Origin of the sequence: Streptosporangium brasiliense (genome assembly GCF_030811595.1) — a bacterium.
Taxonomy (GTDB): Bacteria; Actinomycetota; Actinomycetes; order Streptosporangiales; family Streptosporangiaceae; genus Streptosporangium; species Streptosporangium brasiliense.
The window spans coordinates 6,218,652-6,275,234 of record NZ_JAUSRB010000002.1 but is presented as its reverse complement, the minus strand read 5'-3'; the positions used below and the strand labels follow the sequence as shown (position 1 = coordinate 6,275,234).

49 protein-coding genes and 3 pseudogenes (2 of these 52 running past the window's edge) are annotated in these 56,583 nt (G+C 72.4%); 23 read left to right on the top strand and 29 right to left on the bottom strand.

The features are described from left to right. Both J2S55_RS37050 and pucD read right to left on the bottom strand, forming a co-directional pair. Positions 1 to 423, bottom strand: partial view of an NCS2 family permease gene (locus J2S55_RS37050; RefSeq protein WP_306870751.1) — the 5' end (the start) only. The gene continues 1,008 nt to the left of window position 1, outside the view; the window shows 423 of its 1,431 coding nt (coding positions 1–423); the start codon lies at positions 421 to 423; the stop codon falls past the left edge of the window. 178 nt (positions 424 to 601) lie between these two features. Then, on the bottom strand, positions 602 to 2,932 hold the full coding sequence (gene pucD, locus J2S55_RS37045) for a xanthine dehydrogenase subunit D (protein WP_306870749.1): 2,331 nt from the start codon (positions 2,930 to 2,932) through the stop codon (positions 602 to 604). A gap of 318 nt (positions 2,933 to 3,250) precedes the next feature. On the opposite strand from pucD, the gene J2S55_RS37040 reads away from it, so the two are divergent. The 3 genes from J2S55_RS37040 (at position 3,251) to J2S55_RS37030 (ending at position 6,385) form a co-directional block, all read left to right on the top strand. Continuing rightward, positions 3,251 to 4,777: a PucR family transcriptional regulator gene (locus J2S55_RS37040; RefSeq protein WP_306870746.1), complete on the top strand. Its 1,527-nt coding sequence runs from the start codon at positions 3,251 to 3,253 to the stop codon at positions 4,775 to 4,777. A 118-nt stretch (positions 4,778 to 4,895) separates the two neighbouring features. Continuing rightward, entirely contained in the window at positions 4,896 to 5,480 is a 585-nt protein-coding gene (locus J2S55_RS37035; protein ID WP_306870743.1) for a cysteine hydrolase family protein, read from the top strand. 11 nt (positions 5,481 to 5,491) lie between these two features. After that, on the top strand, positions 5,492 to 6,385 hold the full coding sequence (locus tag J2S55_RS37030) for a GlxA family transcriptional regulator (RefSeq protein WP_306870740.1): 894 nt from the start codon (positions 5,492 to 5,494) through the stop codon (positions 6,383 to 6,385). A 95-nt stretch (positions 6,386 to 6,480) separates the two neighbouring features. Here J2S55_RS37030 and J2S55_RS37025 read toward each other — a convergent pair whose 3' ends face one another. Beyond that, positions 6,481 to 6,918 carry a cupin domain-containing protein gene (locus J2S55_RS37025; protein WP_306870737.1) on the bottom strand — a complete coding sequence of 146 codons (438 nt, stop codon included), beginning with the start codon at positions 6,916 to 6,918 and terminating at the stop codon, positions 6,481 to 6,483. Between the two features lie 43 nt (positions 6,919 to 6,961). Beyond that, a complete protein-coding gene (locus J2S55_RS37020) occupies positions 6,962 to 7,717 on the bottom strand; it encodes an SDR family oxidoreductase (protein ID WP_306870735.1) in 756 nt (251 codons plus the stop codon). A gap of 209 nt (positions 7,718 to 7,926) precedes the next feature. On the opposite strand from J2S55_RS37020, the gene J2S55_RS37015 reads away from it, so the two are divergent. Next, a complete protein-coding gene (locus tag J2S55_RS37015; RefSeq protein ID WP_306870733.1) occupies positions 7,927 to 8,907 on the top strand; it encodes an RNA polymerase sigma-70 factor in 981 nt (326 codons plus the stop codon). Positions 8,908 to 8,935: 28 nt separating this feature from the next. Here J2S55_RS37015 and J2S55_RS37010 read toward each other — a convergent pair whose 3' ends face one another. Both J2S55_RS37010 and J2S55_RS37005 read right to left on the bottom strand, forming a co-directional pair. Beyond that, on the bottom strand, positions 8,936 to 10,150 hold the full coding sequence (locus tag J2S55_RS37010) for a low temperature requirement protein A (RefSeq protein ID WP_306870732.1): 1,215 nt from the start codon (positions 10,148 to 10,150) through the stop codon (positions 8,936 to 8,938). Positions 10,151 to 10,511: 361 nt separating this feature from the next. Beyond that, entirely contained in the window at positions 10,512 to 11,333 is an 822-nt protein-coding gene (locus tag J2S55_RS37005) for an NAD(P)H-binding protein (protein ID WP_306870729.1), read from the bottom strand. A 181-nt stretch (positions 11,334 to 11,514) separates the two neighbouring features. Between J2S55_RS37005 and J2S55_RS37000 the strand changes: the two genes are divergently transcribed. Both J2S55_RS37000 and J2S55_RS36995 read left to right on the top strand, forming a co-directional pair. Next, positions 11,515 to 11,673 carry a hypothetical protein gene (locus tag J2S55_RS37000; RefSeq protein ID WP_306870726.1) on the top strand — a complete coding sequence of 53 codons (159 nt, stop codon included), beginning with the start codon at positions 11,515 to 11,517 and terminating at the stop codon, positions 11,671 to 11,673. Between the two features lie 116 nt (positions 11,674 to 11,789). Further along, on the top strand, positions 11,790 to 14,084 hold the full coding sequence (locus J2S55_RS36995; protein ID WP_306870724.1) for an ATP-binding protein: 2,295 nt from the start codon (positions 11,790 to 11,792) through the stop codon (positions 14,082 to 14,084). Here the strand turns inward: J2S55_RS36995 and J2S55_RS36990 are convergent. Then, positions 14,059 to 14,868 carry an alpha/beta hydrolase gene (locus tag J2S55_RS36990; protein ID WP_306870722.1) on the bottom strand — a complete coding sequence of 270 codons (810 nt, stop codon included), beginning with the start codon at positions 14,866 to 14,868 and terminating at the stop codon, positions 14,059 to 14,061. The genes J2S55_RS36995 and J2S55_RS36990 overlap by 26 nt on opposite strands. 82 nt (positions 14,869 to 14,950) lie before the next feature. Then, a complete protein-coding gene (locus J2S55_RS36985; RefSeq protein WP_306870720.1) occupies positions 14,951 to 15,904 on the bottom strand; it encodes an alpha/beta hydrolase in 954 nt (317 codons plus the stop codon). Between the two features lie 192 nt (positions 15,905 to 16,096). Here J2S55_RS36985 and J2S55_RS36980 point away from each other — a divergent pair, with 192 nt between their 5' ends. After that, the gene (locus tag J2S55_RS36980) at positions 16,097 to 16,822 is read left to right on the top strand and encodes an alpha/beta fold hydrolase (RefSeq protein ID WP_306870717.1); all 726 of its coding nucleotides are present in this window, start codon (positions 16,097 to 16,099) and stop codon (positions 16,820 to 16,822) included. Between the two features lie 160 nt (positions 16,823 to 16,982). Here J2S55_RS36980 and J2S55_RS36975 read toward each other — a convergent pair whose 3' ends face one another. The 5 genes from J2S55_RS36975 to J2S55_RS36955 all read right to left on the bottom strand — a co-directional run bounded on the left by J2S55_RS36975 (position 16,983) and on the right by J2S55_RS36955 (position 21,041). Further along, positions 16,983 to 17,459: a pyridoxamine 5'-phosphate oxidase family protein gene (locus tag J2S55_RS36975; protein WP_306870716.1), complete on the bottom strand. Its 477-nt coding sequence runs from the start codon at positions 17,457 to 17,459 to the stop codon at positions 16,983 to 16,985. A gap of 41 nt (positions 17,460 to 17,500) precedes the next feature. Then, complete coding sequence (locus J2S55_RS36970) at positions 17,501 to 18,463, bottom strand: MFS transporter (RefSeq protein WP_306870714.1); 963 nt, start codon at positions 18,461 to 18,463, stop codon at positions 17,501 to 17,503. A gap of 89 nt (positions 18,464 to 18,552) precedes the next feature. After that, positions 18,553 to 18,999 (bottom strand): carboxymuconolactone decarboxylase family protein, encoded by a 447-nt coding sequence (locus J2S55_RS36965; RefSeq protein ID WP_306870712.1) that lies wholly within the window; start codon positions 18,997 to 18,999, stop codon positions 18,553 to 18,555. A 288-nt stretch (positions 19,000 to 19,287) separates the two neighbouring features. Then, on the bottom strand, positions 19,288 to 19,917 hold the full coding sequence (locus tag J2S55_RS36960; RefSeq protein WP_306870708.1) for a hypothetical protein: 630 nt from the start codon (positions 19,915 to 19,917) through the stop codon (positions 19,288 to 19,290). Between the two features lie 173 nt (positions 19,918 to 20,090). Beyond that, positions 20,091 to 21,041, bottom strand: a complete 951-nt coding sequence (locus J2S55_RS36955) for an aminoglycoside phosphotransferase family protein (RefSeq protein WP_306870707.1) — start codon at positions 21,039 to 21,041, stop codon at positions 20,091 to 20,093. A gap of 153 nt (positions 21,042 to 21,194) precedes the next feature. On the opposite strand from J2S55_RS36955, the gene J2S55_RS36950 reads away from it, so the two are divergent. After that, positions 21,195 to 23,237 carry a serine hydrolase domain-containing protein gene (locus tag J2S55_RS36950; RefSeq protein ID WP_306870704.1) on the top strand — a complete coding sequence of 681 codons (2,043 nt, stop codon included), beginning with the start codon at positions 21,195 to 21,197 and terminating at the stop codon, positions 23,235 to 23,237. A 461-nt stretch (positions 23,238 to 23,698) separates the two neighbouring features. On the opposite strand, the gene J2S55_RS36945 is transcribed toward J2S55_RS36950, so the two are convergent. Both J2S55_RS36945 and J2S55_RS36940 read right to left on the bottom strand, forming a co-directional pair. After that, the gene (locus J2S55_RS36945; RefSeq protein WP_306870703.1) at positions 23,699 to 24,646 is read right to left on the bottom strand and encodes a glycoside hydrolase family 113 protein; all 948 of its coding nucleotides are present in this window, start codon (positions 24,644 to 24,646) and stop codon (positions 23,699 to 23,701) included. Positions 24,647 to 24,853: 207 nt separating this feature from the next. After that, a complete protein-coding gene (locus tag J2S55_RS36940) occupies positions 24,854 to 25,039 on the bottom strand; it encodes a hypothetical protein (protein ID WP_306870701.1) in 186 nt (61 codons plus the stop codon). A gap of 487 nt (positions 25,040 to 25,526) precedes the next feature. Between J2S55_RS36940 and J2S55_RS36935 the strand changes: the two genes are divergently transcribed. From J2S55_RS36935 to J2S55_RS36915, 4 genes and pseudogenes are all read left to right on the top strand, one after another. Beyond that, the gene (locus J2S55_RS36935) at positions 25,527 to 26,063 is read left to right on the top strand and encodes an MFS transporter (RefSeq protein WP_306870699.1); all 537 of its coding nucleotides are present in this window, start codon (positions 25,527 to 25,529) and stop codon (positions 26,061 to 26,063) included. Position 26,064: 1 nt separating this feature from the next. After that, positions 26,065 to 27,064: pseudogene (locus tag J2S55_RS36925) on the top strand (PepSY-associated TM helix domain-containing protein). Positions 27,065 to 27,307: 243 nt separating this feature from the next. Next, positions 27,308 to 28,264, top strand: coding sequence for an NAD-dependent epimerase/dehydratase family protein (locus tag J2S55_RS36920; RefSeq protein ID WP_306870675.1), 957 nt, complete (start codon positions 27,308 to 27,310; stop codon positions 28,262 to 28,264). A gap of 225 nt (positions 28,265 to 28,489) precedes the next feature. Then, positions 28,490 to 29,050, top strand: coding sequence for a cysteine hydrolase family protein (locus J2S55_RS36915; protein ID WP_306870673.1), 561 nt, complete (start codon positions 28,490 to 28,492; stop codon positions 29,048 to 29,050). A 73-nt stretch (positions 29,051 to 29,123) separates the two neighbouring features. Here J2S55_RS36915 and J2S55_RS36910 read toward each other — a convergent pair whose 3' ends face one another. Then, positions 29,124 to 30,062: a GlxA family transcriptional regulator gene (locus J2S55_RS36910; protein ID WP_306870671.1), complete on the bottom strand. Its 939-nt coding sequence runs from the start codon at positions 30,060 to 30,062 to the stop codon at positions 29,124 to 29,126. An 86-nt stretch (positions 30,063 to 30,148) separates the two neighbouring features. Here J2S55_RS36910 and J2S55_RS36905 point away from each other — a divergent pair, with 86 nt between their 5' ends. Next, on the top strand, positions 30,149 to 31,372 hold the full coding sequence (locus J2S55_RS36905) for an MFS transporter (protein ID WP_306870669.1): 1,224 nt from the start codon (positions 30,149 to 30,151) through the stop codon (positions 31,370 to 31,372). 135 nt (positions 31,373 to 31,507) lie between these two features. Here J2S55_RS36905 and J2S55_RS36900 read toward each other — a convergent pair whose 3' ends face one another. After that, positions 31,508 to 32,485 carry a phosphotriesterase family protein gene (locus J2S55_RS36900; RefSeq protein WP_306870667.1) on the bottom strand — a complete coding sequence of 326 codons (978 nt, stop codon included), beginning with the start codon at positions 32,483 to 32,485 and terminating at the stop codon, positions 31,508 to 31,510. A 156-nt stretch (positions 32,486 to 32,641) separates the two neighbouring features. Between J2S55_RS36900 and J2S55_RS36895 the strand changes: the two genes are divergently transcribed. Next, positions 32,642 to 33,244 (top strand): CGNR zinc finger domain-containing protein, encoded by a 603-nt coding sequence (locus J2S55_RS36895; protein ID WP_306870665.1) that lies wholly within the window; start codon positions 32,642 to 32,644, stop codon positions 33,242 to 33,244. Between the two features lie 101 nt (positions 33,245 to 33,345). Here the strand turns inward: J2S55_RS36895 and J2S55_RS36890 are convergent. From J2S55_RS36890 to J2S55_RS36870, 5 genes and pseudogenes are all read right to left on the bottom strand, one after another. Beyond that, a pseudogene (locus J2S55_RS36890) lies at positions 33,346 to 33,594 on the bottom strand (pyridoxamine 5'-phosphate oxidase family protein); the annotation flags it as partial. Beyond that, a complete protein-coding gene (locus J2S55_RS36885; protein WP_306875924.1) occupies positions 33,593 to 33,925 on the bottom strand; it encodes a hypothetical protein in 333 nt (110 codons plus the stop codon). The pseudogene J2S55_RS36890 and the gene J2S55_RS36885, both read right to left, overlap by 2 nt. Before the next feature lie 16 nt (positions 33,926 to 33,941). Further along, positions 33,942 to 36,524, bottom strand: a complete 2,583-nt coding sequence (locus J2S55_RS36880) for a poly(A) polymerase (protein WP_306870662.1) — start codon at positions 36,522 to 36,524, stop codon at positions 33,942 to 33,944. Beyond that, positions 36,524 to 38,299, bottom strand: a complete 1,776-nt coding sequence (locus tag J2S55_RS36875) for an RNA ligase family protein (protein ID WP_306870653.1) — start codon at positions 38,297 to 38,299, stop codon at positions 36,524 to 36,526. Before J2S55_RS36875 ends, J2S55_RS36880 begins: the two co-directional genes overlap by 1 nt. A 108-nt stretch (positions 38,300 to 38,407) precedes the next feature. Continuing rightward, positions 38,408 to 39,682, bottom strand: coding sequence for an alpha/beta hydrolase family protein (locus tag J2S55_RS36870; protein ID WP_306870651.1), 1,275 nt, complete (start codon positions 39,680 to 39,682; stop codon positions 38,408 to 38,410). Between the two features lie 174 nt (positions 39,683 to 39,856). Here J2S55_RS36870 and J2S55_RS36865 point away from each other — a divergent pair, with 174 nt between their 5' ends. The 3 genes from J2S55_RS36865 (at position 39,857) to J2S55_RS36855 (ending at position 42,220) form a co-directional block, all read left to right on the top strand. Then, positions 39,857 to 41,032 (top strand): sensor histidine kinase, encoded by a 1,176-nt coding sequence (locus tag J2S55_RS36865; RefSeq protein ID WP_306870650.1) that lies wholly within the window; start codon positions 39,857 to 39,859, stop codon positions 41,030 to 41,032. Then, positions 41,029 to 41,703, top strand: coding sequence for a response regulator transcription factor (locus J2S55_RS36860; protein WP_306870647.1), 675 nt, complete (start codon positions 41,029 to 41,031; stop codon positions 41,701 to 41,703). The genes J2S55_RS36865 and J2S55_RS36860 overlap by 4 nt, the downstream gene beginning before the upstream one ends. A gap of 259 nt (positions 41,704 to 41,962) precedes the next feature. After that, complete coding sequence (locus J2S55_RS36855) at positions 41,963 to 42,220, top strand: hypothetical protein (protein WP_306870646.1); 258 nt, start codon at positions 41,963 to 41,965, stop codon at positions 42,218 to 42,220. A gap of 291 nt (positions 42,221 to 42,511) precedes the next feature. Here the strand turns inward: J2S55_RS36855 and J2S55_RS36850 are convergent, their stop codons facing one another. Beyond that, positions 42,512 to 42,976 carry a MarR family winged helix-turn-helix transcriptional regulator gene (locus tag J2S55_RS36850; protein WP_306870644.1) on the bottom strand — a complete coding sequence of 155 codons (465 nt, stop codon included), beginning with the start codon at positions 42,974 to 42,976 and terminating at the stop codon, positions 42,512 to 42,514. 315 nt (positions 42,977 to 43,291) lie between these two features. Between J2S55_RS36850 and J2S55_RS36845 the strand changes: the two genes are divergently transcribed. After that, positions 43,292 to 44,197 carry a pentapeptide repeat-containing protein gene (locus J2S55_RS36845; RefSeq protein WP_306870641.1) on the top strand — a complete coding sequence of 302 codons (906 nt, stop codon included), beginning with the start codon at positions 43,292 to 43,294 and terminating at the stop codon, positions 44,195 to 44,197. Positions 44,198 to 44,254: 57 nt separating this feature from the next. Here the strand turns inward: J2S55_RS36845 and recD2 are convergent, their stop codons facing one another. The 4 genes from recD2 to J2S55_RS48735 form a co-directional block, all read right to left on the bottom strand. After that, positions 44,255 to 46,456 carry an SF1B family DNA helicase RecD2 gene (gene recD2, locus J2S55_RS36840; protein ID WP_306870639.1) on the bottom strand — a complete coding sequence of 734 codons (2,202 nt, stop codon included), beginning with the start codon at positions 46,454 to 46,456 and terminating at the stop codon, positions 44,255 to 44,257. A gap of 160 nt (positions 46,457 to 46,616) precedes the next feature. Continuing rightward, positions 46,617 to 47,486 (bottom strand): aminoglycoside phosphotransferase family protein, encoded by an 870-nt coding sequence (locus J2S55_RS36835; protein WP_306870636.1) that lies wholly within the window; start codon positions 47,484 to 47,486, stop codon positions 46,617 to 46,619. Between the two features lie 12 nt (positions 47,487 to 47,498). Further along, positions 47,499 to 47,846 (bottom strand): DUF5722 domain-containing protein, encoded by a 348-nt coding sequence (locus J2S55_RS36830; protein WP_306870633.1) that lies wholly within the window; start codon positions 47,844 to 47,846, stop codon positions 47,499 to 47,501. Between the two features lie 197 nt (positions 47,847 to 48,043). Then, complete coding sequence (locus tag J2S55_RS48735; protein ID WP_306870631.1) at positions 48,044 to 48,223, bottom strand: hypothetical protein; 180 nt, start codon at positions 48,221 to 48,223, stop codon at positions 48,044 to 48,046. Positions 48,224 to 48,414: 191 nt separating this feature from the next. On the opposite strand from J2S55_RS48735, the gene J2S55_RS36820 reads away from it, so the two are divergent. After that, positions 48,415 to 48,591 (top strand): hypothetical protein, encoded by a 177-nt coding sequence (locus J2S55_RS36820; protein WP_306870628.1) that lies wholly within the window; start codon positions 48,415 to 48,417, stop codon positions 48,589 to 48,591. 67 nt (positions 48,592 to 48,658) lie between these two features. Here the strand turns inward: J2S55_RS36820 and J2S55_RS36815 are convergent, their stop codons facing one another. Next, positions 48,659 to 49,003 (bottom strand): hypothetical protein, encoded by a 345-nt coding sequence (locus J2S55_RS36815; protein ID WP_306870625.1) that lies wholly within the window; start codon positions 49,001 to 49,003, stop codon positions 48,659 to 48,661. Here J2S55_RS36815 and J2S55_RS36810 point away from each other — a divergent pair. Next, positions 48,960 to 50,354: a DUF5722 domain-containing protein gene (locus J2S55_RS36810; RefSeq protein ID WP_306875717.1), complete on the top strand. Its 1,395-nt coding sequence runs from the start codon at positions 48,960 to 48,962 to the stop codon at positions 50,352 to 50,354. The two genes, J2S55_RS36815 and J2S55_RS36810, sit on opposite strands and share 44 nt — an antisense overlap. On the opposite strand, the gene J2S55_RS36805 is transcribed toward J2S55_RS36810, so the two are convergent. After that, positions 50,331 to 52,805, bottom strand: a complete 2,475-nt coding sequence (locus J2S55_RS36805) for an AAA family ATPase (RefSeq protein ID WP_306870621.1) — start codon at positions 52,803 to 52,805, stop codon at positions 50,331 to 50,333. The two genes, J2S55_RS36810 and J2S55_RS36805, sit on opposite strands and share 24 nt — an antisense overlap. 300 nt (positions 52,806 to 53,105) lie before the next feature. Here J2S55_RS36805 and J2S55_RS36800 point away from each other — a divergent pair, with 300 nt between their 5' ends. From J2S55_RS36800 to J2S55_RS36790, 3 genes and pseudogenes are all read left to right on the top strand, one after another. After that, on the top strand, positions 53,106 to 53,552 hold the full coding sequence (locus tag J2S55_RS36800) for a hypothetical protein (protein ID WP_306870619.1): 447 nt from the start codon (positions 53,106 to 53,108) through the stop codon (positions 53,550 to 53,552). A 125-nt stretch (positions 53,553 to 53,677) separates the two neighbouring features. Continuing rightward, positions 53,678 to 55,695 (top strand): annotated as a pseudogene (locus J2S55_RS36795) (HelD family protein); the annotation flags it as partial. Positions 55,696 to 55,733: 38 nt separating this feature from the next. Beyond that, positions 55,734 to 56,583: the 5' portion of a serine hydrolase domain-containing protein gene (locus tag J2S55_RS36790; protein ID WP_306870616.1), read on the top strand. It continues 506 nt past the right edge of the window; the window shows 850 of its 1,356 coding nt (coding positions 1–850); it begins with the start codon at positions 55,734 to 55,736; its stop codon lies off the right edge, out of view.

Genomic DNA, 56,583 nt, shown 5'->3' with positions numbered 1-56,583 from the left:
GACGCCGGTGAGCGCGAAGATCACGATCACCACGCCCTCCAGCACGACCAGGCCCATGGCCTGGTCCCATCTCATGTAGGGGGCGGCCTGGAAGGCCACCACGGGCGCCACGGCGAGCCCCGAGGCGAGGGCGAAGGGCGCGTTGCCCACCACGCCCATCAGGATCGTGGTGAGCGCCGCGGACAGCGCGACCGCCGTGGTGAGCTGCGGGATGGTCAGCGACGTGCCGGTCACGTCCTTGGCGTCGCTGAGGATGATGGGAATGAGCAGAACGATGTAGGCAACGGCCACGAATGTGGTGATGCCGCCACGAACCTCCCTGGCGACCGTCGTTCCCCGGCCGGTGAGGTCGAAGAAGCGGTCGATCCAGGTCCGGGAGGCCTCGGGGGTCTCGCCGGAGGGCCTGGTCTGCAGCTGGGACATGGTCGGGCCCTCCCAAGGGCGTAGTCGACCCGCGGAGGGACCCCGATGGCCGAATCCGGGTCTTCCGCGCGGTTCGAGGGGGGTGCGGTCGCGGGGGCCGTCGCAGCCGCCCGCGTGGGGTCACAGACGCACGACAGTCCGCCTGACCATGGAGAAGCCATGCGTTCTCAGGTGGGGGTCACCCTGCTGGTCGACGGTCTGCGGTGAGGTGCTCCGGACGGACCGGCACTCGGGTGAGTGCCAGCCCCGTGGCGTCGCGGATGGCCGCGACGATCGCGGGGGTCGAGGAGAGCGTGGGTGGCTCTCCGGCTCCGCGCAGCCCGTACGGGGCGCGCGGGTCGGCGTTCTCGAGGATCTCCAGGCGCATCGGCGGCATGTCGAGGATGGTGGGGATCAGGTAGTCGGTGAATGACGGGTTGCGCACTTTCCCGCCGGACACCACGATCTCCTCCATCATCGCGAGGCCGAGGCCCTGCGCGCTGCCGCCGTGGATCTGGCCTTCCAGTGAGAGGCGGTTGAGGATCTTTCCGACGTCCTGGACGGCGGCGAGCTCCACGACCTTCACCAGGCCCAGCTCGACGTCGACGTCCACCACGGCCCGGTGGACGCACATCGCGAGCTGGGTGTGCGAGTCGCCTTCTCCGGTCACGGCGTCCATGCCCGTGGTCGGCCGATGGTGGTACTCGCGGGTCTCCTCGACGACGGCGTCGCCGAGGACGTTCTCGATGGTCGCGAGCACGCCCTCGATGTCGGAGACGACCTTGCCGCCGACCAGCGACAGCTCGTCGCGGGGACGGCCGGACCGGGCGGCGGCCAGGGTGAGCACACCCTCGCGTACGGCCCGGCAGGCCGTCATCACCGCGCCGCCGGTCATGTACGACTGGCGCGAGGCGGAGCTTGAGCCGGCGTCGCCGACCTGGTTGTCGGCCGGTTGGATGACAACCCGCTCGACGCCCAGCTCGGTACGGGCGATCTGCGCCTGCAGCGTCACCAGCCCCTGGCCGACCTCGGCGGCGGCGGTGTGCACCGACGCGGTGGCCCGGCCGCCGATGACCTCCAGGCGGACCCGGGCGGTGGAGTAGTCGTCGTAGCCTTCGGAGAAGCAGATGTTCTTCAGCCCCACCCCGTATCCGACGCCGCGCCGTACGCCCTCGCCGTGGGTGGTCTGCGAGGCGCCACCGGGCAGGTTACGGATGTCGCCGGTGTCCAGCGGGGCGGGCATCGGCAGCTCACGGGCCTGTTGGAGCATCTCGGCCATCGGCAGCGGAGCCCAGATCACCTGGCCGGTGGCCAGCCGGCTCCCCTCCGAGGCGGCATTGAGCTGCCGGACCGTGACCGGGTCGAGCCCGCAGGCGTCGGCCAGCTTGTCCATCATCGACTCGTAGGCGAAGCACGCCTGGACCGCGCCGAAGCCGCGCATCGCTCCGCAGGGCGGATTGTTGGTGTGGACACCGTAGGCGTCGATCTTGATGTTCGGGATGACGTACGGTCCCACACCGAGCGAGGCCGCGTTGCCGACCACGTTCATCGTCGCGGAGGTATAGGCGCCGCCGTCGAGGAGGATCTCCACATCGGCGTAGAGCAGCTTCCCGTCGCGGGTGGCGCCGTACTCGTAGCGCATCTCGGCCGGGTGGCGGTGCACGTGGCCGAAGAACGACTCGTACCGGTTGTAGACGATCTTGATGGGCCTGCCGGTACGCAGGGCGAGCATCGCGGCGTGGATCTGCATCGACAGGTCTTCACGGCCGCCGAAGGCGCCGCCGACGCCTGACAGCGTCATGCGGATCCTCTCCTCGGGCAGGCCGAGGCAGGGAGCGATCTGCTTGAGGTCGTTGTGCATCCACTGGGTGGCGACGTAGAGATCCACGCCGCCGCCCTCGGCCGGGACGGCGAGGCCGGACTCCGGGCCGAGGAAAGCCTGGTCCTGGATGCCGACCTGGTATTCGCCGCGGACCACCACCTCGGCCCGCGCCTTGGCCGCCGCCACGTCGCCGGCCCGGACGGGCTGGTGGCGGGCGAGGTTGCCGCGCGGCTGGACCTGCGGATACGCCGGGTCGAAGGCAGCGCGGCGGGCGTCGGTGAGCGGCTCCAGGACCTCGTACTCGATCCGGATCCTCTCCAGCGCCCGGCGTGCGGTCTCCGGATGGTCGGCCGCGACGAGCGCGATCGCCTCCCCCTGATGGCGCACCTCCTCGAAGGCGAGGACCGGCTGGTCCCAGGTGTGGTCCAGGCCGAAGTGCTTGCGGCCCGGAACGTCCTCGTGGGTGAGGACGGCCGCCACGCCCGGGTGGGCGAGGGCCGCGGAGGTGTCGATGGACAGGATCTTCGCGCGGGGGTGCGGGCTGCGCAGCGTGGCCCCCCACAGCATCCCGTCGATCCACAGGTCGGAGGAGTAGGCGAACTCGCCCCTGACCTTCAGCGTCCCGTCGGGGCGGGGCGGGCTGTCGCCCACTCCCCCGCCGCCCGGGACCGTGATGTCGCGCGGCGCGCGCACCGGTATGGCGCTCATGTGTGGATCTCCTTGTGGGCGACAGAGGACCTGCTGTTGCGCGAGTCGTACGGGGCGGTGGGCCCGGCTTCCCGCGCGGCCGGCCCCCCCGGCGGGGACTCCGCCGGGGCACTACCGTTTCGCCATGGGAGCAGTACACACATCGACCCCGCGCACGGTCCAGCAGCAGGAAACCCGAAGTGGAATACGGCTCTGCCCTGGATTTTCGTGTCATGCTCCAAAACTTCCCGGCGTCCTCCCAGCATTTTGGGCGTTCCGGGGATTATCCGGGTGTCGATCGCTCGACTAACCTCACCGCCAAAGGACGGGAGACGCGCGATGCGACTGAACACGCTCCTGGAGATGACCGAGCTGCAGCTGTCACTGGTAACGGGCCGCGACGAGCTCGACCGGATGATCCGCTGGGTCATCACCACCGACCTGCTCGACCCCGGCCGCTATCTGAACGGCGGTGAGCTGGTGCTCACCGGGCTGATCTGGCGGCAGCGCCCCGAGGACAGCGACCGGTTCGTCCGGGGCCTGGCCGATGCCAGGGTGTCCGCACTGGGCGCGGGCGATCCGCAGCGCGGCGAACTCCCCGCCGACCTCGTCGAGGCCTGCCTCAGGCACCGGATGCCGCTGTTCCACGTGCCGGAGACGTTGTCGTTCGCCGAGGTCACCGAGCACATCGTGCGCCGCCTGTCCACGGGCAGGGCCTCCGACATGACCGCCGTCCTGGACCGCCACCGCCGGCTCGTCTCGGGTGTCACCGCAGGCGCGGGCCTGGACCCGGTGCTCCACATGCTCGGCCACGACCTGGGCATGCCCTGCTGGGTGCTCACTCCGGTCGGGCGGGTGGTGGCGGGCTCGCGCCCGCTGTCCCAGAGCACCGCCCGGTCGCTGGCACGCGGCTTCCTGACCGCCAGGCGGACGCCGTACACGTTGCGCGGCGCGGAGCGGTATTCGGTCCTCCCGGTGGACGAGCAGACGACTCCCAGGGTCGCCGACTGGTTCCTGGCCTTCGAAGGCGCCTTCGGGGATTGGTCGGAGGAGCGGCGGGCGCTGGCTGGAGAGCTGGCCGCGGTGGTCGCGCTGGAGCGGGCACGCCTGGACGACCGCCTGAGCCCGGAGGGCCGTATCGCCCAGGAGTTGATCCAGTCCGTCGTCTCCGACGGCAGGCTCAGCGATCTCCTGCCCCGGCTCCAGGTCACCGGCCTGGTGCCCGAGCGCGGCTTCGTGGCCGTGGCCGCCGGCTCGCACGGCGGGCTGCGCCCCGGCGAGCTGCGGGTCGTGGTCAAGGAGATCCTCAACCGGGCGTGTGCGTCACCGGCGGTAGGCGTGGTCGGGGAGGAGGTCATCGCGCTCATCCCGGCTCCGGAGTCCGACATCACCGCCGAGGTCCGCGAGGCCGTGCACGCGCTGGCCCCTGGGCTCGGTGCGAGCCGCCTCGCCGTCGGGGTCAGCGGGATCGCGCCGCTGGAGGGGCTGCGCGGCGCGATCGAGGAGGCCCGCCACGCCCGGCGGATGGCCGAGGGCCAGGCCGAGCGCGGCGCCGTCGTGGGCCACGACGAGCTGGCCACCCACGTGCTGCTGCTCGCCTCGGTCCCCGACGACGTACGGCACATGTTCCGGGTCCGGTTACTGGACCCGCTGCGCGACTACGACCAGGTGCACCGGGCCGACCTGGTCCGCACACTGGAGGCGTTCCTGCTGGTGTCGGGGTCGTGGACGAAGTGCGCGGAGATTCTGCACGTCCACGTCAACACGCTGCGTTACCGGATTCAGCGGATCCAGGACCTGACCGGTCGCAACCTGTCCCGTCTGGAGGATCGGGTGGACTTCTTCCTGGCGCTGCGACTGGGGTGAGACGCTCGCACGGACGTAGGGCCTGCCTGGCTCCGCGGCGGAGTGGCTGACCAGATCGTTCCGCAGGCTGACCGGTTCACGCCTTCAGCCCCCGCCCGCGCCGCTCCATCCTTGAGGGGTGAACAACGCACTCGTCGTCATCGACGTCCAGGAGTCCTTCCGGCGGCTGCCGGACTGGGAGTTCGTGTCGCAGCCGGACATCGTCGGTCAGGTCAACCGTCTGGTCACCGCGGCCCGCGCCCAGGGCCACCTGGTGGTGTGGGTGCTCGGCTCGCGGCCGGGGTCCGGCACCGTGTTCGATCCGGCACGGGGGCACGTCCGCCTGATGGACGGCCTTGAGCCTCACCCGGGCGACCCGCTCATCACCAAGACCGCGCACAACGCCTTCACCACCACGAACCTGCACCAGACCCTGACCAGTCACGGCGTCCGGCGGTTGACGGTGTGCGGCATCCGTACCGAGCAGTGCTGCGAGACCACCACCCGGGTCGCCTCCGACCTCGGCTTCGACGTCGTCTTCGCCACCGACGCCACCGCGACCACCCCCATCCCGCACCGCGACGCGCCCCAGGATCTGCCGTTCTCGCGGCTGGTGAGCGACCCGCGGACGCTGGGCGTCGCCGATGTCATCGCGCGCACCGAATACGCGCTCGCGGGCCGGTTCGCCGCCATCCGAACCGTGGACGAGCTGACCGGGGCGTAGGCTCGGTGACCATGTCCCGGGTCGTCTTCCTGCTCATCCCGCGAGTGCACCTGCTCGACGTGGCCGGGCCGGCCCAGGTCTTCTCCACGGCGGCCGACCTCGGCCACGAGTACGCCCTGTCGTACGTGGCCGAGGACACGCACGTCGCCACCGTGCAAGGACTGCCCCTGCACGCCGAGCGTGTATGGCCCCGTCTGGGACCGGACGATCTCGTCATCGTGCCGGGCTGGCGCGGCCCGACGCGCATGGCCACGGCTGACACCTTGCGCCGGCTACGCGAGCACCACGCAGCCGGCGGCACCGTGGCGGGCATCTGCGCGGGCGCCGACGCGCTCGGCCGGGCCGGCCTGCTCGACGGCCGCCGCTGCACCACCCACCACACGGCCCAGGACCAGCTTGCCCGCCTCTATCCGAAGGCCGAGGTCGTGCGCGACGCGCTCTACGTCGAGGACCGGCGGGTGGTGACCTCGGCGGGCGTGGCCAGCGGCGTCGACGTGGCGCTCCACCTGCTGAGCACCAGGCGCGGGCCGTACGCCGCCAGCCGGGTGGCCCGCGCCATGGTGGTGTACGCCCCCCGTCAAGGAGCCTCGCCGCAGATCAGCGCGATGCTCCGGCACCGCGGTCACAACGACGAGACCGTGCACCACATTCAGGACCTGATCGACGCGCGTTTCACCCAGCGGCTCACGCTCTCGACGCTCGCCGACGCCAGTGGATGCAGCGAACGGACTGTCACCCGGCTCTTCCGGCACGCGACCGGCCTCACGCCTCTGGCCTACCAGACCGCATTGCGGCTGGAACGGGCCGAACACCTCCTCGGGCAGGGCGCGACGGCTGAGACAGCCGCCCGCGAGGCCGGCTTCGGCGACCCACGGATGCTGCGTCGCCTACGCGCCCGGACATAGGCCGGCAGAGGTTCCGCACCCACGTCCACCCGCCTCGTTCCCGAGAACAGCTCGCACGCCGCGGCCGGCCGGGGCGGTGCGAGATCCGTCCGCGCTCAGGACGGGCGCGGGGCGCGGCGGTCCTTGCGCCGGGCGAGCTCTTCCTCGTCCACCAGGGTGAGCATCGGCCTGCCGGGCTCGCACAGCATGGTGACGATGAACCGCAGTGGGATGTCGTCGCGGTTGTTGCCGTCCTGGTAGTGGATGACGTCGCCGCCCGGCTCCCAGAACGCCTCCCCGGCGGGTACGACCCGCTCCGGTTCGCCTTCCACCTCCAGCAGCATCTCGCCTTCCAGCACGTAGCCGAACGCCGGCCCCGAGTGCCGGTGCGGCGGCGTGCCGGGGTCGCCGGGCGGGAACTCGACGACCACGGTCATGACGTGCGCGCCCTGCGGGATGAACGGCGGCTCGGCCTCTTGCAGCATGGTCAGCGCCGTCTGCCACGCGGTCGATCTCGGCTTGGGCCCGGCGGGTCCCGGGTCGCTGTCGGACATGGAAGTCACCTTTCGTGTCTGTGGAGGCTTCGGGCCGGGCGCGCTACTCGCCGGCCGCGTTCCGGGCCGACCAGTCGCGGTAGCGGATCCGGCCGAGGGTGGCGCCGTCATCCGGCACCAGCGACCGCTCGAGCAGCTCGGCCCCGAAGTAGCGCGCGTGCGGGTCGGTGACCACCTCGCGCGGATCGCCCCAGGAGGCCAGCGCGTCGCGGAAGAACTCGTCCATCCGGGACCGCTCGGGCCCGGCCACCTCGACCCTGCCGTGCAACGGCCTCCCCATCGCGACCCTGGCGACCGCCTGCGCGACATCGTCGCCCGCGATGGGCTGGAAGAGCACAGGCGCCATCCGCACCTTGTCGCCGTCCGTGGCCTCGTCGGCGATCCTCCGGACGAACTCGAAGAACTGGGTGGCGTGCACGAGCGAGAACGGGATCGACGACTTCTCGATCAGCTGCTCCTGGGCGGTCTTCGCCCGGAAGTAGGCGTTCCCGGGCGGCCGCTCCGTTCCCACGACCGACAGCGCGACGTGGTGGCCGACGCCCGCCGCGGCCTCCGCGGCGAGCAGGTTGCGGGTGGAGGTCTCGAAGAACTCCAGCACCGCCTTCTCCTCGAACGACGGCGAGTTCGACACGTCGATCACCACCTGCGCACCTGCCAGCACCTCGGCCAGCCCTTCGCCGGTGAGGGTGTTGACGCCGGTGTTCGGTGACGCGGCCACCGCCTCGTGACCGTGCTCGCCCAGCTCCGTCACGACCTTCGACCCGATCAGGCCGGTTCCGCCGATTACCACGATCTTCATGGCAAACCTCTCTGTCCGCCGGGGCGTCTGCTGCCAACCGGTATCAGCTAAGACCGGGCAGCCTCCTGTCTTGTGACAGCCGCCACGAGATTCTTTGCGGGCCGCGGACGACGCCATCGACAACGATCGAGATTTCCGCGAGGAGGAGCAGCGCGCGGGCTGTCATCCGCCGCTGGGTTATCCTTGCCGCTCAAGGGAGCAGACGGCAGGTGGCAGTCCAGGGTGGGGGCCGGAGAACGGCCCTGCCGACGGAGCGCGGGACACCGGCCCGGCAGGGGGCGATGGCGGTGGCGGATGCCGGATCAGGCGGTCCGGAGGATCTCGAGCAGGCCGCCGCGGTGTTCGCCGGTGCGCGGCCGCGCCTGTTCGGGATCGCGTACCGGATGCTGGGCAGCGCGGCCGAGGCCGAGGATCTGGTGCAGGAGGTCTGGCTGCGCTGGCAGGGCTACGACCGCGCCACGGTGGACAGCCCGGCCGCGTTCCTGGCGACGGCGACCACGCGGCTGGCCATCAACGCCGCCCGGTCCGCGCGCGTCCGCCGCGAGACCTACATCGGCCCGTGGCTTCCCGAACCCGTCGACACCGACGCGGATCCCTATCTCGGCGCCGAGCGGAGCGAGGCTCTGGAGTTCGCGGTGCTGATGCTCCTGGAGCGGCTCTCGCCCACCGAACGGGCGGCGTACGTACTGCGGGAGGCGTTCGACTACCCCTACCGGCAGATCGCCGACATCATCCAGCTCAACGAGCCGGCCGTACGCCAGCTGGTCAGCAGGGCCCGCAAGCGCGTGCTCGTCGAGCGTCGCACGCCCGTGACCGGGGCCGAGCAACGCAGACTGCTGACCGCCTTCGTCACCGCCGCCCGCTCCGGCGACCTGACCGCGCTGGAACAGCTCTTCGCCGCGGACGTGACCAGCTACTCAGACGGAGGAGGCAGCGTGCGCGCCTCTCGTTTCCCCGTGGTGGGCGCGTCGCGGGTCGCGAAGTACGTCAAGGCGTTCGCGGGCCACTTCTGGACCGGGGTCGACGTGGCCTGGGCGGCCACGAACGGTCAGACCTCAGCCCTGCTCAGCCGCGACGGACAGGTCTTCACGGTCCTCACGGTCAACGCCTCGGCGCAGGGCATCGACCAGGTGTTGTGGATGATGAACCCGGCCAAGATCACCGCGATGTCCGTCGAGCTCCGGGGCTGACGTTCGGCCTGGTAGGGCTCGGTCGGCTTCAGGACTCGCCGGGGCCGGAGGCCGGCGGGCGATGACGGCGTGCTCCGGCGCGGCCCCCGACGGCTGCGGTCCACATCGTGAGAGCGACCAGCAGGACGCAGACGGCTGCGATCGCCGCGACCACGGCGGCCACGCCGATCCAGGGCGCCGCGAGCGGCAGCGACAGGATGACGGTGACGCAGCCCAGGACCGCGGTGGGAAAGATGACGGGCTCCACGGCGGCAAGCGCGTGTACCGCCCACAGCAGGGCGAGATACAGGGCGACCGGGACGGCGACGGCGTAGCCGAGTGCCGGCGGTGACGCCGCGACGGCGTGCCCGCTCTGCTCCACCGCCACTTCGAGTCCGGCGCCGAGGGCCGCCAGCGCCGCGAAGATGCCGTAGTGGCCGTATCCCCACAGGTAGGACCGGTGACGGCGGTCACTGAGGCCTTCCCCCGCCGGTACGAGGAAGTACAGCCACCAGACAGCGAACAGCAGGACGAGGCCGCAGACGGCGATGACGACGGACGGGCCACTGATCCGGCCCGCTTCGATCGCCCCTCCGACTCCCCTGCTCGCGGCCAGGACACTCTCACCGAGCAGAATGATCGTGAACAGGCCGTAGCGTTCGGCGATGTGGTGCGGGTGCCAGTTGGTGGCCCTGACCCGTTCCGCCCACCGTGGCACCGCGAGTTCCAGGACGACCAGGCAGGCGAACAGCGGCAGCAGGGAGGCCGGGGGCAGGACACCCGCCTCCGCCAGGAAGAGGCGGAGCACCCAGCCCGCCTGCACGAGGGTGATGCCGGCGGCGTAGCGCAGCGCGGTGCGGCGGCCCGCCGGATCCTCGAGACCGGCCCGCAGCCATTGGGCGACGAGGCCGATCCTCATGATGAGGTAGCCCAGCGTGACGACACCGTAATCGCCGTGACCGGCCGCGGCCGGCACACCGGCGGCAAGGACCAGCACGCCGGCCATCTGCACCATGGTCAGCAGCCGGTAGGCGACATCGTCGGTGTCGTAGGACGAGGCGAACCAGGTGAAGTTCATCCACGCCCACCAGATCGCGAAGAACACCTGCAGGAACGGGACCAGTCCGGCGAGCCCATGACCGTCGGCGATGTCGTGCGCGAGCCGGGCGGTGACGGCCGCGACCGCGACCACGAAGGTGAGGTCGAACAGGAGCTCCAGCTGGCTCGACACGCGGTGCGGCTCGTCGATGGGACGAGCTCTCATTCGGACGCGGATCCGGATGGTCCTGTCAGCTGGTGGCAAGGTCTCGCTCCTGTCGCTCCGTGAACTCGTCCTGCCGGAAACACAGGGCAGCACCCCGATCTGTGACGACGCGGCACCGGGTACGCGACACAGGCGCTTCTCGCAGGGCCGTCACCGGCCGCCCAGGCTATCCTGTCCCGACCGGTGGCCGAATGAAGGTGTGGCCACTCGGGGGTGTCCGACGGCCGGTACAGCCGGTCCACGAGGTCGCCGGGTACAACGCGGCGGCCCGCCGGGCCACCACGTTCCCCGGTTCCCGCCTCTTCGCCGAGGACGGCCGTCGCCCGTCAACGTCGTACGCCGTGGACACCTGGCCTCGGGTTCAGCGGAACGACTTGGCGTTCTCGCGCGCCCACTCGGCGAAGGACCGGGCCGGACGCCCGGTGACCTCCTCGACGGTCGGCACCACGGTGTAGCCGACCTCCGGGGTGTTGCCGAGCGCGTCGATCAGGAACTCGATCGTCTCCTGACCCATGCCGAACCCGGCCCACATCTCACGGGCCTGCGCCTCGGTCAGCTCCTCGAAGGCGATCTCCTTGCCGATCGCCGCGCCGAGCTGCTCGATCTTCTCGGTGGTGCGCAGCGCCTCGGGGCCGGTCAGCGTGTAGGTGCGCCCGTCGTGTCCCCCCTCGACGAGCACCTTGGCGGCCACGGCCGCGATGTCGCGCTCGTGGACCATCGCGCTGAGCCGCCCGCCGAACGGCTCGCGGACGGCGCCCTGGTGGCGCACGCCGTCGGCCCACCACTTGAGCGTGTTGGACATGAACTCCACCGGGTTGAGCAGCGTCCACTCCAGCGTGCTCGAGGCCAGCGCGCTCTCCAGCGGACCGTCCACCCGCCCGCCGAGCACGGTGACCCGCTTGACGCCCGACTCGGCGAGCAGCTCCACGATCTGCTCGCCGTACTGCAGGGGCGCGTAGTCGTCACCGGCGAAGTTGATCAGGTGGACGCCGACGACGCCGTCGAACGCCCGGCCCAGGGTGCCGGGGTCGCCCAGGTCGCCGCCGACCACCTCGACGCCCGCCGGCAGGTCGGCCTTGGCCGGGTTCCGGGTGAGCGCACGCACCCGCTGACCGGCTTCCAGCAGCTCGGCGACGACGAGGCGGCCGACGGTCCCGGTGGCTCCGGTGACGAGAAAAGTCATGGTGATGCACTCCAGTTGTGCGCGGAACGGGTTGGTGTTCGCTGTACCCAAGACATTAGAGGCCAAGTAGGACAGTTCCAGTCCTATATCCTGCTCTGCGCGTCATCCGATGCCCCAGCAGGCAACAGAACCTGGTGGACCAGCCGGGTGAGCCCGCCGTACCACGCCTGGTCCAGGGCGGGTGGGACCATCTGGTGCCGCGGCGGTCACCGGCGCCGTCCGGGTGGCGGGGCGGCACTGGCTCGCGCCCGGCGCCACCGAACCCTTCGCCGCCGTCCTGCGCCGCGCCCTGTCCTGCGTCGTCCCCGCCGCGCCACCCGGAGGCCCGCAGGGCCAGTGACGTCGGCATGGGCCCGGCCGCGGGCCCGTGCGGGAGAATATCCGCCCTCAACGGGCGGATAGGGTAGATATGCGGCGTTTGTGGTGCTTCGCCGACGTTGATCGTGAGGGGGACGGGTGGCGGAGTCGTTCGGCGGGTTGCTGCGGAGCTTGCGACACGCCGCCAAACTGACGATCGAGGAGCTCTCCCACGCGTCGGGCGTCAGCGTACGGGCCATCGGCGACATGGAGCGCGGGGCCAGCCGCGGCCCGCAACGGCGCACCGTGGAGGCGCTGGCCGAAGGGCTGGGGCTCGACGACGCGCGGCGGGCGGCGCTGTCGGAGGCGGCACGGGCGGGACGACCGCGCCAGGAGGCCCCCGCGCCGGGCGCGTGCGAGCTGCCCCGCGGAGTGGGCGACTTCACCGGACGGGCACGGGAGCTGCGCGCGCTGCGCGAACTGGCGGCCCGCACGGGGGACGAGCGGGCCGCCGTCGTGGCCGCCGTCTCCGGCGCCGCCGGCATCGGCAAGACGGCGCTGGCCGTGCGGGCCGCCGGGCAGCTGGCCGACCTGTTCCCCGACGGCCGCTTCTACCTGGACCTGCGCGGCATGGATCCGGTCCCGCTGGACCCGGGGACGGCGCTGTCCCGGCTGCTCAAGGCCCTGGGAGTGGCCGAGCGGCGCATCCCCGCCGACGAGGAGGACCGCGCGGGCCACTACCGGGCCCTGCTGCGCGACCGGCGATGCCTGATCATCCTGGACAACGCGGCGCACGAAGGCCAGGTGCGTCCGCTGCTGCCCTCAGACGGTCCGGTGATGACAGTGGTCACCAGCCGCCGGCCGCTGGCCGGGCTGGAAGGCGTGCACCAGGTCCCGCTGGCGCACCTGGCCACCGGGGAGGCGGCCGCGCTGCTGCGCGCGATCGTGGGCGCGGAGCGTGCCGGGGCCGATCCGGACGGGGTGGCGCAGGTGGCGAGCCTGTGCGGAAACCTGCCGCTGGCGCTGCGCATCGCCGGGAACCGGTTGCAGAGCAGGCCCGGCTGGACGGTCGGGCAGCTGGCCGCGCGCCTCGGCGACGAGGGACGGCGGGTGGAGTCCCTGGCCGCGGGAGACCTGTCCGTGGCCGCCGCCTTCGCGCTGTCGTACCGGCAGCTCTCCCTGCCGGCCCGGCAGAGCTTCCGGCGCCTGGCGCTGGCCGCGGCGCCGGACTTCGGGGTGCCGATGACGGCGGTCCTGGCCGAGCTCGACCCGGCCGAGGCCGAGGACGCGCTGGAGGAGCTGGTCGACCTCGGTCTGCTGCAGTCGCCGTACCCGGGCCGCTACCGCTTCCACGACCTGGTGCGGCTGTTCGCCCGCGCCCGGCTGTCGGATGAGGAGCCCATCGTGGCCCAGCGGCAGGCGCGGCGGCGCATGGACGACTGGCTGCTGAAGGTCGCCACGGTCGCCGGACGCTGGTTCGAGCCGGACTACGGTGCCCCGCCGCCGGACTGGAGCTCCCCCGTCGAGCTGAACAGCTCGCAGCAGGCGCACGAGTGGCTCCAGTCGGAGGGCGAGGCGTGGCTGGCGGCGTTGCGGCAGGCGGCCCGCGTCGGCGAGCACGCGCGCGTCGTCGAGGTGGCCGAGGCCATGCACTGGTTCTCGGACCTGTGGATGCACTGGGGGCACTGGCCCGAGGTGTTCGAGCTGTCCGCCAGGTCCGCCCGCGCCATGGGCGAGCGCGGGCAGGAGGCGACGCATCTCAACTACCTGTCCTGGGCGCAGACCTACTGCCAGGCCCGCTACGACGAGGCGGAGGCGACCGCCCTGCGCGCGCTGGAGCTGGCCCGCGACATCGGCGACGTGCGCCAGCAGGGCTGGGCGCTGACCTACGCCACCTGGGCGCTGTGGGGCCGTGACGACCAGCCGAGCGGGGAGACCGCGCTGAGCTACACGCGGCAGGCGGCGGAGTGCTTCCAGGAGGCCGGGGACACCGAGGGCTACGCCCAGGCCATGGTCAGTGTGGGAAACAGCCTGCGCCGGCTCGGCCGGGTGGAGGAGTCCGTGCGGCACAACCTGGCCCTGGTGGAGCGGCTGCGCGATCCCGCCTTCGGCGGCTCGCCGGCCATCGTCAACCACGCCGTCGGCGCGGCGCTGGACCTGGTGGGTGAGGGCTACCTCGCCCTCGGACGCTGGCGGGAGGCCGCCGACCACTACCACCAGGCGTTGCGGGAGCTGCGCAGGCGCCCGATCACCCGGGCCGTGGCGCTCTCGCTGACCAACCTGGGCAAGGCGCTGGTCCAGCTGGCGGAGGTGGAGCAGGCGCGCGAGGCGTTCCGGGAGGCTGTGGAGCTGTATGAGGCCGCCGATGACACCGACCGGGCGGCCCAGGTGCTCAAGGAGCTCGACCAGGTCGCGCAGGCGGATCCTGTCACGGGTCCACGAAGCGCTGGATGAAGGTCAGGGCGGTGCCGCAGACTTCGCGCCAGCCGCTGTCGACGGTCAGCGAGTGCCCACGGCCGGGCATCTCGATGATCTCGGTCAGGTGGTGCGCGTTGCGGACCTGGTTCCGGTAGGAGGCGTGGACGACGGTCCAGGGGACGGTGGCGTCCATCTCGCCGGAGATGAGCAGCAGCGGGCCCCGATCCTCCGCGGTGCTGTCGACCTCCGGCCCGCTCCACGGGTCGAAGGCGGCGGCGGACGCCTGGAGCGGCGGCGCGCCCGGTGCGGGGACGGCGAACGTCTCGTACAACCACTCGGCCTCCTCCTCGCCGACGGCGTTGGCGAAGGAGTGACGGAACTGGTCGTAGGTGAGCGGGACGGCGCCGCGGCCGGCGGCTGGATCGGCCGACGCGCGGGCGGGGACGCGCGGTGGGGAGATCGGCAGCGGCAGCGCACCCCGGAAGGGGGCCGGGCCGATGGCCACGCCGGCGCAGGCCATGCCGCGCCCGGCGAGGACCTGCGTGAGCAGGCCGCCGGTGGAGTGGCCGACGACGGCGGGCCTGCGCTCCAGCCCGCCGATCAGGTCCGCGAAGTGGTCGGCCACCTCGCCGGCCGTGGCCCCGGCCGGCGGCATGACGGGCCAGTCAGGAGTGATGGGAGCGAATCCCGCCTCGTCGAACACCCGGGCCCAGCGCTCCCAGCTCGTGGGCAGCAGCCACAGGCCGTGGATGAAGACGACCGGGACCCGGCCGGTGGCGTTGGCCTGGCGTATCCGGGCGAGGTCGAAGGTGGATGGCATGAATCCGTCCTGGAGTCGGGGGTCGGTCCGTACGAGGGCCGCCGGTCGTGGTGGCGGCCCCCCGTACGGCCCGGGGACCGTCTCAGCTCTCGGCGAGGGCGCGGCGGAGCGTGCCGACGGCCAGCCCGATCGCCGACTCGGCCGCGTAGGTCCCGCGCAGCGCGTCGAGCATGACGAAGTCGTGGATGATCCCCAGCTGGCGCACGGCCGTCACCGGCACCCCGGCCGCGCGGAGCTTGCCCGCGTACGCCTCGCCCTCGTCGCGCAGCACGTCCGCCTCGGCGGTGATGACCAGCGCCGGAGGCAGCCCGGCCAGCTCCTCGGTGGTGGCCCGCAGCGGGGAGGCGGTGATCTCCGCCCGCTGGGCCTCGTCGGTGGTGTACTGGTCCCAGAACCACTGCATGCCGTCCCGGCGCAGGAAGTAGCCCTCGGCGAACTGCTGGTAGGAGCCGGTGTCGAAGGACGCGTCGGTCACCGGGTAGAACAGCACCTGCTGCCGCAGCGGCACTCCCCCTCGCTCCTTGGCCATCAGCGTCAGCGCCGCGGCCATGTTGCCGCCGACGGAGTCGCCGGCCACCGCGATGCGCGTGGCGTCCAGGCCCCTGGACGCGCCCTCGGCGACGACCCACCGGGCCACCGTCCAGTTCTGCTCGATCGCCACCGGGTAGCGGTGCTCGGGCGACAGGTCGTACTCGGGGAAGACGACGGCGGCGCCGGCGCCCACCGCCAGCTCGCGCACCAGCCGGTCGTGGGTGTGGGCGTTGCCGAAGACCCAGCCGGCGCCGTGGATGTAAATGATCACGGGAAGGTCGCCCGTGCTGCCCGCCGGCCTGACGACGCGGGCCCTGACCGCACCGGTGGGGCCACCGGTGATCGTCACCCACTCCTCGTCCACGGCGGGCTTGTCGGTCGGGCCGGACTGGACGTCGTCCACGGCCTTGCGGCCCTCGTCCGGCGGGAGCTGGAAGAGGAACGGCGGCCGGGCCGTGGCCTCGGCGAAGGCTTGCGCGGCAGGTTCCAGGACAGGCTTGATCATGATCGCTCCAAATGGGGAAAGGCGGGGCTCCGGCACATGGGGGCTCCCGTTCACCACACATCCAAGCAAGCGGCACCGGGAGAAGACGAGGCAGAAGCACAGGCAGAAGTACGCTTCCGCCTCGTTCCCCCCGTCGTGGCCTGTTTGGATCGCCACTGAACAACCGACACCTTGCCGACAAGGAGCGCTTCCATGACGGAAACCACCACTCCGACAGCCGTCCTCGTGCACGGCGCGTTCGCCGACGCGGCCAGTTGGTCCGGCGTCATCGCCGAACTGCAGCAGCACGGCGTCCCCGTGGTGGCCCCGCCCAACCCGCTGCGCGGCCTGGCCTCCGACGCGGCGTACGTCGCCTCCGTGGCGGCCCAGATCGACGGCCCTGTCGTGCTGGTCGGCCACTCCTACGGTGGTGCGATCATCACCGTGGCCGGCGCGACGGAGAACGTCGTCGGTCTCGTCTACGTCGCCGCCTACGTCCCCGAAGAGGGCGAGAGCCTCGCCGAGCTGCAGGGACGGTTCCCGGAGCCGCCGCTGGGGGCCAGCCTGCGGCAGGCCACGTACCCGGTGGAGGGCGCCGAGCCCGCCGTCGAGTTCACGATCGCCCCCGAGGCGTTCCCCCGGGTCTTCGCCGCGGACGTGCCCGGCGAGGTCACCGGGGTGCTGGCGGTGGCGCAGCGGCCGCTGGCCGCCGCGGCGTTCACCGAGACCGCGAGCACGGCGGCCTGGAGGACGAAGCCCTCGTGGGCGGTCATCGCCGACGCCGATCAGGCGATCAACCCCGAGGTCCAGCGGTTCGGAGCCAAGCGGGCGGGGGCGGCCGGCGTCGAGGTCGCGGGCGCTTCGCACGCCGTCGCGGTGTCCCGTCCGAAGGAGGTCGCCGACGTGATCCGCGAGGCGGTCCGGGCCACCTCGGCCTGACACCTCACCGCGCGCCGCCGCGTCTCTCCCCGCGCCGGGACACCGGTGGTCCACGCCGCCGACGCTCTCACCGGCGCCGGGGCCGCCCCCGCCCACGGTGCGGTACGTCACCCGATGAGCGGCCCTTCCAGCCGGTCATCGGGCGACGTGGCCCCGGGGGTCAGCCGCTCTGCCAGATCCTGCTACGCAGGTCCATGCCGCGGATGACCTGGACGCGCCAGGGTGTCAGGCGCAGGACGTGGAGCTTGGGGTCGGCCGGCGAGCGCCAGAAGTTGCCCAGGTCGTAGCCGGCTCCGCGCGGGCTCGTCCTCTTGTACAGGTCCCACACGTGGCTCCTGACCGGCAGGTCGTCGACCCACGCGGCGACCGTGTCGACGGCGACGGAGTTGTTGCCCTGGGTCCAGTAGGAGAAGCTGGTGTGAGGGTTGCCGGCGATGTGCGCCGCTTTGACGGGCGTCTTGTAGGTGGCGAGCCAGCCGAGCGGACGGCCGTCGACGTTCTCCCAGACGGGGATCAGGACCCTGGTCCTGGGCCGGTTCTCGGCGTCCACGGTGACCATCGTGGCGTAGACGATGGCGCCGACGAAGGCGTTGAACTCGCTCTCGATCTCGGCGAAGGACTTCACTTTCACAGTCATGGTGTCTCCAGGTTCACAGGTGCTGCTCGATCGGGGTCCCGCTACGGCGCAGCCCGAGGGGCGATGCCGATGGCCAGCAGGGCCAGTCCGGTCTCGAGCGGCGACCAGCCGCGCAGTTGCTGCAGGTAGAGCACGGCGATGAACTGGAAGGCGAAGAACGAGCCGGAGAACAGGATCGCGCCCAGGTTGGCGCGGACCAGCGTTCCCGACCGGAAGACGCCCAGGCGCACCAGGGGGGAACGCGACCGCCGCTCGACGGCCACGAAAGCGGCCAGCAGAGCCAGGCCCGCGGCCAGCAGCAGGAGCGTCTGCGCCCAGCCCACGTGAGCCGCTCTCTCGACGGCGAGGACGAGCAGCAGCACCGAGCCCGTGACGCTGATCGCGCCCGCGAAGTCGAAGCCCTGGGCGGGACGGTCGCTCGGCTCGTCCCTGGGCACCAGCGCGACGGCGGCGGCGAGAATCGCCGCGGTCAGCAGGACCGGGGCGAAGAACACCCATCGCCAACTGATCGTCGTCAGCAGGCCGCCGACGACGAGCCCGAGGGAGAACCCGGCGGCGGCCGTACCGGCGTAGACGAGAAGCGCCTTGTTGCGCAGCCTGCCCTCGGGGAAGCTCGTGGTGATGATGGACAGGCCTGCGGGGGTGAGGAACGCTGCGGCGATGCCCTTGACCAGCCGGGACAGGATCAGGATCCAGCCCTCGCCGGCCAGTCCGCCCAGGCCGGAGAAGACGAGGAAGACCGCCAGCCAGAACAGGAACATGCGTCTGCGGCCGAGCAGGTCGGCGGCCCGGCCGCCCATGAGCATGAAGCCGCCGTAACCGAGCACGTAGGCGCTGACCACCCACTGCAGCTCACCGGTGGACATGGCCAGCTCCGCCTGGATCGACGGCAGGGCCACGCCCATCATCGAGACGTCCACGCCTTCCAGGAAGATGGCGCCGCACAGCACGAGCAGCATGCCCCACGCCCGCCTGCTCATGCGGTCGGTCTGTTGAAACATCATTCTTGTTCCGTTCCTTGTCGGACGCGTAGCCGGGCAGCACGGATCGGCCTCGCGGCATCCGTGCCGCGAGGGGGGTAGCACCGGGAAGCTCAGCTCGGGGGATGCAGCCGAGCCGCCAGGCACATGCGATCCAGTGCGTTGCACAGGGAGATCGTCATGATGAGGTTGCCGAGGTTGTAGGGTCCGAGCAGCCGCTCGGCCTCGCCGTACTCCTCCTCGGACACGCCTTCGGGCCGCAGCCGGGTCATGGCCTCGGCCAGGGCCAGCGCGGCCCGTTCGGTCGCGGAGAACAGCCGGGAGTCGCGCCAGCCCGCCAGTTGGTGGAGCCGCTCCTGGGTGTCGCCCAGGCGCAGGAGCTCCGCGGAGCGCCTGCCGAGGAAGTACGCGCACCCGTTGAGCTGGGAGACGCGGATCTTCACCAGCTCTCGCAGCCGGTCATCGACCAGCGTCTCCCGCCGCAGCACGCAGTCGAGCTCGGCGATGATCTCGACGGCGCGCGGCGACACGGCACTCAGAGCGATCCGCTCGTGGTCCATCGAGCCCTCCTCTGGTTCCCGTTGGCTGATCAAGCATCGATCACGCCGTGACCTGGAACAACAGCGAAGTTCTTACCTATCGGTAAGGCGGCTTTACCGGTAGGAGGGCAGGTGGGACGGACTGGCGGGAACTCATCACGCTCGTCGGCGCGGGCAGGGGAGTCACCGTGGCCGCCGCTCAGGGGGCGCGCCACCACCCCCGCCCCGACCCGGCTCACCTCCCCGTCGAAGACGCCACGCCGCTGGGGTGCGGACTCCTCCGGCAGGCGGCGGGGGTCACCGTCAGGGTCAGCAGACCCCGGGCAGCGCGCATACCTTCGCCGCCATTTCAGCGGCGGTGTGACGCAGGGTCTTGACGGCCTGTTTCTGCGGGTGGCCGAGGGCGTCCGAATCGCCGGAGTAGATCATCAGCGCGCTCCCCTTGCGCGTCACGAGGCCCGACAACAGGGGAGACCATTCCTTGTTGAGCTTGTCGTACATCATGAGGCGCATCAGCGCGGCCTCGTCCGCGAGCCGCGTACGGTTCACCACCCACCGGGTTCTCCCGTCGTCGGCCCAGCTGTACGGCTTGCCGTACGGCGCGGCCGCACACCGCTTGGCGTCGGCGAGCAGCTTTCTCATGGCCGTCCTGGCCGCCTCGGCGTTCCGGTAGATCACGAGTTGTTCGCTGGAGTACGACGGCGCGCTGTCGGTGCGGACAATGGTGCGCGCGGCCGCCCGGTCCGCCGTCGTGGCGTGCTTGCGCCCGCAGGGGTTCAGCTCCAAGGGCCTGCCCGGCCGGTCGCTGATCTCCCACCAGATCTCGTCCTTCTCTATCTCCGACAGGGGCGTACGGGCGGCCCTCTCGCTCAGCAGGAAGTTCTTGGGGATCTGGGCGGGGGGCAAGGACCAGAGAGCCGCCGCGAGGATTATGATCATGCCGGGTTAGATGGGCGGAACGCCCATCAGGTTCGCGCGAGCACGGCGACCCGGGCGGTGCGGAGCAGACCGCCGGTGAACCGTCGTCCGACCGCCGGTGAACGGTCGTCCGAGGGCCCCTTCGGCCCGCCGTCGGCTACAGCCCTTCACCGCACCCACGGCATCGGCTGCCCTCACGGCTGCCGCTCCCCGGGTGAGGGGCAGCCGTCCGCCAGGATGCGTTCCAGGGTGCGCCGGCCCATCCGGCTCATGGCCGGATCGGTTTCGAGGTAGTACCAGACGAGCCCCATCGCCTGCACGAAGGCCCACGCTCTGCCTCGCTCCCACTCAAGATCGTCGCACCCGAGGTCCAGGCGGAGCACCTGTCGCGGCCCGGCCTCCAGCAGATGCCAGGCGCTCACAAGATCCAGAGCGGGATCGGCCGGCCCGAAGCCGCCGACGTCGAGGATCCCGGCCAGCCGGCCGGCGGACACGAGCACGTTGCCGGGAATGAGATCGCTGTGGGTCATCACGTCGGCCGCATGGCGCGGCAGACTTCGAAGGTCTTCCCACATCCGGCGGAGCCGGCGGACGTCCAGAAGCCGTTCGCTGTGCCTGAAACAGGTCTCCATCCACGCGTCGTGAGACCGCAGGTCACCGCCTCGGCCTCCGCCGGCGAACGTGCGGCCACGCGTGTCGACGGCACGCAGATCGTTGATGAGATCGGCCATGTCGTGGGCGAACGCGACCGATCCGCCCGGATCCTCGTCGGTGGCCACGACGCCGGGCAGCCACGTCTGCACCGACCACGGAAGCGGGTATCCCGCCCCGGGCTCACCGAGCGCGACCGGCTCGGGCGTGGGAAAGCGCGTGCGGCCCACCAGCTCGCGCGCCGCCTCCGCTTCGGACTCCAGCCAGCGCCGCGCCGAGTCGACGTGCCGGGGTTGCAGAGGGAACCGGGCGGTGAAGCCGTCGCCGATGCGGAAGATGGCGTTGACCGTCCCATGGGCGGCGACGCCCGTGATGGGCAGGTTCCGCCACTCGGGATATTGCTCATCCACCAACGCGCGCACCGTCTTGGGTGACACCGTCAGCTGGTCGGGGTGCATCTTCACGCCGGGATCGTCGCGCGTCCCGGCCTTCACCGCAATGTGTTTTCGGCCGCGGGAGGTGGCCGCGGGCCACGCCGCCGGCTCCGGTGATCCGCCCGGCCCGTAGGATCGGCGTCCGATGGATATTGAACAAGCGACCGCTTTGGTTGATCATGCGGTTATCACTCGGAGAGAGGTGTGCGTCCTGTGAGCCGACGGCTGCTGTCCCTGCTGGCGATACTCCTGTTCCTGCTCGCGCCGGCGGTGCCCGGCCAGGCCGCCTCCGGTCCCCCGCCCGGCGTCGTCGTCGGGCAGCAGGACGGCCGGGTGGCGGGGGCGACGCCGGAGACACCCGTCGTCGGTGAGACCCGGTCGGGCGGGCACCTGGTGAAGACCACGACGGAGGCGCCGCGGCGCACCGCGGGCGGCACGGGCGCCATGGCGCGGGCGACCGCGAGGGCCGGCACCGCCGCCGCGTTCAACGAGTCCTACGGGGACGACCAGTACCTCACCGCGCCGACGCAGTGGTGGACCGTCAACGGCTGGACGATCGAGCAGATCCACGACTACGCGCAGAGCCAGGGCGCGCGGGTCAGCGACATCGCCCACCAACCCGGCACCCAGCTCACCTTCACCGCCACCCTCGTCAAGAACACGGGCGCCTACTGGGTGCGGTCCTGGGGGCTCTACTACGGGCTGACCGACCAGGGCGTGGTCGGCCTGGCGAACTACACCAGCACCCGGCCCGCCTCGGTCGCCCGCTACTGGACCGCGGACGGCTGGCGGTTCGCCGTCGCGCTGGTCGACAACACAGGTGACGGCGCCCGGCCCTGGTGGTGGTACTACGGCGACACCTCGTTCGTTCTCGCGCAGCAGCAGGCCACCGGCGCCCGGCCCGTCAAGCTGCGGCCGTTCGACGCCGGCGGCGGCGCCCGCTGGTACGACCTGCTGCTGACGGGCTGGAGCTCGCAGCAGTTCTGGTGGTGGCTGGGCGGTAGCGACGCCCAGGTCAACAACCTGGCGGGGCAGAACGGCGCGCGGCTGGTGGACGCCAGCCGCAATGCCGACGGCACCTTCAACGCGATCATGTTGCGCAACACCTCCGGCCCGGCGCCGGGCTGGTGGTACGGCCTCAACCATGACCAGCTCAACCTCAAGACACTGCGCAAGGGCGCCCGGCTGATCAGCGCGCAGGGGTATGTCGAGAACGGTCAGACGCTCTTCACCGGCGTCATGACCCGGGAGATGACCGGCGCCGACCAGGCCCGCGCCATGGTGCAGAACACCACGCTGCACACCGCCTGGTTCAACGGCGGCGCGGCGATCGCCGAACTGTCGGACGGGACGCTCGGCACGTTCCAGGCGCACTACGGCGACGTCTCCGGCATGGACGCGCGGGTGCGCGTCGCGAGCGTCTCGAAGACCTTCGCCGCCGCCGAGCTGCTACGGCTCGCCGCCGCCGGGAACGTCTCGCTGAACGCACACATCTCGCAGTATCTGTCCAACGTGACCGGCGGTGACCAGATCACCCTGCGGAATCTCCTCCAGCACACCAGCGGGCTCTACAACTTCACCGACGACCTGCCCGACTTCGCGACGACGATGACGCAGGGGTTCACCAACCAACAGCTGCTGGACATCGTGAACCGGCACGCACGGCTGTTCACGCCGGGCTCCCGCTACTCCTATTCCAACAGCAACTACCTGGTCATCGGCATGATCATCGAACGGGTCACCGGCCGGTCCTACCCCGACCAGATGAGCCGTGACCTGATCGGCCCGTTCAGGCTGGCCGGCACCTCCGTCCCCACCGACACCGCGCTCTCGTCGGTGCGGCTGCGCGGCTACTGGTGGAACCCCGGCACCTCCACCCGGGTCGAGACCACCGGACAGAACGCCTCGCGCTGGGCGGCGGGCGGCCAGATGGTCTCGACCATCCCCGAACTCAACCTCTTCTACAAGTATCTGCTGGTCGGGTACGTGACCGGGACGAGCTGGCTCAACGAGATGAAGAGCAACCTCGTCTACACCGGCGAGGGCTCCAAGTGGGCCGGAATGGGGATCTTCCGGACCACCCTGAGCTGCGGCAAGAACGTATGGTGGCACGACGGCCGGGTCCCCGGCTACCGGACGTGGTCGGTGCACTCGGAGAACGGGCAGCGCAGCCTGAGCTGGGCCTACTCGGAGGGATCAGCCAACCCGGTCAACTTCGACGACGAGTTCATCGACAACGTCTTCTGTCTCCTCTGACGAGGCGCGTCCTCGCGTACGGAGGCCATCCGAACTCGACGTGCTCGCCGTGGGTGTTGCCCTGTGGAAGCGGTACGGCCGCCTGCTCACCGGCGGTGAACGCCTTGGCCGACTCCCGTGGGACCAGGCCGTCGCCGCCTTGCGGCCGGTCATCGGCCGCGCTTGCCGTGCTTGACCTGCCTGCTGCCCCAGCCGGCCAGGAGCGCCCCGGCGACGGCGGCCACCGCGTAAACGGTTGCCGCTGTCGTCCGCGCCTCGGGTGCCTCCCGGGCCTTCCTCTACCGGGTCCCCGAACTGATCGAGGAAATCCGGCAATTCCGGGACCACCAGCAGCAGACCGGACAACGCCGGCCTGCCCGCCGCTGCGGCCCAGGACATTCAGCCGCGCGCTGCAGCGCCGGCAGCCCGGTCAGCGCTCGCCGTCCGTTCTCCAGCATGACGCCGCAGGTCCTGGTCATGCCTCAGCGCTTCCGCGAGCTGCGCGCGTCCCTGGCGGCCATGGCGTGGAAGACCGCCTTGGGCTCCCACCTGGTCGCGTCGAGCATCCTGACGACACCGTAGGAGCCGAGGTCGGCCGGGCCTTGGAGGGCGTATCCGGCAAAGCTGAACCAGAAGGCGGCGGCCACACCCTCCTTCTCGAAGATGTCCATCAACTCCTCGAAGTAGCGGACCTGCTCGCCCTCGTCCGGCACCGCCCCCTCTGGCACCAGCATCGCGGCGCCGCCCTGCTCGGCCGCGCCCAGCCAGGCACAGGTGCCGAACTCGGTGACCACGACGGGCTTGTCGTGCTTGAAGTGGCCGCGCATCTCCTCGACGAAGGTGTCGGCGTTGTACGCGGCGCGGTAGGCATCCACGCCCACCAGGTCGAACGGGGCCCAGTCGACGGACTCCCAGGGGGCCGAGGCGTAGGTGATCCGGCCACCGAACAGCGGCCGCACGGTCTCGGCCGACTCGGCCAGGAACGCGTTGAAGCGGCCCATAGTCGTGCTCAGTGACTCCAGCCAGGCCAGGTCGGCCATCATGGCGTCCATGCGCGCCGTGTAGGTGTCGCCGGGCAGGTAGCCGTGGCCGAAAGTGGTGTACTCGCAGCCGGTCACGAGCACTACCTCGGCCCCGCCGCGCCGGACCGCCTCCGCGCGCTCGGCGCAGTCGGCGTAGAGAGCCAGCACGTCTTGATCGGGCAGGTCAACGGGGAAGGGCGCGAACCAGACCTCCAGCCCTGCCTCGGCGGCCTCCTGGGCGGCGACGCTCAGCCGGGTGGGGTCGCCGCCGGACACGCGGACGGCCTGGCAGCGCAGGTCGTCGACGATGACACGCATCTCGCGTCGCACGGTCTCGGCATCGAACACCTTGCGGGTGAAGTGGTCTCCCGGCAGGAAGCCCGTGTCATAGTTGATCCCTTTTTTCATGACAATTCCCTTCTTGGTGTGAACCTGTGTTTCAGCCAGGAGCAGAGCGTCTCCTGGTGAGTGGCGGGCGCGGCGGTGATCTGCGCCGCCATGAGCGGCGCGACCGGTTCACCCACGCGGAGCGTCCTCGCCGCTGCGGCCCGCCGCCCCTTGGGTGCAGCGGTGGCCGAGGATGGTGCTCGCGGTACTGGCGGCATAGGCCAGGAGTCAGCGGAACCGGTCTGCGTTCTCGATCGCCCGGTCGTCGTAGGCGCGTGGTGAGCGGCCGATGGTCTTGGCGATGCTCCGCACGCGAGAAAGGCTGCTGCCGGCGTCCTTCCGCGCACTGACCACGGTCAGCAGCCGCAGTTCTCCGGATTCCGACACGCTCTTGATCCGCTTGATTTCACCCATGGCAAGACTCTCCAACTGTCAATGGAGATCTTGCGCCTTCCCCCACAGCCGGAGCAGGTGCTTCGGCTTGGGCCCTCAAGACCATCGGGAGAAGGTTGCGGATCTGAGATCGTCGACACTAGCAGCAACACAGGCTCAACCGGAGATGGCGCTCTAGATGTACTGGTCAGGCCGCTCAGCCGCCTTCACCGTCGCGGTAACCGCCATCGGAGCCCGGCAGAAGTCCCAAGTACAGCCGGCGGGGCGCGGACACGCTCCTCCGGCCGTCGCCACCGCCACCGCCACCGCCACCGCCACCGCCACCGGCCGAGGTGACCTTCCCGGGCATCGGTCCGGTCAGCGGTCCTCGGCCAGGCAGGCCACAACCAGGCCCGCCGGGGATCGGACAGGTCGCTTGTCCAATGCTGTCTCAGATCGCTTGTTCAATGCGGCCTTCGAGGGATCTACGGGCTCGGCAGACTCGGCGATCTCTGTCACCATGAGGGGCATGCCCGCTCTGCGCCTGCTACGCGCCATCGCGTTCGCGGTCGTGTGCGTGGCGATCTCCCTGGGCATGCATGTGCTGGCCGGAGGCGCCGCAGTCGACGCGGCGGCGCCCGCCGGGGCGGCGGTGCTCGTGGCGGGCGGGGCCTTTGTGCTGGCCCGGCGGCAGCGGGGCCTGGGCACCCTGCTCACGGCGGCCTTCGCCGCCCAGTACGGCCTGCACCACCTGTTCTCCGCGGCCGCGGTGCAGCCGCCGCCGGTTCCCGGTCACGGACACGGCGGCCTGGCCGCGGATGTGTCCATGTTGCTGGCCCACGTCGTGACAGCACTGCTGTCGGCCTACTGGCTGGAGCGCGGCGAGACCGCCCTGGCCACGCTGCTGCGCCTGCTCGCCGCCTCGGTCCTCACCCTGCTGGTGTGCTGGGCGCCGCCCGCCGTACGGCGCCTCGCCCCGCGGCCCTCCGGGGAGAGCCGGGCCTCGTCCGTCACCCGACTGCTCGCCGCGGCCGTCTCCCGGCGCGACCACCCGGGTCCTGCTTGACGTGCCGGACCTGCCGGAGAGCACCCGGCTGGCGGTCTTCGTCGACCCGCACACGGGCGAGGTCCGGGGTGCGCTGGAGAGCTACGGCAGCTCGGGCGCGCTCCCGGTGCGCGCCTGGATCTCCACTCTCCACCGCCACCTCCACCTGGGCGGACCCGGCCGCCTCTACAGCGAGCTGGCTCTGGGTGGTCGCGCTCGGCGGCGTCGTGCTCTGGCTGAGCCACCGCCGCCGCGCGCTCCGGCCCGACCGCGGGGCCACGGGCCTGTGGCGGACCCTGTCGTGGCACGGCTCGGTGGGCCTGTGGATCACCGTCGGCCTGCTGTTCCTCTCCGCCACCGGGCTGACCTGGTCGGCGTACGCGGGCGCGAACGTCGACAAGCTCCAGAACGCGCTGGGCTGGACGACCCCGTCCCTGTCCGCCTCCGCCGGTGACCACGCCGACCACGCCGGGCACGGCGGCGGGCCCGCGGCCGAGGCCGACGCCGACCGGATCGTCGCGGCGGCGCAGGGCGCCGGGCTCTCCGGGCCGCTGGAGGTCGTCTGGCCGGTCGAGCCCGGCGCGGCCTTCACGGTCAAGGAGATGGACCGCGAGTGGCCCCAGCGCAACGACCAGGTCGCGGTCGACCCGGCGACCGGCCAGGTCGTCGGCGAGCTGCGCTTCGACGACTTCCCGCTGGTGGCCAAACTGATCCGCTGGGGCATCGACGGGCACATGGGGGTGCTGTTCGGCCTGCCCAACCAGATCCTGCTGGTGGCGCTCGCCCTCGGGCTCATCTCCATGATCGTCTGGGGCTACCGGATGTGGTGGCAGCGCCGCCCGACCCGGGGCTTCGCCGCCCCCTACGGGCGCGGCGGCCGGCGCGCGGTGCCGCCGGCCGTGCTCCTGCCCGTCGGAGCGGCGGCGGTCGTGGTGGGCGTCTCCGTCCCGCTGCTCGGGATCTCCCTGCTCGCCTTCCTGGCCGTCGACGTCGTGCTCGGCCGGATCAGGGCTGCCCGCTGACCCCGTACCGGCCACGACCGCCGTGCCGGCTCGGTGCCGTCCCTCCGTCTCCCGTGTCACGTTCCCGGCGGGGACGGGGAGGCGGGAGGCGAGGGACGGCGACCGTCAGGGGGTTCTCCGGCGCACCCGACCGCCTGCGGGCGACGGGTCCGCCCCAGTCACGGCCGGGTCACGGCCGGGCCGGTTTTGCGCTGGGAGTGAAGGGACGGAGTTCACGCGGGGCAGGTGGGTCAGGATGGGGGGATGAGGACACTTGTTCTGGGTGGTACGAGATTCCTGTCCAGGGAGATCGCGCGGCAGGCGCGCGACCGCGGGCACGAGGTGGTGTGCGCGGCTCGCGGGCTCGCGGGCGATCCGCCGCCGGATGTCGAGTTCGTCCGGGTCGACCGGAGCGAGGACGGCGGGCTGGCGCCCGTGGAGGGATCGTTCGACCTCGTCATCGACGTCGCCAGGCATCCGAGCTCGGTACGGCGGGCCGTCGCGGAGCTCGCGGGCCGTGCCGGTCACTGGACGTTCGTGTCGTCGTGCAGTGTCTACTCCGACTCCGGCGAGGCCAACCAGGTCATGCACGAGCCGCTGGCCGCCGACGCCGACGAGGCCGACCCGGAGAACTACGGGCCGGCCAAGGTGGCGTGCGAGCAGATCGTCGGCGAGGGGGCGCTCCTCGTGCGCGCCGGGCTGATCGTGGGTCCGGAGGACCAGTCCGACCGGTTCACCTACTGGGTCGACCGGCTGGCACGTGGCGGGCCCGTGCTGGCTCCTGGGTCGCCCGACGATCTCGTCCAGCTCGTCGACGTGCGCGATTTGGCCATCTGGACCCTCGACTCGGCGGAGAAGGGGCTCTCCGGGCCGTACGACGCGATCTCCATGCCCTTCGGCAGGGGCAGGCTGCTGGCGGAGATCGCCGAGGGCCTGGAGGTGGAGCCCGAGCTGGTCTGGGCCGGCCAGGAGTTCCTCGTCGCGCAGAAGGTGGAGCCGTGGATGGGGCCGCGGTCGCTGCCGATGTGGCTGCCGTTGCCCGAATACGCCGGCTTCATGACCCGCGACACCTCCGCCACGCTGGCCGCCGGCCTGCACATCCGCCCGGTCGCCGACACGGCCCGCGACACGCTCGCCTGGCAGCGCGAGTCCGGCCACACGGTGAGCCGCTCCGGCCTCACGGCCGCCGAAGAGGCCGAGCTTCTCCGAATGCTCGCCTGACACGGCGAGGTGGTGCCGGAACGCAGGATCTGGATCAAGGTCCGTGGAGCGGTGACAGCGCGCGACGATCACCGGCAGGTGAGGAGACGCGTCTCCAGCCGCCCGCGACGCGGCCGATGCCCCGTATGCGAATCTGTCCCACTATCGTCGTACTAGATCAACAACAGCGCCAAGGTTACGGCCGCGAGGATGGCCGATGACACGCCGTACAGTGAAGGAATCCGTATGACCACCACCGCGCTCATCATCGGCGACCTACAGGCCGGCATCGTGGACAACTACCCCTTCGCCGCCGGCGTGCTCCCCGTCGTGGAAAGGGTTCTCCCTGCGGCCAGAGCCGCCGGAATCCCGGTGATCTTCATACGGTTCGGGCTCCGGGCCTCAGGCCTTGATGTGGCAGCGGGAAACCAGGTGATCAACACCTTGCGCGGGGCGGGGACGCTGTTCCACGAAGAATCCCCCGAGACGCTCGTGCACCCGCGCATCGAGCCGTTGCCGGGCGAGGCCGTCATCCTCAAGCGCCGCGCCAGCGCGTTCTCGGGGACCGACCTCGATCGGCTCCTGCGCGCCCAGCGCGTCGACTCGATCGTGCTGGCCGGTGTCGCGACCGGGGCGATGGTCGCCGCTACGTTCTACGACGCCGCCGACCGCGACTACCGCCTGACCGTGCTCAGCGACGCCTGCGCCGACGGGGAACCGGACGTGCACGACTTCCTGGTCAACCGCGTCTTCCCGGCCAGGGGCGCTGACGTCCTCACGGGCGACGAGTGGGCCGCCCGGCTGTGACCGGCCGTCAGCACTGAAGATCTGAGCCATCCCCGCTCCGCCGGGTCCGGGTCCGGGTCCGGACCCGGCCGTGTCAGCGGAAGGAGCGCCGGTAGGCGGCGGGCGTGGTGTTCAGCGCGGCGTGGAAGCGGCGGCGCAGGTTCACCGCCGAGGACAGGCCGACGCGCTGGGCGATCGTCTCGACGGGGAGGTCGGTCTCCTCGAGAAGGGCGCGGGTGCTGGCTATGCGGCGGTTGAGCAGCCAGCGGCCGGGAGAGACGCCGAGCTGGTCGGTGAAGTGACGGTTGAGGGTACGGCGGGAAAGGCCGGAGCGGGCCGCCATGTCCTCGACCGTCAGTGGCCGGTCCAGGTTGGCGGTGATCCAGTCGAGCAGCGGGGCGAGCGAGTCGGCGACCGGGCCGGTGGTCGGCAGCTCGGGATACTGGCGCCGGCCGCCCTCCCGGTGCGGTGCGGCCGACAGCTGCCGGCCGATCCGCATCGCCAGGGCCGCGCCGTGGTCGCGCCGGACCTGGTTCAGGCAGAGGTCGACGGTCGTGGCCGTGGCGCCGGCCGTCGCCACGTCACCGTGATCCACGTAGAGCACGGACGCGTCGGGCCGGATCCGGGGGAAGCGCGCGGCGAGATCGGCGGTCAGCTCCCAGTGGGTGGCGGCGGCACGGCCGTCCAGGAGACCGAGACTCGCCGGGATGTAGATCCCCGAGCAGATGGCCATGATCCGCACGCCGCGGGTGTGGGCCGCGAGGACCGCCGCGCCGAGCTCCGGGGAGATCTCCGGGCCTGCGCACCAGCCGGCGACAAGGAGGGTGTCGGCCTCGTCGAGGGCCTCCAGCCCACGCTCGATGATCATGTCGACGCCCATGGTCGTCCGGACGGGCCCCGGGCGCTCGGCGCAGAGCTCGAAGTCGTAGTGCCCGGGGATGTCCGGGCCGTGGTAGCCGAAGACGGCCGAGGCGCTGGTCACCGGATACATCTCCTGGGGCGGGCTGACCAGGGTGACCACGCGGTGTTTCACGGCACGAATGTACCTAACGATGTCACTGCGGACGCCTGTGGCCGGCTTCAGGAGTGTCCAGGATGGGTGCTCATGGAGCCCAGGAAATGACCGCACTTCTCGACCGTGAACAGTCCTCCGCCGCCCCGGCCAGGCTCTGGACCAGGGACTTCACGCTGTATTTCGGCGCCCGGGCGGTATCGCTGCTCGGTGACGCGATGATGCCCGTCGCGACGGCGCTGGCCGTCGGCGCGATCTACGGGGTGGCCGGCGTCGGCTATGTCCTGGCCGTCTGGACCGCCCCGTTCGTGATCTTCGTGCTGTTCGGCGGGGTGTTCGCCGACCGGGTGGGCGCCCGGAGCATGATGGTCGGCGCGGACGTCGTCCGGATCTTCACCCAGACCGCGGTGGCCGTCGCCTTCTTCGCCGGGACCCCACCGTTCTGGCTGCTGCTGTCGGCCTCGTTCCTGTCCGGGACGGCCGCCGCGATGTTCCAGCCCGGCGTCAACGGCATGGTCCCCCTCGTCGCCGAGGATCCGCAGCGCGCCAACGGCACCCTGAAGATCGCCGACGCGGCCACCCAGCTCGGCGGGCCCGTCCTCGCGGGCCTGCTGATGGCGCTGACCGGCGCGGGTGCCGTCTACGCCGTCGACGCTGGAACGTTCCTGCTCAGCGGTCTGTGCCTGGTCTTCATCCGGCTCGCCCCGGCCGCCGGGGCCAAGGAGCGCTCGACGGTCATGCTCGACCTGCGCCGCGGCTGGACGGAGTTCCGCTCCCGGAGCTGGATGTGGTCGGTGATCCTCATCTGGGTGTTCTTCGGCGTCCTGGTCTTCGGCCCCTACATCCCGCTGGGCTCGCGCCTGATCGGTGACCGCCTCGGCGACGCCGCCTACGGCTGGGTGATGGCCGGCCTCGGCGCGGGCACCGTCCTCGGCGGGCTGATCGCGATCCGGTTCCGGCCGGCGCGGCCGCTCGCCGCAGGCGGCGTGGCCATGTCCGGGTTCGCGTTCATCCCGCTGCCGGTGGCGCTGGAACTGCCGTTGCCGCTGCTGGTGGCGGGCCAGTTGCTGGGCGGGACGGCCTGGGCGTTCTGGTCGGTGATGTGGTCGACGAGCGTCCAGACGCAGGTCGTCCCCGACGTCCTCAACCGGGTCACCGCCTACGAGGTGGCCGGATCGGTGGCCGGGGTCGCCGTCGGGCAGGCGCTGGTGGGGCCGGTCTCGGAGATCGTCAACCCTCGGGACCTGCTGTTCGTCTCCACCGGAGTCAGCTTCGCGGTCTGCGCGGCCCTGCTGTTGACGCCTCCGATCCGGCGGCTGCGCCGAGCCTGACCCCTCGGGCCCGGCCCGGTCACCGGGGGCCGGGCCGTCCAGCACGTCGAGGGCTGACGGAGCTCAGTGGCCCGTGGCTCAGGCCCCGGAGAGAGTTCTCGGCCGGATATGACCGCGGCCCCACCCGGCGCCGGGTCATGGCCGCCGCCATCGCGCCGCGAACGCGCGGGCCGGATTCTCCGTGAAGATCGCGGATGCGATGTCGGGGCCCAACTCGCGCTCGATCCGCGGGCGCAGGCCGCTCAGCAGGAACGGCATTCCCGGGCCGTCGGCACTGGACCTGGCCGCCGGGACGACCGTGTCACCGCCGAGCAGGATCTGCCGGGCGTGGCCGGCGTCGGCGAGGGCCGCGAAGCTGTCCATCATGCGCCAGTCGGTGCCGTGGTGCACGCGGGACGGACCGTCGAATGCCAGGAAGGCGCCGGCCTCGGCGGCCTGCCGGTGGATCCGCGTGTCCGGGAACCGGTGCAGGTGCCCGAGGATCACCCGGTGCGGAGCGACCCCGTGTGTCCGGCACAGCAGGTGGAGCACGTCCAGGGCGGCGGTTCCGGCCTCCAGGTGGATGCCGATGGGCGCGTCGGTGGCATGGTGCGCCTCGGCTGCGGCGGCCATGACGTGCCGGGCGTGGTCGTCGAGGCGGTGATAGGCCCCGGCGACTTTGATCATCCCGGCCCGCACGGGGCCGCTGGTCAGCTCGTGGATGAACAGCCCGGCCAGCCTGTCGTGGACGCGCGTCAGCTCCTCCTGGTCGTAGTGCTTGGCCTGGTGCATTCCGGTGGCGGAGATGACATGGACGCCGGACCGCCGGGAGAGGCCGGGCAGTTCTTCGGTGCGGGGCCCCATCCCCCAGGGCGTCCATTGCGCCACCGCGCGCCCGCCGAGCGCGGCGAAGGCGTTCAGCTCGGTGAGCGCGGCTCCGGCGTCGTCCAGTCCCTGGCCCGGCAGCGCCGGGGAGCTGATGAACAGGTGGTCGTGGGCGTCGCAGATGCCCAGCTCTTCCGGCGGGATGTCCCCGAGCACGGTCCGGACCGCCGCCCTCATCGCGCGTCCTCCCTGCTCCGGTGCCGGCGGAGTCTCCTGCTGGACGGCCTTGTCCCGGAGGAGGTCCGGCATCCGGTCTCCCTCAGCGCGATCCAGTCGCGCCCGTGTCGTCCGCTCCGGCAGTGCCTGACCCGCCGTCATGATCATGTGTCCGCCCAGGATTCTCGTAACGCTTTGAGCGTTACGAGAATCTAGCAGAGGTAACGACCAGAGCGTTACACTGACTCCATGACCAAGGAGGACCGGTCCGCCTTCCGCTTCGACTGCGGCGCCACGTGGTTGAACCTGCTCGCCACAAGAGGCCGCACGTTCAGCGCGGACCCGGTGGAGCGGCTGGCCACGTCCGACCGCCTCGCCGAGTGGCTGGAGCGCTGCGAGCTGTCCCCCGCCCGGCCGCCCGATCAGGGCGACCTTCACCAGGCGCGGAAGCTGCGGGAGACGCTGCGCGTCCTGGCGCTGGCCACCGTCGACGAGCAGCCTCCACCCGTAGCCGCCACGGCGGACCTGGCCGCGTTCCTGGCCGGACACGACGATCCCGTCCGGCTCGCCGCGGACGACCGGCTGCGACGCGAACCGCCGGCGACGACGGCGCACGCCCTGGCACGGATCGCCCGCCAGGCGGTGGACCAGCTGACCGGCTCGGACCGGCTGGCCCTGAAGAGCTGCCCGGAACACGACTGCCGGGGCGTCTTCGTCGACCCGCCGGGGCGTCGACGCTGGTGCCCCTCCCCGGCGTGCGCGAGCCGAGGCAGGGTCCGCGCGCTCCGCGCCCGCCGCAAGGCGGCCACTCCCGACGCGGACGACGACCTCACGGTCACCCCACGGCACTGAACCACCGGGCCGTCCTCCGCACAGGATCGCGCGCCTCCGCCCTGCCCCCATGTGACAAGGGCAGGGCCGTCCCCCGCGCCAAAGGATTCTTCGAAGCGCCGTCAGCGGATCTTGGCGCCGTACATGTGGTCGACCGTCATCGCCATGAGCACCCTACGGTCGGACACCATCACCGACCGATACTCCTCCCAGTCCGGGTGCTCCCCGGAGGGGATGCGGTAGTAGTCCATCAGCGCCTCGACCTCGGGACCGTGGGGATCGGTTCCCGGCCCGGTGAGTGTCGCCGTGCCCTCGGCGGTGGCCCACGCCCAGCCGTCGGGGCTGGTGACCTCCATCGCAGCCCTCCGGTCAGCGCAGCGTCGGCACAGCGCCGCACTCCGCCCATTCGATCCCGACGCCGGGCAGGCCCCTGACCCATCTGCCGGCGAGCTCGGCGAGCCGGGCCGCGTCCGGCGGCGTACGGCCGAGCCCGATCGCGTACCGCGCCGACCCCGGGCCGGTCTCGAACGGCCGGGGCCAGGCATGCGCGTCCACCGATCCGGCGTGTTCCAGGGCGGTGAGCAGCGCCCGCACCCGGCCCCGGAGGCGGCCCAAGGTGGCCTCGAACTGCTCGCCCGGCCCGGTCCGTACGGTCAGCACCGCCCATGCCGCGTGCCGCCGGTGCAGTGGCGGGGGCGACAACAGCTCGGGCCAGGGATCACCGCCGGTCTCCGCCGCCGCCTCCAGGGATTTCCCACGCCTGGTAGAGCTCCTGGACGAGCAGGTCCCGCCCGCCGGGACCGACCTGCTCGGTGCAGAGCCGGACCGGCTCGGTCGGGGTCATGATCGACACCGCTGCTCCGGAGCCGCCACCTGTCGTCGTACCGGAGCCGGCCGGACGGGGTGTGGCGGCGCCGGCCTGAAGGCTGACCGGTTCCCGCCAGTTCCAGGCGGCCCAGGTGCCGAAGAAGTGCCGGAGCAGGTCACCGGAGGGAAGGTCGCCGGCCTCGCGCGCCGTCCGCGCCGCCAGCACGGTCCAGGCCAGACCCGGCAGCCCGCCGAACGGGGCCGAATCCAGCCCGCGCGCTCCCGCCCACGCCTTCACCTCCCTGGCCAACCTGGCGAAGGCGGCACGGTGGCCACCGGTCGCGGCCAGCACCGCGTCCGCGTCACTGACCGCGCTCAACGCCACCGCGGCCGCCTCACCCAGCTGGGCGCGGCGGGCCACGGCCTGGGCGGGCGGGAGCTGCCCGGTGGCGACCACGACCAGGTCGACGTCCAGGTCGTCGACGCGCATCCGCAGGCCCGGCACCCTGGCGCCGATCACCTGCCGGACCCCGGTGGCGCCTGCCGCCGCCACCCGCGCCTGGACCCGGGCCAGGTCGACGGCGCCCGGCAGCGCCGCCACCAGGTCCAGGTCCGCTCCGGCCAGCGCGCAGCCCAGCCGTCGCGATCCGGCGACGTGCACGGTTCCGTCGCCCAGCGCCTCCGACAGCCGCTGTGCGACCTGCGATGCCCGCGCGGTCGCGGGGCCGTCCTCCGCCGGCGGGCCGTCTCCGCCGGCGCGGGCCCGGGAATGCCGCCCGGCGGCGCGTGTCTCGCCGGGCCGGGCCGGCTCCTGCGCGTCGAGCGCCGGCAGCCACCGCACCTCACCCGTTCCCAGGGTGATCGTCGCCCGTGGCCGCATCGGCTCCGCACCCCGGCGGGAGAGCAGGACCAGCTCACCGACCCGCGCCGACATGCCGCCCAGCCGGACGGCGTGATCGATGGCGAGCCGGTGCGGATCCTGGGTCCGTCCCAAGGTCAGGTGCGGGGTGAAGCCGTCGGCGCGGCCATGGCAGCGGGGGAAGCGCCGCTCCAGCGCGTGGCGCAGCCCCGCCCACGGAGCCGGGTCGGCCGCCGCCGGGTCGAGCCAGACAGTGGCGCCGTCCCGATGGTCGAAGGCGTGCACCCCTTCGAGCCGGGCGGTGAACGGTGCGGTCCCGGCCGCCACGGCGGCGAGCAGCGGGGCTGCCTGCGCGAAGTCGGACTCCGGCACGAAACCGAAGAGCAGGTTGACGTGCGGTGGCCAGCGGTGGATCTGCGGATCGTGTTCGCGGCGGATCCGCTGGATCGACGGCCACAGTTCCGCCGGCGGGATCCAGGCCACCGCGGTGCGGGCCGTCGGCGGAACGTCGAGGACGCCGGCCGGCTCGATCCGGCCGACGGCCAGGTCCACTTCCACGCCGTAGTGGTCCGACACGAACAGCCCCTCCGGGCCGGGCGAGTCACCCCGCAGGGCCGCCCCGGCCGCCCGCAGCCCACCCGCGCGCAGCAGTACCCGGTCCAGCCGGGAGGCCCGGCCGGACAGTGAGGAGACCGCGGCCAACGGGTTGGCTCGCGGGTCGAACGTGGGCGTGCGGTCATCGGGTCCGTGCACCTCGGTCCAGGCATCCCGTAGTCCCAGCACGCCGGCCGGCCCGTCCCCGCCGTCGTTGAGGTCGCCCAGTAGGATCACGTCGCCGTCCAGCCCGGCCAGCCCCTCGGCGATCCGGGCCAGTTCCTCCTGCCGCCGGACCGGACCGTCGGCGGAGTGGTCGCTGGTCAGGTGAGTGGTGGCCACCACCACCGGCCCGGAGGCGGACTCGACGGTGACGGCGGCGACGGCCTTGTGCGGGCCGAGGACGTGCCAGGCCGCCTCCCGTACGGGCAGCCGGCTGAGCAGCAGCAGCCCGCTGTCCTCGACGTCCTTGCCGGTGGGGTCGGTGCCCAGGGTGTAGCCGGAGCGGACCCATCGCGCCCGCAGCAGCATGGCGAGCAGACCGGCCTCGACCTCCTGCAGCGCGATGACGTCCGCGTCGGCGTGTTCCAGCGCCGCCAGCAGCAGCGGCCTGCGCCGGGCGGTGTCGATCCGGTCGCTGTCGTAGCGGTCCCACAGCGTGTTCCAGGTCAGCACTCGCAGACCCGCGGCCGCCGGCACCGTCCGGGACGCGCGGTCCGCCGGGCGCCACCCGGCCTCCGGATCCCAGGCGTGCGGTGTCCTGGCCGTGAAGAACGGCGCCCGCAGCCGACGCGGGTCCCGCACCCGACCGACCCCGGAGGCGTCGATCCGGTCCACACCGGCGGACCGGTCCCAGATCACCTCGCCGTCCGCTTCGACGAACAGCACCCGGTGCCACGGGATATCGCCTCCGGGGACGAAGGCGGGCAGCGGCACCCGCTTGGGAGGGGCCCCGCGCACGTTGATGCCCAGTACGAACCGGGCCGGATCGAACCGTGGATCCCACCGGACCCGGTGGTAGATCTCCTCGCTCGTGCGCATCACTCCTCCTCACCGTCGAGTGCTCCGGCGACGTCCTCGACGGTTCCGGCCGGCCCGACGTACCACGTGCGGTGTGCCTGGCCGGGGTAGGGCGGGGAGAAGCGGCGGAGCTGCGCGGCGAGCACCTCCGGCGGCACCTGGTGTGTCCGGCCGGTGTTGCGCCGGGCCAGCACGTCCTCATCGACCAGCAGGACCGCGTGTGTGATCAACGCGTCACGGCGGTGCGCCACGGCGTGCACCGAGGAGCGCTGGTGCTGGTTGAGGGACGTGGCGTCCCAGACCACGGTACCGCCGCCGGCCAGGGCGGCGTCGAGCCGGTCCAGGCCCGCCCGGAAGACGGCCGCGTTGGCCCGCTGGTCCGACCGGGACCCCTGGGCCTGACGCAGATCGTCGAGGGAGACGATCTCGCCGGCGCCGGGGAGGCCGGCGGCGAAGCGGCTCTTCCCGCTGCCCGACGGGCCCACCATGTGGACGAGCCGGGGGAACTCCCCGGACCGCCACCGCCGGCTCAGCGCCACGGCCTCCTCGGCGGTGGCGATCCGGCCCAGGGCGTAGGCCTCCCGCGCCTGCGCCCAGCATCGGTCGGTCACGTCGGCGTCGCGGTCGCCCAGCGCCTGGCGCAGACCCGCCCGCAGCGGCTCCAGCGGCACCTCCCCGAGCAGCCCGGCGTCCTCGGCGTGCAGCGCGGACCAGTCGACCTGCTCGCGGGCGTCGGCGGACTCTCCGTCGGCGCGGCCGGCCAGGACCGCGCCGGCGACCGCATGCAGGACGCCCAGGTCGGCGGCGGCGGCCAGCCGTACCAGGCCGGTCCGGCGCTGGTCGTCGGGGAACCGGCGGTGCAGACCGGGGTGGAGCCCGACCAGGTCCGCGACCCGCCGCGCCAGCGGCATGCCCAGCGGCGCCACCAGCCGGGGCGCCAGCCGGGTCCGGCGCGTGCCGTGCAGCAGCGTCGCCAGCACGCCCGCCAGCCGGGCGTCCCCCGACCGGCCCAGCAGATCGAGCCTCGCGGACACCTCGGACACCGCCGCCTCGGCCCGCTCGACGGCGGCGGACACCGGCTCGGCCGGCCCGCCCAGGTCCGCCGGGGCCATCCCCGCCGCGGCCAGCAGCGACGGGACATCGGCGGCGGCTCCCGAACGCACCGCCCACAGCGTGGCGGCCGGGCTCAGGCCATTCACGACGACGGGGGCGAGCATCCAGTGCGTGTCGGTGCGGACATGCCCCCGCCGCACCCATTTGGCCACCCGGCGGGCGAACTCCTCCCGGGCGAACCCCTCGACGGCACGCACGACGTATCCCTCGTGCCGCGAGGTGTCCAGCCGCAACGCCCGCAGCGCCCGCTCGTCGAAGACTCCGCGCCACAGCACCCGCGGGACCGGGATCCCCAGACGCCGGGTGAAGCGCACCGTACGGTCCCAGTCCAGGCAACGGTCACCGTCCCAGACCGAGAAGCCGTAGAACCAGCTCTCCAGGTCCTGGTACCCGATCGAGTGCCGCGCGTAGAGGTTCTCCCCGCACACCCGCCAATCGCGCGGGATCGAGGAGGCGATCCGCCCCTGCAACGCCTTGACCCATGCCCGGGACGGATGGTGCGCCGAGTCCGGCGAGCGGGCGTGGAGGCCGTCCGGGTAGAGGGTCGTGTTCTCCCCGTCGAGTTTCTCGGTGACCACGACCTCCTGGCCCACCAATCCCGACAGGTCGCCGATCCGCACGTCGTCCGAGGACGCCCCCGGAGACCAGGGCAGGTGCGGAGTGCGAGGGTAGTGCGTCCGCATGATCCGCTCCCGGTGCCGCCGTCAGGTCCCGGTCACTGTAGGAGCCCGACGACAGCGGGTCCATCGAATAAACGCCCGCTGCCCGGCCGGGCAGCGGGCGGTGGATGGTCAGGGGATGAGGGAGACTTCGGGGAAGCGGGCGTCGGGGGTGTCGAAGAGCCGGCTGGACCTCCTGTTCAGGTGCAGGTCGAAGAAGGCCGCGACGTAGGCGCGCTGGGCCGACACGGACCGGCCGGGGTCGACCGTGCCGACGAAGTCGGCGACGGGCACCTTCGGCACCGCCGCTGCGATCTGCGGCAGCATCACCTGCAGGTCGGTGAACGAGCCGTGCGCCGCGCCCGCGAGGCGCAACTCCCGTTTCCAGCCGGTCGAGGCGTCCCAGAAGGACTTCCAGCTCGGTTCGCTCGCCCGGGTGTGCGCCTCGGCTGCGATCTGCAGGAACGGCTTGGCGACGCCGGTCTCCGCCACCCGGCCGACGTAGCCGCCGTCGAGGTTCACACCCGCGTCCACGCGTCGGTCGTCGTGGACGAGCTGCGCGGCCACCGACCCGCCGAGGGACTGGCCGAGCACTCCCACCCTGGACAGGTCCGGGGCGCCGCGCAGCCCGGCGGGCAACTGCCCGGCCTCCTCGCCGAGGCCGTGGCCGCGTCCCAGCTCGGTGATCTTGTCGAGGACGGACCGCATGTCCGCGAGGCGGGCCCGTGAATGCCGCGCGAGCAGCTTGGCGATGACGCGCGGAGTCAGCTTCTTCGGCAGGGGCGCGGCTCGCACGACCCGCCCGCCCGGGAACTCCACCTGGTCGGCCTCGTAGGTGTGGTCCACGGTGACGACCAGGTAGCCGCGGGAGGCCAGGTCCTCCACCAGGGCGGTGCCGAGCGTGCGCGGGCCGCCGTCCCCGGAGCCGAAGAGCACGACCGGAAGCCTGCCCGCTCGACGGTCCACCGGCGCGCCGACGCGGGCGTGGGTAGGGGTGGCGGCCCAGTCCACCGCGCCCGTCGCGATGCCCATGGGCGGCGCGGAGCGGCGGTCCCAGTCGGCCGCGGCCAGGGGCGCCATATGGGGGGCGACGGGCAGGGCCCGGCCGGTGTCCTCCGCCGGGTACCACAGGCTGACCATCAGCTCCCGGTAGGGCTCTGAGCGGACCAGGGGGTCGGGGCGCGAGCGGTCGACCAGGCGCACGGCGAAGGTGCCGACGGGGTACGGCCCGGTCGGCGCGGGCAGGGCCATCGTGACGCGGTGCCCGGCCGGCGCCTGACCGGCCAGGACAGCGGGGGCGGTCGCGGAGCGCGCGGCGGGCGTGGCAGGTGCAGCGGCCGTGGCGGGCGCGGCGGCCGTGGCCAGCGCCAGCCCGGCGACCGCCGCGGCGATCGTGCGGAAGGACATGTGAGGCTCCTTGCGAGCTGCGGATTCCGGTGCCCGACGAGGCTGGCAGCGGGACCCGGCCCCGGGCCAGCGGCGTACGGCTGATCCACGCCTACGACTCCCGGCTGACATGCCCGGATGTTCATCCTGAAGGAGGATGGGGAGCGAATCCGCAGGGCAACTAGGGTGAGCGGCATGAAACGAGGCGACCGTCCAGTGGCCTGTCTCGCAGCGCTCACTCGATGGTCGTCCATACCCGCCGACGCGCTGCTGGCGGCCGTGATCTTCCTTGCCACGCTCGGCCCCGGCCAGGTGCCGGCACGCGGCGAGCCGGGGCCGCTGCTGCTCCAGGCGGCCCTGGTGGTGCCCCTGGTGTGGCGGCGGCGCGCGCCGCTGACGGTGTTCTGCGCGATCGCGGCGGCGGCCGCGGTCCAGTGGGTCGCCGACGTGCAGCTCCCCGCCGACGCCGCGCTGCTGGTCGCTCTCTACACCGTCGCCACGCGCTGCGCCTGGCGGCAGACGCTGGTGGCCGGGCTCACGCTGGAGGCCGGAGCACTGCTGGCCGCGGCGCGATGGGCACCGCCCGGCCAGTCGCCGTTCACGGCGGCCGCGCTGACCGCGATGACCGCCGCCGCCCTCACCACGGGCCTGTGGACGCGTGCCCGGCGGGCGTACGTCACCTCGCTGGAGCACGACCGCGAGCAGCGGGCACGGCTCGCCGTCGCCGAGGAGCGCGCCCGGATGACCCGCGACATGCACGACATCGTCACCCACAACCTGTCGGTCATGGTGGCGCTGGCCGACAGCGCGGCGTACGTACGGCACCGCGCGCCGGAGCGGGCGGCCGCCGCCATGGAACAGATCGCGGCCACCGGACGGCAGGCCCTGGACGACATGCGACGCTCCCTCGGCGCCGGGGAGGACGGCGAGTCCTGCCGGCAGGCCGGCGCGCGACTGCGTCCGGCCCCCGGGATCGCCCAGCTCGGCCCGCTTACCGACAGGATGCGCGCGGTCGGGCTGCCGACCCGCCTGGAGGTGACCGGTGACCCGGAGGCGGTCCCCGCCGTCGCCCAGCTCACCGTCTACCGGCTGGTCCAGGAGGCCCTGACGAACGCGCTCCGGCACGCCCCCGGGGCGACGGCCGAGGTCCGGGTCCGCCTGACGCCGCGGTGCGCCGCCGTGGAGGTCATTGACGACGGCCGCCCGGGGCCCGCGCCAGGAGACGCCCACGGGCGGGGCCTGGTCGGCATGCGCGAGCGCGTCGCCGCCTACGGCGGCAGCCTCCATGCCGGTCCGCTGTCCGGCGGCGGCTGGCGGGTGGCGGCCAGCCTCGACATCGGCGACGACATGATGGAGAAGGGCACGGCATGACGATCCGGCTGCTGATCGCCGACGACGAGTCGTTGCTGCGCATGGCGTTCCGCATGGTGTTCGAGGCCGAGCCGGGCCTGGAGGTGGCCGGCGAGGCGGGCGACGGCGACGAGGCCGCCCGGATGGCCCGGCTGCTACGTCCCGACGTCGTGCTGATGGATGTACGCATGCCCGGCGTCGACGGGATCGAGGCCACCCGCCGGATCGTCAGGGACTCCCCGCGCTCGCGCGTGCTCATCCTGACCACCTTCGACCTGGACGAATACGCCTTCGCCGGGCTGAAGGCCGGGGCCTCGGGCTTCTTGCCGAAGAACACCCGGCCCGAGGAGCTGCTGGCCGCGATCCGCAGCGTGGCGGCAGGCGACGCCGCGGTCTCCCCGCGGGTCACCCGCCGCCTGCTGGAGAAGTTCGCCCCCCAGCTCATGCCCGGCGTTCCCGAGCGCGACGAGCGGCTGGCGGCGCTCACCTCTCGCGAGCGCGAGGTGCTGGTCCAGGTGGCGCGCGGGCTGTCCAACGCGGAGGTCGCCGCGGCGATACACCTGGCCGAGGCCACCGTGAAGACGCACCTCAGCCGGGTCCTGCTGAAGCTGGGGCTGCGGGACCGCGCACAGGTCGTGGTCTTCGCCTACGAGAGCGGTCTCATCCGTCCGGCGACAGCGGATGACGCGTGAGAAAGGCGTACGGGCGGGGACGGCGATCCCCGCGCCGCTCGGAGGCATCTGGTGGGCCCGGCCGCGCGACGCGCGGATAATCGCCGTCCGTCCGCGATATCGCCTGCCGTCCTCGGCCGTATTTCCCAGTGGTCCGCAAGTGGTTTCCAAGTACGGCGGCGCATTCTGACGGCAGGAAATCATGTGCCCAAGGCGCGATTACCGCCGGAATCGTCGTTCGTGGGCGCGTTCTTCAACTTCGACGAAGGACAGGAAAAGAATGAGAACTCGTCGTCTGGCCGCAGTGGCGTTGATGGCCGGTGGGCTTGCCTTCAGCACCGTCGCCACCTCCGCCACGGCCGCCTCCGCGGCAAGTCCCTCCGCGCAGGCCACCGCCTCATGGCACCTCGCCGGTTACTATGACTACAACGACCAGTGCGTCAGGGCCGGCTTCAAAGCCATCACCAGTGGCGGCATCGTCCAGGATTTCAAGTGTGAGCGCGTCGGCTCTCGCGTTGCTCTTCACCTCTTCTATTAGAATTGATTAGGAGATCCGTCCCGGGCCGGCGTTGATGCCGGCCCGGGACGGATTTTTCCACGGATATTCTCCGTCCCGGGATGTTTTCGGTTCACGGATGTTCTCCGTCCCGGGATGTTTCCGTCCCGAGGCGGTCTGCCCGGTCACAGGACGATCGAGAGTCCGGCGTCCCCCTCATGACACGGACGAGGCCCCCGGCAGACGGGTTGATCACCACAGCGGCCACCGGGCACGCGGGTCGAGTCCTCCCCGACGGTCGCGGTGCCACGCGCCGGCCGAGATCTCCCTCGTTCAGACGGCCGGCGCCCCGGAGTCGATCGGCAGGCCGTGCAGGGCCTCGACCAGCGGCGCGAGCTCCGGGGTCTGCTCCGCCTCGGCCAGAGCCTTGGCCAGGACGTCGTCGTGGGTCGGGCGGGCCCTGTTCAGCAGCGCCCACCCCTGCTCGGTGAGCTCGGTGTAGATGCCGCGCCGGTCGTCCTGGCACAGGACCCGGGTCAGCAGTCCCCGGTCTTCGAGCCGGCTGACCAGCCGGGTGGTGGCGCTGCCCGACAGCGCCGCGGCGCGGGCCAGCTGCTGCATGCGCATGTGCCAGCCGTCCTGGCGCGACAGCGCGTCCAGGACCGTGTATTCGACCACCGACAGGTCGTGGCCGGCCTGCAGCGCCCTCTCCAGCGCGGCGTCGATCAGCCCGTGCAGCGCGGCGAGCGTCCGCCAGCCCTGCGCGCGGATCTGCACCGCGCCGTCGCCGATCCCCATGGCCGCCTCCTCTCGCGCCCTCCCCCTCCAGGCGGGCCGTCATCGCCGCCCAGTCTACCCACGTTTTGAAATAAAGCGCGTGTGCAAGTAAGTGGCCGTACGGCCCACGCCGAGCCCCGCCCGCGGGCACGCCACGGCCGGCGGGACGCGGACACGGCGGAGTGGTCGTAGCGCGCGAGGCCGCCGTCCCGTCCGGCCGCCGTGCGGCCCGCGGCCGGGGCCTCCGCATCCGGCCGCCGTAACCTCGGAGCGCCGAAGGGCCGTAACCTCGGAGCTGAGAAACGCCGTCCATGACGTAAGAGGAGACCACGCACGTTGTCCGAGACGCACGAACCCGCGCGCCCCGTCCCCGGCGCCGACCTGCTCAGCCTGCGAGCCGACTGCGCGAGCTGCTCGGGGCTGTGCTGTGTCGCGCTGCCCTTCTCGGCCTCGGCGGACTTCGCGGTCGACAAAGCGGCCGGGCAGCCGTGCGCCAACCTGCAGCCGGACTTCCGCTGCGGCATTCACTCACGCCTCCGGCAGCAGGGCTTCCCGGGCTGCACCGTTTACGACTGCTTCGGCGCGGGACAGAAGGTCACCCAGCTCACCTTCGGCGGACAGGACTGGCGCCGGGCCCCGCAGACCGCACGGCAGATGTTCGAGGTGTTCCCGATCATGCGGCAGCTCCATGAGCTGCTCTGGTATCTGACCGAGGCGCTGACGTTGCGGCCGGCCCTCCCGCTCCACGAGGAGATCCGCCTCGCGCTCGACACGACCGAGCGTCTCACCCGCGACAGCCCCGACTCCCTCATGGAGCTGGACGTGGCAGCGCACCGGCAGGAGGTCAGCGCCCTGCTGCTGCGTACGAGTGAGCTCGTACGGGCCGGAGCCGGCCGCCAGAAGAAGGACCGCAGAGGCGCCGACCTCATCGGGGCCAACCTCAGGGGCGCCGACCTCAGAGGCGCCAACCTGAGAGGCGCCTACCTCATCGGGGCCGATCTCAGGGGTGCCGACCTCAGGGTGGCCGACCTCATCGGGGCCGATCTCCGGGGCGCCGACCTCAGGGGCGCCGACCTCACCGAGAGCATCTTCCTGACCCAGTCCCAGCTCAACGCGGCCAAGGGCGACGCCGCCACAGCGCTGCCGCCTACGCTCACCCGCCCGGCGCACTGGCAGTCCTCGGACACGCCGGCCGCGCCCACCTCCTCCCGTCCCCGGAGAAGGAGCCCACGCCGGAGGTGACGCCGGCCCGGGCAGGCCGGCGGGCGCCCCGGCTCACCCGCCCTGTCCCGGCCCGGCTCACCCGTCCTGTCCTGGTCCGGCTCCTCCGGGCACGCTCGGGCCCGCGCAGCCGAGGGCGAGCCGGAGGGCCAGGCCGGTGTTCCTGCGCCGGCCGAGCCGGTGCACGGCCAGCTCCAGCGCCTCGCGCTGGCCGACGAGCACCACCCACGACTCCGCCCTGGTGACCAGGGTGTACAGCAATTTGCGCTGCAGCATCACGCCTCCGGCCTCGGCCACGATCGGCGCCACCACGAACGGGTATTCGCTGCCCTGGGAGCGGTGCACGCTGATCGCGTAGGCGTGGGTCAGCTCGTCCAGCTCGCCGAAGGTGTATTCCACCCTCTCCCCGTCGTCGGTGCGGATCTCCACCAGCCGCTCCTGCGGGTTCACCGCCGTGACGGTGGCGCTCTCCCCGTTGAACACGCCTTTGTCGTAGTTGTTGCGGATCGGCATGACGCGGTCGCCCACCCTGAAGACCGACGGGCCCGACCAGTGCTCGGCCGTGCCCTCGCGCGCCGGGTTCAGCCGCTCCTGCAGCCTGCGGCCGAGCTCCGTGGCGCCCGTCGCGCCCTTGCGCATCGGGCACAGCACCTGGATCTGGTCCCTGCCGATGTTCTGCTTGCGGGGGATCGCCTCCGTCGCCAGATGGACCACCCGCGCGGCCACCTGCTCCGGGTCGTCGAGCTCCTCGAACCAGAAGCCGCCCCGGCCGGGCAGCGCGGGCAGCTCACCCGCCCGGATCCGGTGGGCGGCCTGGACGATCCCGCTGTCCTGCGCCTGCCGGAAGACCTGGGTCAGCCGGATGCGCGGGATCTCCGCCACGCGCAGCAGATCGGCCAGCACGCTGCCGGGCCCGATGCTGGGGAGCTGGTCGCTGTCGCCGACCAGCAGCAGGTGGCTGCCCGCCGGGATCGCGGCCGTCAGCCGGGTGGCCAGCTGCAGATCCAGCATCGACGCCTCGTCGACGACGATCAGATCCGCCTGCGCGGGAGACTGCTGGAACAGCGTGCCCTCCTCCCGCTCCGGCTGCTGGGCGAGCATCCGGTGCACGGTCATCGCGGGCAGGCCGGTGAGCTCCGACAGGCGCTTGGCCGCCTTGCCCGTCGGCGCGGTCAGGGTCACTGTGCCGCCCATCGCCCGCACGGTCGCCGCGATCACCTTCACCGTGTGGCTCTTGCCGCAGCCGGGACCGCCGGTCAGGACGGACACGGTGCTGGTCAGCGCCAGGTTCACGGCCACCCGCTGGTCCTCCGCCAGCCCCTCGTCGTCGGCGAACGCGCGCAGCGGCAGCGTCGAACGGGCCCGCAGGAGCCTGGTCAGCTGCGCCGCCAGCGCGACCTCGCGGCTGTGCTGCTCCTTGGCGTACGCCACCTGGCCGGGGCCGGCCGGCGACGCCTCGACGACCACCCGGTGCTCGGCGACCAGCGCGTCGACCGCCCGGCGGATCGGCCCTTCCTTCTGGCCGACCAGATCGGCCACCGCGGCGAGGAGGGCGGGCAGCGGCAGGAAGCAGTGCCCGTCGCGGGCGGCCGCCACCTCCAGCCGGTCCAGGACCGCCGCCTTGATCCGCTGCGGGCTGTGCTCCGGCACCCCCGACCGCAGTGCGATCCGGTCGGCGGTGTGGAAGGCGATCCCCCTGACCTGGCCGATCAGCCGGTAGGGGTCGCGGGTGAGGATGTCGCACGAGTCGTTGCCGTAAACCTGGTAGATCTTGGCCGCGAGCAGCGGGCTGGTCCCGAAGCCCTGCAGGGCGACCATCAGCGCGGCGACCGCCTTCTGCTCCGCCCACGCCTGGACGATCTGCGCCTGCCGCGCGGCGCCGATGTTGACGACTTCCGTGAGGCGCTCCGGCTCGGTGTCGATGACCGTGAGCGTCTCCTCGCCGAAGTGGCTGACGACGGCGTGGGCGAGCCGCGGCCCGATCCCGCGGATCAGGCCCGATCCGAGGTAGAGCGTGATGGCGCGCACGGTGGAGGGGACCACCCGCTCGCACTGCTTGACCACCAGGCGGCTGCCGTGGCGCGGGTGCTCCTCCCACTCCCCGGCCAGCCGCAGGGTCTCCCCCGGCTGCACCCCGGCCAGCGCCCGGCCCGAGGCGACGAACCCGGCCAGGCTCTCGGCGCTCATCCGCGCGACCGTGTATTCGTCGTCACGGACGTATATCAGCTGCTCGACGGAGGCGTCCACGTCCGTCGGGTAGGGCTTCGCGAGCACGGTCACCGCATGGCTCCCCGGGATCATGTGCGGCATCTCACTTCAGGACACTAACCGGTGGCTGCGACAGTTCGGGCGGCACGGACAGGGCGGGGACGCGGTGTCGGTCAGGGGAGAGCCGTGGGCGGCTGCCGGTGGACCACTGAGCGTGCTGCGCGGTAGCCGCTCAGCGTGCTACGCGGTAGCCGCTCAGGCCGTCGTCCATCTCCTCCCGGTCACCGTCCCGCGCCGCGTAGAGGGCCTGCTGGAGCGCGAATGTGCCGCGGATCGCCGAGATCCGCGCGGTCAGGCCGGGCCGCGCTCCGATGCGCGAGAGCACCTCCTCCAGCAACGCCGTGCCGTAACTGGCCCCGACGGCCGCGAGGTCCTCGGCCTGATCCCCCAGGCAGACGTCGTCCCAGTCGACCACACCGCTCAACCGGGGCAGCCCGTCCCGCCTCTCCCACAGCACGTTCTCGCCGCCGAGGTCGCCATGCACCACGGCGGAGGTGAGGTGGGGAAGGTCGCGCAGGGCCGCGAGCTCCCGCTCGGCCCGCTCACGGCCGGCGGCGGACATGAACGTGAACAGCTCCGCCCGCACCTCCCCGGCGAACGCCCGCCACCTGTCCCGCGGCACACGCGGCAGGGCCTCGCGCACCGCCGGCTCCGAGCCCGCCGCCGCGAGCCTGGTGAACAGGGCGGCGTACTGGGCGGCCACCGCGCCGGCGACCTCGCCGGAGCGGAGCTCCGCCGGAGCCAGCGGCGCGCCGGGGATCCGGCCGAGCAACAGGTACGGCACGCCGGCGCCGTCCCGGGAGTCTCCGACGGCCAGCGGTTCGGGGGTGCGGACACCGAGGTCGAGGCCGGAGAGGGTCCGCAGCACGGCGGCCCGCTGAGGCAGCCGGCCACCGGCCGCCCCGGTCCGGGCGAAGCAGACGACCCGCTCCGCGCCGATCACCACGTCGTGGAACTGCCCCCGGTGAACGGGGAGATCCGGCAGATCGTCGTCCGGGAGCAGCCTGCCCAGCAGGCTCTGTCGGGTTTCGGTGACGTCCATGGGAGGTGAACCCTACTCCGCGACCGGCTCCCCCGGCGTCCCGCACCCCGCCGCCCCGGCCGGTCCCGGCGCGGTGATCAAAGACACCGGGGCCGGGCCCCTGTAGCTGTCGATGCCGGGCGCGCCGAGCACGTTGCGGAAGGAGTCGCACAGCCTGGCGGCCTGGGCCGACTCGCTCGACGGCGACAGGGAGTTGACGCCGCTCTCAGTCAGCTGCACCTCCCACGCCGACGGGGTGCCGGGGAACTGCTGCCGCAGCCGCCCCACCAGGACGCCGATGTTGCCGTAGGTCACTCTCGGGAAGTCGTCGGCGGAGAACTCGGGGCGCAGCAGGTTGGGCGGGTACGGATGGTAGGCCACCCGCCAGACGCGGCCCCCGCCCGCGCGGCCAGCCCCTTGAGCACGGTCATGCCCGACAGCATCGCCTCGGCCGCCGCCGGTCGATCATAGGCGGTGCCTAAATAGTGGTCGAGCGAGGTGAGCACCTTGGCCGTCGGCTGCTGGACAAGGGCGGGTTCGCGCCGGGGTGGACCTGGGAACGGCGGCGCCGCGGTCGGCTACCGCGACTTCGTCTCGGGCAAGGCCACCATGTCGTGGGGCACCGACTTCGCCGTCGAAGCGCTCAAGACGGACGCCGAGTTCCCGATCGGCACCATGCCGTTCCCGACGGTCACGAAGGCCACCAGCCCGCTGTCGACGGAGGCCCCCGCCAGATACGGGGCCTCGATCGGCGGCACCAGCTACATGATCCCGTCCACGGTGAAGGGCGGGAAGTACGCCGCCGCGATCAAGTTCCTGCAGTTCATGAGCTCACCGGCGGTCAAGCCGTGGCTGGACGCCACCGGCGGTCTGCCCGCGGTCGAGGGCGTGGACCCCTCCCCCGAGACCGCCGGCCTCCTCCGGAGGCGAGTGGGGCAGGCCGTTCCGGGTGACCGCGCTGCCCGGCGGACCCGAGGGCACCTCCTCCCGCGACGTGTTCGACGGCTACCTGCTCGGCAAGCGCTCGCTGGAGGAGGAGCTGCCCGACCTGCAGAAATGGTGGGACCGCGGGATCGCGGCCGGCATCAAGAAGAACAACTGGGGCCAGGAGAACTGGGCCAGGTAGCCCAGACCGAGACACCCCTGTCACACCCCCCCGAGCAGGAGATGTAATGCCGCATCCACCACGGACCCTACGTAACGCGCTGATCGCCCTCGCCGTACCGGCGACGGTGACGGCCCTTCCCGCCCTCGCGCTCGCCGGGGCCGCGACGGGCGTCACCGGGGTCGCGGTCGGCCAGGACACGGTCACCGTCACCGGCAGGGCGACCGGCCAGGTGGCGCTGTACGCGCTGGACACCTGGCACGCCCCCGCGGGCCACACGGGCCTGCGGCCGGTCGCCGTCGTCACGCCCGGCACCGACGGCGCCGAGGAGATCGGCGTCGAGCACACGGGCATCAACCTCCGCCAGGTACGGCAGGGCCTGGGGCTGGATCGTCGGCAACGAGATCGACGCCCAGCAGTACTGGTACAACATGGGCCCCCAGGACCGCGACGTCTTCCTGGAGCAGTACACCAGGGCCATGCGGCTGACCTGGCAGGCCGTGCGCAAGGCCGACGCCAACGCCCGCGTCTACACCTCGCTGACCCACTTCTGGACCGGCGTGGTGGGCGACGACCCCGAATACACCTACAAGGGCCGTGACGTGGTGGAGGGCCTCAACGCCCTGACCAAGGCCCAGGGTGACTTCGACTGGAACATCGCCCATCACCCGTATCCGGAGAACCTGTTCAACCCGGCGTTCTGGAACGACAGGACGGCGACCGACAGCTTCGACACGTTGCGCATCACGTTCAAGAACATCGAGCTGCTGCCGCGCTACCTGGCCCAGGAGCACCTGCTCCACGACGGGCGGCCGCGCCGGGTGATCCTCTCGGAGCAGGGCCTGAACTCCCAGGACTACACCGACGAGCAGCTCAGGCTGCAGGCGGCGGCCTACGCCTACGCCTACTACAAGGTCGCCTTCGCCGAGGGCATCGACTCGTTCATCCTGCACCGGCACGTCGACCACAAGCAGGAGGGCGGCCTCCGCCTCGGCCTGTGGACGTGGGACGAGGAGCACGCCGCGCCGTCCAACGTCGGCGACCGCAAGCCGGTGCACGAGGTGTTCAAATACATCGACACCGAGCGCTCGCTCGAGGTGACCGAGTCCGCCAAGAAGATCATCGGGATCTCCGACCGGAAGGACGTCATCCCCGGCTCCGACCCGGCCAGGCTGGCGACCAGGAAGCTCCCGGCCACCGTCGGCGTACAGCTGGACGCCGAGCCCGCGCTGGAGCACGTGGTCTCCGACTTCGAGCGGGACACCGGCGGCTGGCGGCCCTCCGACAACGCGGCCGCCGTCGAACGGGTGGCCGTCGACGGCGGACACGCGCTGCGCGTGCACTTCGACCGCGACCTGCCAAGCTGGTCGATGTACACCAAGGCGTACAAGGGCACCGACCTGGTGCTCGACCGGCCGCTCGACGCCTCGCTCAGGTCACAGCTTTCGGTGTCGGTACGGGTGCCGGAGCACGCCGGCGACGGCTTCAGGCCGGGCAACGTCTTCTCCGCGAAGGTCCGCGTCTACGGCCCGGACGGCGAGGTCGCCGAGGGCGTCGGCGCGGTCGACCCCGCCCGCGGCTGGAACCGGCTCACCCTCGACCTGTCCCGCTGGGCGGGCCGCAAGGCCGTCTCCCGGGTCAAGGTGTGGGTGCGCGGCTCGGTCGGCTCGGACTGGGCGGGCTCCTACGAGATCGACAGGCTGAGCCTGGCGGCGGCCGCGGTCCCGGCGCCCGCCCGGCAGGCGGGTGGACGCCCGCGCTCAGCCCGTGACGAGGGGCCGTAGATACTCCGCGGTCACACCGGGACCGGCCGCGACCGTCGCCGGAGGGCCCTGGTTGAGGATCCGCCCGCCCCTGTCGCCGGCGCCCGGTCCCATGTCGATGATCCAGTCGGCGCAGGCGGCGACGTGCAGATCGTGCTCGGCGATGACGACCGAGCTGCCCGCCGCGAGCAGCGTGTCGAACGCGTCGACCATGCGCTGCACGTCGGACGGGTGCAGGCCGGTGACCGGTTCGTCGAGGATCACCAGGCCGCGGCCGCGGCCCCCGCCGCCCAGCAGGATCGCGTTGGCCAGCTTCAGGCGCTGCGCCTCACCGCCGGAGAGCTCGGTCGCGCTCTGGCCGAGCCGGAGATAGCCCAGCCCCGCCTGCTGGGCGGCGCGCAACGTGGCGGCGAGGCCGGCCGATCCGCCGAAGAAGTCCGCCGCCTCGTCCACGGTCATCTCCAGCACCTCGTCGACGGCCTTGCCGCGGTAGGTGACGGCGAGCAGCTCGGGGGTGAAGCGGCGCCCCTCGCAGACGTCGCACACGACCCACATGTCCGGCATGAAGTGCAGGTCCACCTGGCGTCTGCCGTATCCGGCGCACGCCTCGCAACGGCCACCGGAGGAGTTGAAGGAGAACGCCCCCGCGCCGAGCCCGCGGCTCCTGGCCTCCGGAGTGGCGGCGTAGAGCTTGCGGATCGCGTCGAACGCCTTGGTGTAGGTGGCCGGGCTGGAGCGCGGCGTGCGCCCGATCGGATTCTGGTCCACCACCGTCACCCAGTCGAGCTGCCCGGCGCCCTCGATCCGGGCGACGGCCTCCGGGCGCTCGCCGCGGAGGACGGCGTCGAGGCCCGCGCCGAGCGCCTGGTGCAGCAGGCTGCTCTTGCCGCTGCCGCTGACCCCGGTGATGCAGGTGAGCACGTGAAGGGGGATCTCCACCCGGTCCAGGCGGACGTTGTGCGCGTCGACGCCGATCAGGGCGAGCCGGGGCGCCGCGGCCGGGCCGGACCGCCGGGTCCGGCGGACCCGGGGACCGCGCCCGCCGAGGTAGGCGCCGGTGATCGACCGCTCGTCGCGGCTCAGCTCCCACGGCGGGGCGGACGCGACGAGCCTGCCGCCCTCGCGCCCGGCCCCGGGGCCGATGTCCACCACCCAGTCGGCCAGGGCGATCAGCTCAGGGTCGTGCTCCACGAGCAGGACGGTGTTGCCCGCGTCGCGCAGCTCGCGGAGGATCTCGCGGAACGGGCGCTTGTCGGCGGGGTGCAGGCCCGCGCTCGGCTCGTCGAGGACGAAGACGATCCCGGTCAGGTCCGTGTTCAGCTGGGCGGCGACCCGGGCCCGCTGGAGCTCTCCGCCCGACATCGACGGGGCGGTGCGGGTGACCTGGAGGTGCCCGAGGCCCAGCTCGACCAGCAGCCGCACGCGGCGGGCCAGGTCGGGCAGGACGGTGTCGGCCACCTCCCGCTGCATCGGGGTGAGCGTCGGCCCGATCGCGTCCACCCATCCGCGCAGCTCCTCGACGGGGAGCCTGATCACCTCGGGATAGGTCAGGCCGCCGAGCTTGATCGTGAGACCGACCTCACCGAAGCCGGTGCCGTCGCACGCCGGGCACCCGATCCGGCGCATGAACCGGGCGTAGTGCTCCTTGGCCCCGTCGGTGCCCGCGGCGTCGTAGAGCCTGGAGACTTCGAGGACCGCTCCTTTCAGCGGCACGCTGCGCTCGAAGGTGATCTCGGCGCCCGTCTTCTTCTGCCTGGTGGTGACCTTGTAGGTGACCGGCACGTCGCCCGTGCCGTGGAGCACCGCCTGCCGGAACTCCTCGGGCAGTTCGCGCCAGGGCAGGCCGAGGTCCGCGCCGTACCGCTCGGCGAGGGCGGGCAGCGCCAGGGACTCCCCGGAGCCGGCCCAGCCGAACCACGTCCCGGCGCCCGCGAGCAGCGGGAGGTCGGGGCGGGTCACGATCCGGTCCTCGGCCGGGCTCACCGTGGCGCCCATGCCGCCGCACTCCTTGCAGCGGCCTTCCATGCTGTACCGGTCGAAATAAGCACTGGTCAGCCCGCGTAGTTCGGGGAACTCCCGGGCTTCGGGCCCCAGCGCCGGCAGCCGGGCGAACAGCAGGCCGAGGAAGTCGTTCAGCCCGGTGATGCTGCCGAGGGTGGAGCGCGGGCTCCGGTTCAGCCGGCGCTGGTCCACCGCCAGGGTCACGCCCAGCCCGGATATCCGGTCGACCTGCGGGCGGTCCTTGGGTGAGATGAACTGGCGGAAGAACGGTGAGATGCCGTTCAGGTATCTCAGCTGGGCCTCCGCGTGCACGGTGTCGATGGCGAGTGAGGTCTTGCCGCTGCCGCTGACGCCGGTGAAGGCGACGATCTTGTTCTTGGGGAAGACGACGCTGACGTCCCGCAGGTTGTGGGTGCGGGCCCCGACGACCTTGATCACGTCGCCGTCGAGAGTGTCGGAGGTGAAGGTCACCGCCCCACCTTAGACGATAATTTTGATGTCATTGCAATTTTGGTTTGACACTACTATTTCGCGCGGTCCCACGCGCCCGAGAAGCGGCGCCCGGCCCGGCAAGGGCGCGCCCGTATGCGTACCAACCGGCGGCACGCCGTCGAACAGCGACGTTCAACGACATTCGGTTGCAAGATGGCTACCATCGGTGATGATCGTTTGCATCCTCAGACGCCATGACAGGCGCTGTCCGCAGCTGCGGACAGCGCCTCTCCGAGGTCATGACCGCCGAGGACTTGACTGAGAACCGAAGGAGAACACATGGCCATCGTGAGGTCCACGACCGTCGCCCTGTCCGCCGCCCTGGCGTTCGGCGCCGTTCTGGTGACAGGGGCGAGCGCGCACGCCGACGACCGCCCGGCCGCCAAGCGGGTGGCGGCCGAGGTGATGTCGGCGGCGAAGACGAGCCAGCGGGTCGCGGCCGGGAAGACCGCGCCCGGAGAGGGCTGGGAGTCCTACGGGAACGGCACCGGCCTCTACATCGACGTCGACACCACCTCCGCGAACTTCACCGGCACCCCGGTCTACACGAGCTCCGTCGGCGGCACCGGCGACCACTGGGCGCTGACGGGCGCCAACGCCGTTTACAGCCCCACCGCGACCGGATTCCGCCTCTACGTCCGCTGGAGCGACAGCAGCCCCATCTCTCCCGCCGTCGCGCAGGCCTTCCAATGGCACGTCAACTGGATCGGTGTCGACAACCCGTGATCGGCCGCCTGTCCTCCCCGCCGCCCGGCCGGGCGGCGGGGAGGACAGGCGCGGAGGGGATGAGTGGATCGCCGATGGCCGTCTGACGGCCGGAGGGCGCGGCCGGACAGGGAATGACGGGGAGCGGCGGGACCTGCTACATCGGCCGGATCGGCCTGCGCGACGCCGATCACGACATCATCCTCACCGACTGGCGCGCCCCGGCCGCCCGCGTCTTCTACACCGCCACCCCGGGCGACCCCGGCACGCTGTGGTGCGCCGCCGCCACCTGCACACCGACGGCCGCACCGTGGTCGACCTCGACGACGAGGTGTTCGACCTGGAGCGCCTCAGCGACGGCGACCGCCGCACGCTGGTCGGCGAGGCCGCGCTCATGGCCACCCTGCGGCGCAGCCGTACCGGGCGGATGAACGAGGTCGTGGCCACCATACAGACCGAGCAGGACTGGGTGATCCGGTCCGGCCTGCCGGGCGCCCTGGTGGTCCAGGGCGGTCCCGGCACGGGCAAGACCGTCGCCGCGCTGCACCGAGCCGCCTTCCTGCTGTACGCCCACCGCGCCGTCCTGGAGCGGCGGGGCGTGCTGGTGGTGGGCCCCAACACGCTGTTCTCCCGATACATCGGCCAGGTGCTGCCCTCCCTCGGCGAGACCGACGTGGTGCTGTCGGCCGTCGGCGAGCTGTATCCCGGTGTGCGCGCCACCGCGACCGACGGCCCGCCCACCGCCGTGGTCAAGGGTGACCTGCGGATGGCCGAGGTGATCGCCACGGCGCTCCGCGACCGCCAGCGCGTCCCCGACAGCGGCCTGGAGGTCCCGGTCGTGCTGCGGACCTCGGTGCGGAGCGGGGTGGAGGTCGTGGTCGAGCGGATGACGCTGCGGGTGGACCACGCCGCCTGCGAGGCCGCCCGGGACCGGGCCAGGGCCGCCCGCCGCCCGCACAACGTGGCCCGCAAGCTGTTCCTCGTCTCCATGCTCGGCGCGCTCGCCCTGGACGAGGCCGCCCAGTTGGACCGGCCGATGGACGAGGAGGACCTGCGCCACGCCCGCAAGGTCCTGTGGGCACAGCCGTCCGTGCGCGAGGCACTGGACGCGCTGTGGCCACGGCTCACCCCCGAACGCCTGATCGCCGACCTGCTCGCCGACGCCGACGCGCTCGCCTCGGCCGCGCCCGGCCTGTCGCGGGCCGAGCGGGAGAGCCTGCTGCGGCCGTACGGCAGGCCGTGGACGGTCGGCGACGTCCCGCTGCTGGACGAGGCCGCCGAGCTCCTCGGCGAGGACGAGACCGAGAGCGGGGCGGCCCGGGAGCCGGCCGAGCACGAGCGCGAGGCCGGGGAGCGGTACGCGCTGGGCGTGCTGGAGTTCACCGGCCTGCTGGAGGACCGGATGATGGAGGCCGCCACGCTGGCCGCACGTCACGAGACGCCCGAGCCGGCCATGACCACCGCCCAGCGGGCCGGGGCCGACCGGCGCTGGGCCTACGGGCACGTCATCGTGGACGAGGCGCAGGAGCTGTCGGCGATGGCCTGGCGGACCGTGATGCGCCGGATCCCGTCCCGGTCGCTGACCGTCGTGGGCGACATCGCCCAGACCGGGTCGGCCGCCGGGGCCCGGTCCTGGGGCGGGATGCTCGACCGCTACGTCAGGGGCCGCTGGCGGGAGGAACGCCTGCTGGTCAACTACCGGACCCCGGCGGAGATCATGAAAGTGGCCGCCGACGTGCTCGCGGCGGTCGCGCCCGGCCGGCGGCCCCCGGAGTCGGTCCGCGAGGGCGGGAGCCCGCCGCGCGCCGTGCTCCTCGACCCCGACGCCCCGGGCGCCTTGGCGGCCCTGGTCGAGGGCGAGCTCGCGCGGATCGGTGAGGGCCGCCTGGCCGTCGTCGTCCCCGACGCCCGTCGTCCCCGGATCGCCGCGCTCTTCCCCGGCCACGACGACATCCTGGACTCCCCCGTCGCGGTCCTGACCGTCACCGCCTCCAAGGGGCTGGAGTTCGACGCCGTGGTGGTCGTCGAACCCGGCGAGATCCTCGCCCAGACACCGATGGGCGGCCATGATCTGTATGTGGCGGTCACCCGTGCGACGCGGCGGCTGACCGTGACACACCGGCGGGAGCTGCCGGGGATGTTGGCCGGGCTCGCCCGGCACTAGCCTTGGGGCGTCACGTCATGTCGGGGAGGGGTCATCTGATGTCGCCGGTTCTGGAGAGTACGGCTCGCGCGCTGCTGCGGAGGATCGCGGTGGAGCAGGCAGGGTCGCGGCTGCCGTCCCTCGCGGCGGCCGTGGTGCGCGACGGGCGGATCGCCTGGTACGGCTCGCGCGGCCGGGTCGAGGGGGTCGCGCCCACCGAGGACACCCAATACCGGATCGGCTCCATCACCAAGAGCATGGTGGCCACCGTGGTCATGCGGCTGCGCGACGAGGACCGCGTGGACCTGCTCGACCCGATCGGCAAGCACGTCCCCGGCACGCCGGTCGGTGACGTGACCATCGCCCAGCTGCTGTCGCACACCGCCGGGCTGACCGCCGAGCCGCCCGGCCAGTGGTGGGAGCGGACGCCGGGCATGCCACTGGAGGAGCTCATCGGGCTGCTCGGCCCGGAGACCGCCCGCCACCGGCCCGGCCGCCGCTTCCACTACTCCAACCTGGGCTTCGCCCTGCTGGGCGAGCTGGTCGCCCGGCACCGGGGCGTGACCTGGGCGCAGGCCGTGCAGGCGGAGATCCTGGAGCCGCTGGGCATGCGCCGGACCACGCCCCGGCCGCTCGCCCCGCACGCCACCGGCTACGCCGTGCACCCGTGGGCGGACGTGCTGCTGCCCGAGCCCGAGCACGACGCGGTCGCCATGGCCCCGGCCGGGCAGCTGTGGTCCACCCCCGCCGACCTCGCCCGGTGGGCGGCGTTCCTGGCCGGTGAAACCGCCGGCGTCCTCGCCCCGGCCACGCTGGCCGAGATGCGCGAGCCGGCGATCGTCGACGACGGCGACGCCTGGACCGGCGGATTCGGCCTGGGCCTGCAGCTGGCCCGGGCGGGCGGGCGCC

Bases quoted from the DNA above. Each gene is read 5' to 3' on its own strand.
- pucD (WP_306870749.1), bottom strand. From the start codon at position 2,932: ATGAGCGCCATACCGGTGCGCGCGCCGCGCGACATCACGGTCCCGGGC.
- J2S55_RS37040 (WP_306870746.1), top strand. From the start codon at position 3,251: ATGCGACTGAACACGCTCCTGGAGATGACCGAGCTGCAGCTGTCACTG.
- J2S55_RS37030 (WP_306870740.1), top strand. From the start codon at position 5,492: ATGTCCCGGGTCGTCTTCCTGCTCATCCCGCGAGTGCACCTGCTCGAC.
- J2S55_RS37025 (WP_306870737.1), bottom strand. From the start codon at position 6,918: ATGTCCGACAGCGACCCGGGACCCGCCGGGCCCAAGCCGAGATCGACC.
- J2S55_RS37020 (WP_306870735.1), bottom strand. From the start codon at position 7,717: ATGAAGATCGTGGTAATCGGCGGAACCGGCCTGATCGGGTCGAAGGTC.
- J2S55_RS37010 (WP_306870732.1), bottom strand. From the start codon at position 10,150: ATGAGAGCTCGTCCCATCGACGAGCCGCACCGCGTGTCGAGCCAGCTG.
- J2S55_RS37005 (WP_306870729.1), bottom strand. From the start codon at position 11,333: ATGACTTTTCTCGTCACCGGAGCCACCGGGACCGTCGGCCGCCTCGTC.
- J2S55_RS36990 (WP_306870722.1), bottom strand. From the start codon at position 14,868: ATGCCATCCACCTTCGACCTCGCCCGGATACGCCAGGCCAACGCCACC.
- J2S55_RS36985 (WP_306870720.1), bottom strand. From the start codon at position 15,904: ATGATCAAGCCTGTCCTGGAACCTGCCGCGCAAGCCTTCGCCGAGGCC.
- J2S55_RS36980 (WP_306870717.1), top strand. From the start codon at position 16,097: ATGACGGAAACCACCACTCCGACAGCCGTCCTCGTGCACGGCGCGTTC.
- J2S55_RS36975 (WP_306870716.1), bottom strand. From the start codon at position 17,459: ATGACTGTGAAAGTGAAGTCCTTCGCCGAGATCGAGAGCGAGTTCAAC.
- J2S55_RS36970 (WP_306870714.1), bottom strand. From the start codon at position 18,463: ATGATGTTTCAACAGACCGACCGCATGAGCAGGCGGGCGTGGGGCATG.
- J2S55_RS36965 (WP_306870712.1), bottom strand. From the start codon at position 18,999: ATGGACCACGAGCGGATCGCTCTGAGTGCCGTGTCGCCGCGCGCCGTC.
- J2S55_RS36960 (WP_306870708.1), bottom strand. From the start codon at position 19,917: ATGATCATAATCCTCGCGGCGGCTCTCTGGTCCTTGCCCCCCGCCCAG.
- J2S55_RS36945 (WP_306870703.1), bottom strand. From the start codon at position 24,646: ATGAAAAAAGGGATCAACTATGACACGGGCTTCCTGCCGGGAGACCAC.
- J2S55_RS36940 (WP_306870701.1), bottom strand. From the start codon at position 25,039: ATGGGTGAAATCAAGCGGATCAAGAGCGTGTCGGAATCCGGAGAACTG.
- J2S55_RS36935 (WP_306870699.1), top strand. From the start codon at position 25,527: ATGCCCGCTCTGCGCCTGCTACGCGCCATCGCGTTCGCGGTCGTGTGC.
- J2S55_RS36920 (WP_306870675.1), top strand. From the start codon at position 27,308: ATGAGGACACTTGTTCTGGGTGGTACGAGATTCCTGTCCAGGGAGATC.
- J2S55_RS36915 (WP_306870673.1), top strand. From the start codon at position 28,490: ATGACCACCACCGCGCTCATCATCGGCGACCTACAGGCCGGCATCGTG.
- J2S55_RS36905 (WP_306870669.1), top strand. From the start codon at position 30,149: ATGACCGCACTTCTCGACCGTGAACAGTCCTCCGCCGCCCCGGCCAGG.
- J2S55_RS36900 (WP_306870667.1), bottom strand. From the start codon at position 32,485: ATGCCGGACCTCCTCCGGGACAAGGCCGTCCAGCAGGAGACTCCGCCG.
- J2S55_RS36895 (WP_306870665.1), top strand. From the start codon at position 32,642: ATGACCAAGGAGGACCGGTCCGCCTTCCGCTTCGACTGCGGCGCCACG.
- J2S55_RS36880 (WP_306870662.1), bottom strand. From the start codon at position 36,524: ATGCGCACGAGCGAGGAGATCTACCACCGGGTCCGGTGGGATCCACGG.
- J2S55_RS36875 (WP_306870653.1), bottom strand. From the start codon at position 38,299: ATGCGGACGCACTACCCTCGCACTCCGCACCTGCCCTGGTCTCCGGGG.
- J2S55_RS36870 (WP_306870651.1), bottom strand. From the start codon at position 39,682: ATGTCCTTCCGCACGATCGCCGCGGCGGTCGCCGGGCTGGCGCTGGCC.
- J2S55_RS36865 (WP_306870650.1), top strand. From the start codon at position 39,857: ATGAAACGAGGCGACCGTCCAGTGGCCTGTCTCGCAGCGCTCACTCGA.
- J2S55_RS36860 (WP_306870647.1), top strand. From the start codon at position 41,029: ATGACGATCCGGCTGCTGATCGCCGACGACGAGTCGTTGCTGCGCATG.
- J2S55_RS36855 (WP_306870646.1), top strand. From the start codon at position 41,963: ATGAGAACTCGTCGTCTGGCCGCAGTGGCGTTGATGGCCGGTGGGCTT.
- J2S55_RS36850 (WP_306870644.1), bottom strand. From the start codon at position 42,976: ATGGGGATCGGCGACGGCGCGGTGCAGATCCGCGCGCAGGGCTGGCGG.
- J2S55_RS36835 (WP_306870636.1), bottom strand. From the start codon at position 47,486: ATGGACGTCACCGAAACCCGACAGAGCCTGCTGGGCAGGCTGCTCCCG.
- J2S55_RS36815 (WP_306870625.1), bottom strand. From the start codon at position 49,003: ATGTTGTACCAGTACTGCTGGGCGTCGATCTCGTTGCCGACGATCCAG.
- J2S55_RS36800 (WP_306870619.1), top strand. From the start codon at position 53,106: ATGGCCATCGTGAGGTCCACGACCGTCGCCCTGTCCGCCGCCCTGGCG.